We start from the raw sequence: 56,809 nt of genomic DNA, 5'->3' as shown, positions 1-56,809 counted from the left end.
CTCCCAGTAGGTGGCAGGGTTGCCGTCGTTGAGGTTGCCGGCGGCGTACCCGCCGTTGGTGCTGCTGGCCGACGCGGTCTTGCCGAGCGAGAGGTTGGGTCCACCGGCGGCGTACGCGCCGGGCACCCAGCTCACGGTGGCGAGGGCGAGCGTGGCGACGACCGTTGTCGCCAGGCTACGGAGGAGTCGTCTCATCAGTGTCCCTTCACTGTGCCGGTCTTGCGGCCCAGCTGTCACAGATCGAACATTGAGTTGTCGAAATATTGCACTGATTGAGGCGAGAGGTTACCGAAGCGCCATCGGGGCGTCAACAGTTCGAAACACGTGCATGGAAAAGGCGGTGAACCCCCGATCGGGGTTCACCGCCGTCAGCTGTGCGAGCGAGGTCAGCCCGCGAGCCGGCCCTCGTCGGTCCGGTCCTCGTCGGCCGGATCGTCGTCGCGCCCGCGCAGGGCGTCGCGTACGTCGTCGCCGGCCTGCCCGAGCTTCGCCTTGGCCTGATCGGCCAGTCCCTCGGCCTGGAGACTGTGGTTGTCGGTCGCGTCGCCGACCTTCTCCTTGGCCTTGCCGATCAGCTCTTCGGCCTTGTGCTTGGCGTCGTCCACGGTTCCCATGGGAGTTCTCCTTCCTGCGTGCTCTCGGTGCCGGAGATATGCCCGCGGAAGGCGTCCGCTAATCGTCGTATGGATCACGTGGGGCGACGTCGCGAAGCCAGTCCGGGCGGATGCCCACGGCGTCGGGCTGCTCACCCCACTCGCAAGCCGGCCCGGTGTGCCCCTTGATGTCCAGGGTGGATGTCGCCGGGTCGGTGGCGAACCGCTCGAGATCGTCGGCGTACCGCAGGAGCAACGCGGTCCACGAGGGAGCGAGGACATCCCAGGTGGTGCACTCGGGATCGACGCGGAACACCTGGCCGGGCGTGCCGCCGCGGGGCGGGTCCAGGTCGAGCAGCCACCACACGTCGCCGTTCATCGTCCCGACCGCGATCCGGTTCTCGCCGGTCAGCGTCGGCCGCACCGGTCCGCTCACCCGGATCGACTTGTCGTCGATCTGGTACGCCAGCACGCCGGGATCGGTCCAAAGCGGATCGTCGTCGGAGTTGTCGCGCCACATCCGGGTGGCCTCGACGATCTCCTCGGTGGAGTAGAGCGAGTCGAGCGGGACGGCGCTGGGCGTGCTTCCCCCGGTCCCGTCGTGGATGCGCAGGCTCGCCCGGAAGTCGGGCGGCAGCGGCAGGCCCAACGCCGCCTCGACCGCGTCGATCGCCTCGTCGGAGGCGGGCGGCCGCAGCGACGGCACCGCCTCCGGCAGTACGCGCAGCAGCGCGGCCTCGATCCGGGCCCAGGCCTCGGCGACGGTCCGATCAGCGTCAGTGTGCGTCACGCCGGGCAGTGTAGCCGCGCATCCTGCTTCTGCGAGCCGGGGAGGATGGCGGGCCGGGTGTCGTTCCCGCCATCCTCGGCGTGCTGGGCGTACTAGGCGCTGCGGCGCGACAGGACCGGCAGACCCGCCGAGACCACCGCGAGGACCAGGCACAAGCCGACCGTGGCGGCGAGCGTCGGCCACGGGATCACCATCGGCACCGTCGCGCCGATCTGGGCCGACAGCCCGCGGGCCAGCGCTGCCAACGCGGCCACGGCGACGACCAGACCGAGCCCGCCGCCGATGAGCACGACGGCTGAGGTCTCGGCGCTCAGCATGCCGAGCACCTGCGCACGGGTGGCACCGGACAGGCGAAGCAACCGCAGATCCGCCGCTCGGGCGGCGCTCGCCATGACCATCGTGTTCACCACCGCCAGCAGGCCGAACCCGGCCGACACCCCGATCAGGACCACGGTGAACACCCACACCAGGCGGTCGTCGGCATCCGCGCTGGCCCGGGCGTACGCCTGCCCGGTGAGTTGCCGCGCACCGAGTCCGGTCAGCTCAGCGGGGTCGGCCCGATCACGGTAGACCGCCGCCGTCAGCGCCGACGGGTCCACCGCCCGGACGACGGCCCGATCGAGCAGGATGCCGGCCGGGCTCGGCCCGGTGGCCAGCACCGCCGTCACGACCAGCGAATACGACTGCCCGTCCGCTACCGTCACCGGATACGTGCCGCCGAGGGTCCAGCCACTCTGGTCGGCGTACCCGGCTGTGATCGCTGCCGGCAGACGCGTACTGCTGGACGATCGCTGGTGGATCGCGGCCAGGTCGCCGGAGCCGACGGTGAACAAGGCGTCCTCGGCGGCGCTGATTCCCGCTGCGGACAACGGTTCTGGTCCCGCGTACACGACGGTGGGCAAGAGGGACCGGCCCTCGGCGGCGGTGACGGCGGCGTCGGACAGGCCGGGTGTGTCGCTGGGCACGACGACGGCGACCGCCCCTGCGTCGGTGACCCGGCCGATGCCGTAGGAGGCGGTCGAGGTCTGGACCATCCCGCCGACGAGGACGGCGAAGGCCACGCTGAGCAGGATCGGCGCGGCGGTCGAGGCGGTACGCCGGGCGGCGGTGCGAGTGTGCTGGCGGACGAGGAGAGCCGTCGCGCCCCGACCCCGGGCGAACGGGACGGTCACCAGCCGGACGGCGGGCGGCAGGATCGCCGGGGCCAGCAGACTGCCCGCCGTCGTCAACGCCATCGCCGCGTACAAGGCGTAGGTGCCGAGGTCGGGACCGGCGGCGTCGGTGGCGGCCACGCCGAAGAGGACTGCGACGGCGAGCGCGACCAGGCCGGTCAGCCACCGCACCCGTCCCATCGGCCGATCGTCCAATGCGGACTCACGGAGCGCGTCGAGGGGACTGACCCGGGCCGCCCGCCAAGCGGCGGCGATCGCGCCGCACAGCGCGATCAGCGCCCCTGCGGCCACTGCCGCCAGCGGGATCCACAGCCGGTACGCCACCGTGAACGTCGCCGGTTCGAAGCCGGTATGCACGAGCCACCGTGCGACGGGGGACGCCGCCGCCAACCCCACCGGTACGCCGGCCAGCCCACCGGCGAGCCCGACGAGCACCACCTCACCGTGGATCATCCGCCGGACCTGCCGGGGAGCCGCACCCAGCAGCCGGAACAAGGCCAGTTCCCGGTGCCGACGGCGCGTGGCGAAGGCGAACGCCGACGCGACGATGAACACCGAGACGAAGGCACCCAACGCCGAGACGGCCAGCAGCACCTGCAGCCCGATCCAGCGCGTACGCGCATCGGCGGCAGGCTCCACCGCAGCCCGGCCGGAACCGTGCACGACTTCGCCGTCACGCCCGACGATCTCGGCGAGCGCGGCCGGGTCGACGGCTTTCGTGGTGAGCAGGCCGAGGAGGCGTACGCCGCCCGCCCGTTCGCGGGCCAGCGTGTCGCTCACCCACAGCCCCGGCGCGTCGACCGTGCCCGACACCGTGAACGTCTCCGGTCCCCGGGCGGTCAACAGGGTCACCACTGATCCGGGGGCGATTCCGAGCCGGCTGTCCACGACGACCTCGGCCGAGCCGCTCGGGCCGCGACCGGAGCGCAGCGCGTACGCGCCGAGGGCAGCGGCCGGCCAGCCCGACGCGTTCTGAACGTCGCCCACCGGTGCTCCGTCCCGCAGCAGCTGAGCGTAGAAGCGATGCTCGGCGACGACCCCGCGTACGCCGTCCACCCGGCTCAGCTCGGCGGCCATGGCGTCGGCGTGCTCGGCCGACCAGGGACGAGGCTCGGTGAACGCCTCGGCGTCGGTGGGTGGGATCGGGCGGACGAGTACGGGCGCGGCGGCGTACTGGTCGGGCAGCACCGGCTGAGCCGACGAGAGCAGCAGACCACAGACGGTGAGGACGGCGACCGCGACGGCGAGGGTCGCCGCGGTGCCGAGCAGGCTACGCCACCGTTGCCGCAGCGAGGCCAGCGCGATCATGCCCGCACCGTCCCCTGGACGAGCCGGGTCGCGATCTGCGCGGGATCGGCGCCGGTGATCTCGTCGACGAGCCGCCCGTCCGCCAGCACGAGTACGCGATCCGCGGCGGCGGCCGCGACCGGATCATGGGTCACCATCACGACGGTCTGGTCGTGGGTGCCGACGAGGCGGCGCAGCGCCGCGAGCACCACCCCGGAGCTGGTGCTGTCGAGCGCGCCGGTCGGCTCGTCGGCGTACAGGACGGCCGGTCGAGTGATCAGCGCCCGGGCGAGCGCCACCCGTTGCTGCTCACCGCCGGACAACTGGGCCGGGTAGTGCCCGGCCCGCTCGGCCAGCCCGACTTCGGCGAGCGCCCGGGTCACCTCCGCCGGATCGAGCCGGCGCCGGGCCAGCCGATGGGGCAGGCCGACGTTCTGCGCCGCGGTCAGTGCCCCGACCAGGTTGTACGCCTGGAACACGAACCCGATGCGGTCCCGGCGCAGCAGCGTACGGGCGTGCTCCGACAACCCGGCCAGCTCGGTGCCGCCGATCGTGATCGTGCCGCTGTCGGGAGTGTCCAGCCCGGCCGCACACTGCAGCAGCGTCGACTTGCCTGATCCGGACGCGCCCATGACGGCGGTGAAACTGCCCGCCGTGAACTCGGCGCTCACCCCGTCGAGCGCGGTCACCGCGGCGGAGCCGCTTCCGTACGTCTTGCGGACCGCCGTCAGGCGGACCGTCACCGTGGATGTCATGCCGATTACTCCACCGCGAGCGAGCCGCCGGCACATTGGTGCGCGAGCGAGGATCAGGACTACACCCAGCACTACTGTGCTCGGCGTTTGCGCAGGTTAGGGTTCGTGCCGTGAACGCGCGTACCGCCCTGTCCGCCGCCGCCTCGCCCCCGTGGCGGCTGGCGCGCTCGGCCTGGCCGTGGCGATCGCTGGCCTACCTGCTGACCGGGCTCGTCCCGGCCGCGCTGCCGCTCGCGCTGCTGGCCGGTCTCGAACTGCTTCATCCAGAGCCGATGGTGCTGGCGGGTCTGCTGCTGGTCGCGCTGCTGATCGTGGCGGCCGCCGGTCCCGTGCTGGCCGGATTCGAGCGGTGGCGTCTGCGGCTGGTCGACGCCCGGCCCCTGCCCGCCCGGCCGCCGATCCGGCTCGGCGAACCCGGCCTCTGGCGGGAGACCGGCTACGCCGTGCTCGGCGCGTGCGTCGCCTGGTGCCTCGATCTGGCCGTCATCGGGCTGTCGCTGTTCCTGCCGTTGCTGCTCATGTCGGCCCCGCTCCAGCCGACCGATCCCGGGGCGGAGCTGCCGGCCGCCCCGGCGACCCGTACGGCGCTGTTCGTCGCCGGGCTGATCCTGCTGCCGCTGACGGCGTACCCGATCACGGCGTGGGCCGGGGCGCGGGCGGCGATCGCCCGCGCGGTGCTGGCCCCGGCCGACGCCGCCCTGGCCGACGAACTCGTCGAGGTGATGCGGTCCCGAGTACGCCTCGTCGACGGGTTCGACTCCGAACGGCGACGCATCGAACGCGACCTGCACGACGGCGCGCAGCAGCGCCTGGTCGCGTTGAGCATGACGCTGGGCCTGACCCGGCTGCAGGTCGCCGACGACCATCCGGCCGCTGCCCTGCTCGACCGGGCCCGGGAGCAGACCGCCCAGGCCCAGGCCGAGCTGCGCGAGCTCATCCGGGGTGTGCATCCGCAGATCCTCAGCGACCGTGGGCTGGCCGCTGCCCTGCGCGACGTCGCCGGGCGGTCGCCGATCCCGGTCGACCTGCGCCTGCGCCTCGACGAGCGGCTGCCCGCGCCGGTCGAGATCACGGCGTACTTCGCGGTCTCGGAGGCGCTGGCGAACCTGGCCCGGCACAGCGGCGCCTCCGCCGGGTCGGTGTCGGCCTCGGTGCAGGAGGACACGCTGGTGGTCGAGGTGTCCGACGACGGGACCGGGGGAGCCGATCCGGCTCGGGGCACCGGTCTGACCGGGCTGGCCGACCGGGCCGCGACCGTCGGCGGGCGGCTCCTGCTCGCCAGTCCGGCCGGCGGCCCGACGCTGCTGCGAGTGGAGTTGCCGTGCGGGCGCTGACGATCGTGCTCGCCGAGGACTCGGTGCTCTTGCGTGAGGGATTGACCAGTCTGCTGCGGCATTTCGGCCACGATGTCGTCGCGGCGGTCGGCGACGCCGACGCGCTGCGCCATGAGGCGTTGGCGCGGCAGCCGGACGTCGTCGTCACCGACGTCCGCATGCCGCCCGGGTTCAGCGACGAGGGACTGCGGGCGGCGCTGTCCCTGCGGGCCGACCGGCCGCAGCTGCCGATCCTGGTGCTCAGCCAATACGTCGAGCAGACGTACGCCACGGAGCTGATTGACGCGGGCCGGTCGGCGGGCACCGGTTACCTGCTCAAGGACCGGGTCGGAGAGGTGGCCGAGTTCGTCGACGCGCTCGTCCGGGTGGCCGACGGGCACACCGTCATCGATCCGGAGGTGGTACGCCAGTTGCTGGACCGTCGCCGCGACCCGGTGGGCCGGTTGACTCCCCGGGAGCGGGAGGTGCTGGGACTGGTCGCCGAGGGCCGCTCGAACGCCGCCATCGCCCGCCGCCTCGTCGTGACCGAAGCCGCCGTCGCCAAGCACATCGCCGGGATCCTGACCAAACTCGACCTTCCGCCGGACGCCGACGACCACCGCCGGGTGCTCGCGGTGCTCGCGTACCTGCGGGCCTGATCCGGCGGCGGACTCAGCCCGGGAAGGGCGGCAGGACGGCGAAGCGGGGGTCCACCGTGACTTGAGCGGCCAGCTGCGCCAGCAGTTGACGGACTCGGCTCAGTGGATGCTGCGGGAACTGCGGGTCGTACGCGGGTGAGTCCGCCACGTGCGAGGGCAGGCCGCCGTCGCCCTCGGGTCCGTAGGGGTGCGGGTGGAAGTAGGCCGTCGGCCCGACCTGGGCCATCACCATCGCCTCCCGCATACCGGTGGTGCCCTGCTCAGCGGCCTGGACGCGCAGCACTGCGCTGCACCGGGACTTGGGCAGGATGTAGCTGCCGAGGAACGCCTGACCGTGCTCCTGATGCTGCAGCTTCACCTTCACGATCTGGCGCAGCGCGGGCTGGCCGCCGAGCGGCACCACGTCGGCCTCGATCAGCGCCCCACCCTGCTGCGCGGTCAGTCTCGCCAGCCCACGTCGTAGCGACGGCAGGTCGGTGAGGGCGGCCGGCAGGTCCGGCACGAGGCCGAAGAAGACCGGCTGGATGATGATCCGCTCGTCGTTGGCCCAGGTGTTTTCGGCGACCGGAGCGAAGCCGGGCAGGAGGAACTGCTGAAAGGGGTGCATGCGACGTGATCGTGCCAGATCTTGGCCCATCCGGGCGCGCGGGCTGCCCTTGACATGTGGACGTAGGTCTATCATTCTCTGCGAGAGAGCGCTCTCCAGCATGATCCGCCGGTTTCCCGACCGGTCGTCCCCGCACGCCCCGGCGGTCGGCAGCGACGCCGCCGCCGGGCGTACCCGCACACCGGGAGATGCCCATGAGCCTCCGCCCAGGCCTGCTCCGCCCACCCCGCAGACGTCCACGTTGGATGGTGCTGCTCGCGTCCACCGTCCTCGTCGCGGCCACCTCTCTGATCAGCGCGGCCCAACCCGGTCACGCCGCGTCCGTCCTGCTGTCGCAGGGCAAGCCGGCCACCGCCTCCACCGCCGAGAACGCCGGCACCGCCGCGAGCGCGGCCGTCGACGGCGACACCGGTACGCGGTGGTCGAGCGCGTTCAGCGATCCCCAGTGGCTCCAGGTCGACCTCGGCGCCACCGCCACGATCGACCAGGTGATCCTGCGCTGGGAGGCGGCGTACGCGACCGCGTTCCAGGTGCAGGTGTCGGCCGACGCCGCGACCTGGACCTCGATCTACTCCACGACCAGCGGCACGGGTGGCACCCAGACCCTCACCGTCGCCGGAACCGGCCGATACGTCCGGATGTACGGCACCGTCCGGGCGACCGGCTACGGCTATTCGCTGTGGGAGTTCCAGGTGTACGGGACGGCCGGGTCCGGCAGCTGCGGCACCGCCAACGCGGCGCTGAACAAGACCGCGACCGCCTCCTCCACGGAGAACGCCGGCACCCCGGCGTCGGCCGCCGTCGACGGCAACACCGGAACACGGTGGTCCAGCGCGGCGAGCGACCCGCAATGGCTCCGGATCGACCTCGGCTCGTCGCAGAACGTCTGCAAGGTCGGGCTGAGCTGGGAGGCGGCGTACGCGACGGCGTTCCAGATCCAGGTGTCGGCCGATGGCGCCACCTGGACGTCGATCTACTCGACGGCCACCGGAACCGGTGGTTCGCAGAGCCTCACCGTCACCGGGACCGGCCGCTACATCCGCATGTACGGCACCGCCCGGGGCACCGGCTGGGGCTATTCGCTGTGGGAGTTCACGGTCAACACCACCGGCGGTGGCGGAGGCGGCGGGGGAGTACCCGGCCCGATCATCTCCCAGTACGCCCCGGTGAAGGCGTCCTCCTACGAAGGCGGCAACGCTCCCGCAGCCGCCCTCGACGGGCGTACGACGACCCGGTGGAGCAGCGCGTTCGGCAGTGATCCGCAGTGGATTCAGGTCGACCTCGGCGGCACCGCGTCGATCACCGGCGTCGTGCTCAACTGGGAGTCGGCGTACGCGTCGGCGTACCGGGTCGACGTGTCGGCCGACGCCACGACCTGGTCGACGATCTACTCCACGACGAGCGGGCACGGCGGCATCGAGAACCTCGGCATCACCGGGAGCGGCCGCTACATCCGGATGTACGGCACGGCTCGGGCGACCGGCTACGGCTACTCGCTGTGGGAGTTCGAGGTGCACGGCTCGGTCGACACCAGCGCCACGACTCCGCCGATGTTGTCCGGCCCGACCAAGCCGCCCGCGACCACCGGCCAGTTCGCGCTGTCCGCCCCGGCCGACGCGGCGATGATCACCACCCGGCGGCCGGCGTTCAGCTGGGCGGCGGTGTCCGGTGCGGTGCGGTACCAGGTCTGGATCAACCTCAGCCGGACCGACTACGACTTCAGCGCCACCGGCAACCTGCTCGACCTCTACACGAAGGTCGCCGAGCCGACCGGGACCAGCTACACCCCGAACTGGGACCTGCCCGACCGGTGGACCTACAAGTGGTACGTCACCTCGGTGTCCGGCAGCGGCGCGACCACCACGTCGGCCATCCGGACGTTCAGCGTCTACGTTCCCGTGCTCGCCTCGGGCGACGGCGTGAACATCGTCAACGGCAGCCGGGATCTCAACAAGAACGGCACCATCGAGCCTTACGAAGATTGGCGTCTGCCCGTCGCGACCCGGGTCAACGATCTCCTGTCCCGAATGACGCTGACGGAGAAGGCGTACCAGATGTTCTACAACGCCCAGGCCTTCCCGCAGTCGGGCTGGCACTTCGGCCCGGCGCAGGCCCCCGACCTGGACTCCTACCTGAGGGCCTCGGCCGCGACGCGGCTGGGCATTCCATTCATCTCGGCCGGGGACACCATCCACGGCTACCAGACGACCTACCCCACCCAGAGCGCGCTGGCCGCGAACCGTGACTACCTGCTCGACTACAAGCTGGGCGACGTGCAGCGCCGCGAGCAGCTCGAAGTCGGCACGCGCGGGGTCCTCGGCCCGTTGGCCGAGGTGGGCACGAAGGTGATCTACCCGCGGATCCAGGAAGGCAACGGGGAGAACGCCGACGTGGCCGCCGCCCAGGTCCGGGCACTGGTCGCCGGACTGCAGGGCGGCCCGGAGCTCAACCCGAAGTCGGTGCTGGCGACGGTCAAGCACTGGCCCGGCGAGGGCGCGGGCGGCGAAGCGGGCATCACCTACGACGCGGTCACCATCAAGTACCACATGATCCCGTTCCGGGCCGCGATCGAGGCCGGCGCGGTCAACATCATGCCCGGGTACGCCGGAAGCTCCTTCCTGGACCCGGGCGGCCCTGGTGCGGGCAACAGCGCGCCGATCCTGAACTACCTGCGCACCAACCTCGGCTACACCGGTCTGATCACGACGGACTGGCTGCCCGCCGGGGATCCGTGGATCTCCGCCGCCAACGCCGGGTCGGACGTGATGGGCGGGGCGGACCCGGGCGCGACCGGCTTCTCGATGGCCACCTTCACCTCCAGCGTCCCGGCGAGCCGGATCGACGACGCCGTACGCCGAATCCTCACGCTGAAGGTCAAGCTGGGCCTGTTCGAGAACGCGTACGGCGACCCCGTGAACGGGCCTTACCGGATGCACCAGCCCGCGTACGCCCAGCTGGCCAACCAGGCCGCGCGGGAGTCGATGACCCTGCTCAAGAACACCGGCGCCGTCCTGCCCGTACGCCTCAACGCCGGGGACAACGTCGTCGTCACCGGCGCACGGGCGGCTGACGGGCTGGCCTGCTGCGTCTGGACGAGCTACTTCCATCAGGAGTACGGCTCGATGACGTTCTTCGACGCCATCAAGGCCAGGGGAGCGGCGGCTGGGATCAACGTCTACCAAGACTCCGCGCCGACGAAGCCGAAGCTGGCGATCGTGGCGGTCGGCGAACCCTCCTACACCCATGCCACCGCGTGGGCGAAGGAACAGCCGTACATTCCGGCCGACCAGGTCGCGCTGATCCAGAACTACAAGAATCAGGGCATCCCGGTCGTCGTCCTGCTCGTCCTGCCCCGGCCCTACGTGATCAGCGACTGGAACGGCCTGGCCGACGCCATCGTGGTCACCTACCGAGGCGGCGAGGAGATGGGCCCGGCCGCGGCGAGCCTGCTGTTCGGCGACTACACGCCGCGCGGCCGGCTGCCCTGGCAACTGCCGCGCACGCTGGACCAGGTGCTCAAGCCCGGCGGCACCGACGTGCTCGCCGACGCGAACGAGCACTGGGACGTGCCCTACGACCTCGGCGCGACCGACGCCGAGATCTCCTCGATCCGCACCTACATCACCAACGGGCAGACGGTGCCGACGACCTTCGGCAACCCGCTCTACCCCTACGGCGCCGGCCTGCAAGGCTGGTGACCGCTCGCGTCTCGCACGCCGCATGATCATCGCGTCAGCCATGCTGTATCAACGGACATTTCGCGCCGCGAAACAGCATGGCTGGCGCAATGATCACTCCACCGGGAGTTCCAGGCGGCCGAACCGCAGGAAGTCCGCGAGGTCCTCGAGCTCGCGCTGTACCTCGGCCGACAGTTTCTTGCTGAACGGGATGTCCTCGTGGATGGCGTCCACCCGCAGCACCCCACGCTTGTGGTCCGAGGTGGCGTCGACCTTGCCGACGAGCCGGTCACCATGGAGGATCGGCAGCGCGAAGTAACCCCAGCGCCGCTTCGCCACCGGCTTGTACATCTCCAGCTGGTACTCGAACTCGAACAGCTCGGTCATCCGCTTGCGGTCGTAGACGAGCCGATCCAGCGGCGACAACAGTGCCGTCCGGCCCTCGAACGGCTGCCCGAGCTGCTCCGGGTCGACGCGCCACTTGCCGCGGACACCCTCGATCACGGCCGGCTCACCGGCCTCGGCGACATCGTTCGGCTCGATCTGATGCTCGGTCGACTTGCCCCGGGCGATGCCCAGCGAGCGCAACCTCTTGTCGTCGCGGAGGTGACGCGCCTCGTCGCGTGGGACGACCCGATCGTCCGGGTAGATCCGCTCGGCCAGGTCCCACAGCCGCTCCCGGCCTTGCCGTCCGGCGGTCGCGACCTCGCCGCACCGCTCCATGAACTCCAGCAGCCGCATCACGTTCTTGTCGTTGGTCCAGCCGCTCGACTGCCACGGAAGCACACAGGTGTCGGGGATCTCGCGCGCGGCGAGCGGCCCGTCGGACCGCAGCCGATCCAGGATGTCCAACCGGCAGCCCCGGTTGGCGTCCATCCAGTCCCGCACATACTCCTGCCAGTCGCGCAACGGCTCCGGCCCGGGCCAGGCCGCCATGTCCGCGCGGTACAGCGCCAGGTCCTCGCGCGGCCGGATCATCCCGAACACCTCGACCAGCCGCTGATCGCCCAGCTCCGTCTCCAGATCCTTCGACTGGTACGCCGTCGAGCCGAGCCTGCTCCACAACACGAGATCGGCGTTGGGCGCGACGGCGGCGGTGAGATCGACCTGCAGCAGCGTCAACTGCCGCACCACGTCCAGCAGGTCATCGGGCCGGGGACGGTCGAGCAGCTGAGCGCGTACGGCGATGCGGCGCGCCTCCTGGCGGGACAGCTCGTGGACCATTCGCCCAGCCTAGGCCGTGTGTATGACTAATCCGCCGTGGGTGAGGCGGCCGCACCGGCATCCGTACGCCGATGTCACGGCCAGTGGCACGCAATCGGTCCATGTGGACCAGCGCTACAACGGCGCCGCGTGGCGTACGCTCGGGACCTTCACGCTCACCGATCGACGAGAACCAGAGCGTGACGGGCTGGTGGTGGGAGCCCGTCCTCGGCGTGGACCGCTCCGGCGGTCCACGCCACCCGCCGCCGCACGTCACAGTGGCGTTTGCGGCGCAGCACAGCGGGGTAGCCCTAGGACAACCGTCCGAGGGGAGTCCCCATGTTTACCCGTAGACATGACCGCACCGCGGAGTGGTGGCACAGCCTGTCCGACGCGTTGTCCGACGCCCGCGACTCCGCGGCCGACCGGGCGCACGACGTCGGCGGGAAGTTCGATGATGCGACCTCCGAGGCCCAGCGTCGCGCCGTACGCGCCTGGGCGGCGTTGTCGGGCAAGCCGGCCCGGCCGGCCTGGCCGATGATCGCGGCCGCGGTCGGCGCCGGAGTGGCCTTGGGCTGGCTGGGCGCGCAGGCGTACCGCCGGCCGCAGGTCCGCCGGGCGCTGGCGTCGGCCGAGGAAACCGCCCAGGAACGGATGCAGGACCTCACCGCGGCCACCGGCGAACGTGTCCGGCAGGCCAAGGCGACGTCCAACAGCCTCCTGGACAAGGCCCAGGGCCGGGTCTCGTAGTTCGCGGTGATCATTGCGCCAGCCATGCTGGAAACTCGGGCATTTCGCCGGGTGAAGCAGCATGGCTGGCGCAATGATCAGGTCAGAGGGTGGCCTCGCCCGGCAAGCCGAAGAAGTCGTGCCATTTGACGCCGCCGGTGAAGGACGTGCCGGTGGACAGTCCGACCCAGACGTCGTTGGTGGAACCCTTGGTGAAGGTGATCGCGTCGTCCTTGCCGTCGCCGGTGAAGTCGGTGGGGGAGCCGGCCGCGGCGCGAGCTGGATCGAGGGCGGCGACACCGCCGGCCGTGCTGAGGGCGCAGAGTATCGCGAGGAGACGTCGCATCGAGACTCCTGGATGAAAGAGGGGCGCACTCGTCCAAGGCGAGCGCGATGAGCTGGGAGTTCCGCGCCTGAGAAGAAACGCGCGCGCTGCGTCAGGCCGTACGCGGAATGGATGGGGGTCGAATTGTTGCGGGGGAAATTAGCAACCGCTCCGAAGAGACGTCAAGTGACGAATTTTCGATCAACGGCGTTCATGCAGGCCGGACGGAGCTTTCCCGGATCTTGAGTTCGGTCTGCAGGGTCACCGTCGACGGAGGACGGCCGGGTTCGGCGATCCGCTCGGCCAACAGCAGGGCCGCGGTGCGGCCGAGTTCGTATGTGGGCTGCACGACCGTGGTCAGCGAGGGGCGTACCAGATGGGCCCAGGGGATGTCGTCGAAGCCCACGACGCCGAACCGGGCCGGGACCGAGATCCCGCGATCGACCAGGCATTCCATCGCGCCGACGGTCATCAGGTTGTTCGCGCCGAAGACGGCGTCGGGCTCGGCGCCGGAGTCGAGCAGCGACGCCATCGCCGCGTAGCCGCCTTCCTCGCGGTAGTCCGCGTGCCGGATGAGCTCGTCGTCGACCGGGCGCTTGTGGCGCTTGAGCGCGGTGGTGTAGCCGCGGAGCCGCTGCTGGGCGGTGGGCGTCTTGCGCGGCCCGGTGATGCAGGCGACGCGCTGGTATCCGGCCTCGATGAGGTGCGAGGTCGCGGCGTCCGCGCCGTGCTCGTTGTCGGACAGCACCGTGTCCACAGTGGCGCCGCGGACCTGCCGGTCGATCGCCACCACGGGCGTACCCGCCTCGACGAGCCGGTTGATGGCCGCGGGCTTGCCGCTGGAGGAGATGATCACGCCCGCCATCTGCTCGGCGAGCGCCGCCGTGACGTAGCGGTCCTCCTTGCCGGGGTCCTCGTCGCTGTTGCACAGCACCACGGAGTATCCGGCCGCCTGGGCCACGTCCTCGACGCCGCGCACCAGCGAGGTGAAGAACGGGTTGCCGATGTCGGAGATGATCACGGCCCAGATGCTCGTCTGCTGCCGGCGCAGGTTGCGGGCGACCGCGTTGGGGCGGTAGTCGAGATCGCGCATCGCCTGGTGAACCCGGGCCGCGAGCGCGGCGTCGACCGTCGTACGCCCGTTGACGACGCGCGAGACGGTGGCGGCCGAGACGCCGGCGTGCCGTGCCACGTCGTAGATCGTTGCCATGCGCCCTCGCCTTTCGCCTGCGAACCGGGTCGAGCCTAGCAGGAGAAATCGATCCCTCAGACCGCACACCTGGCGCTTCGCCCGGAGGCTGCCCGGCGTAGCCGGGACGGTCGCGCAGAAATCCGAGGATGACCCGGCCGTGTTCGGAAATCGATATCGCCATGGCTGACCAGGGCAATCACGCGGGACATCGGCTGCTAACAACGATGAAACGAACTGTTGACAACCCTCGTTGCCGAGCCTACTCTCTGGAAATCGATTTCTCGGTCGTACCTCAGAACCCCCGGTTAGGAGCACCGTGACGACGCAATCGGCGGACGGGCCCGCTCGCCTCGATCCCGGCCTCGGCGATCCCGGCATCACCGCGGCCCGCCAGGCGCTGCGCCACGAGGCTGACGCGGTGGCCGCCCTCATCGGACGGCTCGGACCGCAGTTCAGCGCGGTCGTCGACGCGATCCTCGAATGCCGGGGGCGCGTGGTCGTCTCCGGTCTGGGCAAGTCCGGCATCATCGGCCGGAAGATCGCGGCGACGCTGGCCAGCACCGGAACGCCGACCGCGTTCGTGCACGCGGCGGAGGCGCTGCACGGCGACTCCGGCATGGTGGCGCCCGGTGACCTGGTGATCGCGCTGTCGGCGTCCGGTGAGACCGCCGAGGTCTGCGACTTCGCCGAGATGGTCACCGCGCGGGGGATCCCGGTGGTCGCACTGACCGGCCGGTCCGACTCGACGCTGGCGACACTGGCCAAGCACGTGCTGGACGTCGCCGTCGAACGGGAGGCCGACCCGTTGAACGTCGCGCCGACCGCGTCCACCACGGCGACCCTCGCCATGGGCGACGCGCTCGCCTCGGCACTGATGGTCCGCCGCGGCTTCACCTCGCAGGACTTCGCCGGCTTCCACCCGGGCGGATCGCTGGGGCGGCGGCTGACCGGAGGTGCCCGATGATTCCGCAGCAGACCTCTTCCGCCAGTGACCAGTTCGACGTGTGCGTCCTGGGCAGCTTCATGAAGGACCTGGTCACCCAGGCGCCTCGGCGGCCACGGCCCGGCGAGACGATCCGCGGCCGCGCCTTCGACGAGTACCTCGGCGGCAAGGGCTTCAACCAGGCGGTCGCGGCGAGCCGGGCCGGGGCGCGTACGGCGATGATCGGTCGCGTCGGCGACGACCGGCACGGCGCGGAGTTCCTGGCGATGCTCGCCGAGGAAGGCGTCGACGCGGCGTACGTGCGGCGTGATTCGGGCTGGGGGACCGGTGTCGGGCTGCCCGTCGTCGAGCCGGACGGCAGCAACTCCATCATCATCGTGCCCCGCGCGAACGACGCCGTCACCGCCGACGACGTGCTGGCCGCCGCGCCGATGATCCAGCGCAGTCGCGTACTGCTGGTGCAGTTGGAGGTGCCGCTGCCCGCGGTGCTGACCGCGCTGCACCTGGCCCGGTCGGCCGGAGTGCTGACCCTGCTGAACCCGGCCCCTTCGGCGCCGCTGCCGGAGGACATCGGCGCACTCGTCGACGTGGTGGTGCCCAACGAAGTCGAGGCCGAGAGCCTCACCGGGCTGCCCTGTCACGGCGACGCCGTCCTCGGCACCGCGCCCACGCTGCGGCGACGGCTGGCCCGCCGGGGCGCGATCATCACCCTCGGCGGACGCGGAGTTGTGGTGGTCGACCGGCCCGGGGTCGGCGACGTCCCGCCCGACGCCGCCGACGAGTACACCGGCTGGCGCACCAGCGTGCTGAACCCGCTCGCGGTGGACACCATCGACACCGTCGGAGCCGGGGACGCCTTCTGCGGCGCGCTCGCCGCCCGCATCGCCGCCGGCGACGACCTGCTGCAGGCGGCCGAGTACGCCAACGCGGCCGGCGCGATCGCGACGACCCGCCGGGGAACCGCACCGGCCATGCCCCGCGCCGACGAGATCGACGCGCTGCTCACCCGTACGACCGTCTCCGGCGCCCCCGTCGGAGAGCACGCCCTGTAACCCCTGTTGGAGGTGCTGCTCGATGAAGTCCCGGACCCTCTGCGCCGCGGCGACCGGCGTACTGCTGATGGCTCAACTGGTCGCGGTCGCCCAGCCGGCCGCGGCGACCACCGCGACGTCGCCGGCGATCGTGGTGGCCAAGGTGACCGGCCCCGGCTCGGTCAGCTCGACTGACACGGCCTGGAACGTCAAGGCGACCGACCTCGGGATCATGTGGGACAACGGCGCAGGAGAGATCCTCGCCGCGTTCGGCGACACCTTCGGCGCGGCCGCCACGCCGCCGGGCGCCAACGGCGACGACTGGCGCAGCCAGGTGCTCCTGCGCAGCAGTGACCACAATCTGTGGGACGGCATGTCGTTCAGCAGCGCGGCCACCGACGCGCCCGGTCACGCCAAACAGCTCATCCCCAGCCAGAAGGTCGACAACTCCGAGATCACGGTCATCCCGACTGCGGGCGTCTCGGTCGGCTCCCGGCAATATCTCGCCTACATGTCGGTACGCCACTGGGGCGCGCCCGGCTACTGGGACACCAACTACGCCGCGATCGCGTACTCCGACGACAACGGGCAGAACTGGGTGACCGCGGGCGGACCCCGGTGGGACAACCCCTCCGGCGACGACCACTTCCAGATGGCCGCGATGGTGCGCCGCTCGGGGTACGTCTACCTCTACGGCACCCCCAACGGCCGCAACGGCGCGCTGTACCTGGCCCGGGTGCCGGAAGCCTCGGTGCTGACCAAGTCCGCGTACCAGTACTGGACCGGCAGCGCCTGGCAGACCGGCGCGGACACCCTGGCGACGGCGATCGTCGCCGCACCGGTGTCCGAGCTGTCCGTGCAGTTCAACGCGTACACCGGCAAGTGGCTGATGACCTATCTGCAGGGCAGCGACATCGTCCTGCGATCGGCGACCGCACCGACCGGCCCGTGGAGCGGACCCAGCGTGCTGGCCTCGTCGGCGGACTACCCCGGGCTGTACGGCGGGTTCATGCACCCGTGGTCCGGCGGCTCCGACCTGTATCTGACGATGTCGGACTGGACGCCGTACAACGTGTATCTGATCCGCGTCACGCTGAACCCGGACGCCACGATCGGCAACCCGAACCTGGTCCGCGACCCGAGCTTCGAGCGGCAGACCAGCGGATCGGTCGCGTGGCCGTGGGCCGTCGTCGGCAACGGCGGGATCGACCACAACACCTGGAGCTTCACCGGCGACCGCAACGGATTCGTCCGATACAACAGCGGTTGGCATGATCTGCACCAGGCGGTGACCGTCGCGCCGAACACGAACTACGTGCTGACCGGCTGGCTGCGCACCTCGGGCAACAACGACAACGGCTTCTTCGGCGTACGCAACGTCAACGGGCTGCCGTTCGCGGAGGTCAACTTCCACGCCGTCGGCTCGTGGACCCGCTTCACGGTGTCGTTCAACAGCGGCGGGCGTACGCAGGTCGAGGTGTTCGCCGGAATCTGGACCGACAACGGCGACATGTGGCTCCAGCACGACGACTTCGCCCTGGTCAAGGCATAGATCATCCTGCGATCATCGGATCGGTCCGCACGGCAGCGTCGCCGCCGGACCACTAGAGAGGGGACAGCGTGAACTACGGTTCATACGGCAGCAGCCTTCGGGACCTGCCCCGGTTGCGGCCACACCGCCGCCGGCGGGAGTCGAGCTGGGACCGGAGCGGCGGCAACGACGACCGGGTCACCGTCCACCCCGGCGAAACCGTGACACTCGCCGACATCCAGGGCGCGGGATCGATCAACCACATCTGGATGACCGTCGCCCCGCGCGACGCGGCCACGCCTGCCACCGCCGATCGTGACTTCCTGCGCAAACTGGTCCTGCGGGTCTACTGGGACGACGCGGAGCACCCGAGCGTGCTCGTGCCACTCGGCGACTTCTTCGGGGTCGGCCACGGCCGCACCGCGAACTTCGTCTCCGCGCCGCTGCAGATGAGCCCGCAGGACGGCAAGGCGTTCAACTGCTTCTTCCACATGCCGTTCGCCACCCGCGCCCGGTTCGAACTCACCAGTGAGTGCGAGTCGGAGGTCCTGTGGTTCTACTACTACATCGACTACGACCAGTTCGACGAGCTGGGCGCGGACCTCGGCCGGTTCCACGCGCAGTGGCGCCGGGAATCGCCCACCGACGGGATCGAGCAGGGTGACCTGTCGAACTCCGACTGGCTGTTCTCCGGCAGCAACCTGGACGGCGCGGGCAACTACACGATCCTCGACGCCGAAGGGCGCGGCCACTACGTGGGCTGCGTGCTCAACGTGACCAACCTGCGCCACACCGCCGACTGGAACTGGTACGGCGAAGGCGACGACATGATCTTCATCGACGGCGAGGCGTTCCCGCCGAGCCTGCACGGCACCGGGACCGAGGACTACTTCAACACCGCCTGGTGCCCCAGCGAGACCTACCACGCCCCGTACCACGGGATCACGCTGCCCGGCGGGGAGAACTGGAGCGGGCAGATCTCGCTCTACCGATTCCACATCGAAGATCCCGTGCCGTTCCGCAGCTCCATCCGGGTGACCATCGAGCACGGCCACGCCAACCGGCGCAACGACGACCTGTCGTCGGTCGCGTACTGGTATCAGGAGTTGCCGCACAAGCCGTTCACCCTGCCGCCGGTCGCCCAGCGACTGCCCCGGCTGTGATCCGCCGAGCCCGAACGTCCGCTCTGCTCGCGGTGGCGCTGCTCGCCGCCGGGTGCACGAGCTCGTCAGGAGAGACCGTGACCGTGCTGGACCCGCGTACCGACAAGCCCTTCGTGCTGACGGGCGCCGGCAACCTGACCGAGATCGGCCAGGTCACCGGCGTGCCGGGCGGCACGGACAAGTACGCCGTGCACGGGACCGACCTGGGCTCGGTGTTCGCCGTCGGGGACACGACGTACCTGGTCTTCGGCGACACCTTCGGCGAGCGGACGGACGGGCAGACCGGTGCCGGTGGCAGCTTCTGGCGGTCGAACGTGCTCGGCTACACCACCGATCACGACCCGGCCGACGGCGTACGCCTGACCGGAATGGTGACCGACGAGATCGGGCTCGCCAAGGAGCTGCTGGACAGTAAGAAGGTCGACGACGTCGAGATGACCGTCATCCCCACGTACGGGTTCGCCGTGGGCAAGACCATGTACCTCTATTACATGTCGGTGCGGCACTGGGGTGACCCGGGCCGCTGGGACGCCAACCACGCCGGACTGGCCCGCTCCACCGACGGCGGGCAGAACTGGACCCGGCTGGATCAGACGACGTGGCCGGGTGACTCCGGATTCATCCAGGTCAGCGTCGCGCATGTCCTCGACGGCGGGGTGGACCAGCTGTACTTCTGGGCCATCCCGGCCGGCCGGTTCGGCGGCGTACGCCTCATGCGCGTACCCGCCGCGCAGGTCGAGGACCCGTCGGCTTACCGGTACTTCGCCGGCGCCGACTCCACCGGCCCGATCTGGGCCACCGAACGGGACCGCGCGGTCCTGATCGTCGACGACACCGTCGGCGAGCTGTCGGTGGCGTACAACTCGTATCTCGACCGGTGGATCATGATGTACCTGCGCGAGGGCGACGGCGTCGTCCTGCGGGAGGGCATCACCCCCTGGGGGCCGTGGAGCGAGCCGCGCACCGTCGTGGACGCGGCCGGGCACCCCGGGCTCTACGCACCCTTCCAATACCCGGTGACCGGCGAAGACGGCCGCCGGATCTACTTCAACCTCTCCCTCTGGGGACCGTACAACGTGTTCCTCTACTCAATTGATCTTGAGAAATCCTAGGAGTTGCGATGAAGCGCAGAGCTCTGCTCGGCGGCCTGGCCGGCGCCGCCGCACTCGCCGCCGCCGGATGCGGCAGCGGCAAGGACAGCGGATCGGGCGGCAAGACCGAGGTGACCATCTGGCAGCAGAAGTTCACCGACCAGGAGGACGCCTGGTACAAGAAGGCGGTCGCCGCGTACAACGCCGCTCAGGACAAGGTGAAGGTCGTGCACCAGATCGTGCCGGCCGACGCGTGGGACCAGAAGATGAAGGCGGCACAGGCGGCCGGCAAGGCGCCCGACGTCTTCACCCTCAACTACAACAAGGTGCAGGGCTTCGCCCGGACGAGCCAGATCCAGGCGCTCGACGGCGTCATCGCCGCCGACAAGTGGGCGGGCCTGCAGGAGTCCGTGGTCGGCTCGATCTCCTACAAGGGCAAGAAGTACGGCTACCCGATGCTCGTCGAGCCGTCCGCCGTCCTCTACTACCGCAAGGACCTGTTCGCCAAGGCCGGCCTCGACCCGGAGAAGCCCCCGGCGAGCTGGGCCGAGCTGATCGACTACGGCCGGAAGCTGACGACCAAGCAGGTCTCCGGCTTCTCCACCGCGGGCAACCAGATCGACATGGGCTGGTCGACGTGGGGCCTACAGTGGAACGCCGCCGGTCACCTGCCGATCAGCGACGACTGGTCGCAACCCCGCGCCGGCGACCCGGCGTACAAGCAGCTGCTGCAGGCCTACCAGGACCTGTACAAGCAGGGGATCATGCCCAAGCAGCCGCTCGCCCCGTACGCGGACGCGACCCCCTTCGGTCAGGGCAAGGCGGCCATGATGGCCTGCGGTTCCTGGGCGGCCAGCGTGCTGCTGTCGGACTTCCCCAAGGTCGTCGGCAACGTCGGCGCCGCGCCGATGCCCTCGTTCGACGGCGACCCGACGAAGCCGACCGCCACCCTCGGCGGCTGGACTTGGGTGATCGACGGCAAGTCGACCAAGGCACAGGCGGCCGCTGAGTTCATCGCGTACGTGCTCGCCGGTGACCCCGCTCTGCTGGTCGACTACTTCAAGACGACCAAGTTCTCGAAGTACTCTCCCCGCACCGCGGTCGCCGACACGATCAGCAGCGACCCGGCCGCGAAGGAGAACCCGTGGGCGCAGACGATCCAGGACAAGGTGGTCAAGTACGCCAAGCCGGAGCCGACCTACGACTGGTCGATCAGCCTGGCGTTCGGCAAGGCGATCGAGAAGGCCCTGCAGGGCAAGGACATCGACACGGCCCTGAAGGAGGCCGACGCCGAGATCAAGGACATCATCGCGAAGAACAACCTGGCCGGACAGGGCACCACGTCATGACGAGCACGGCCGGTGCTGCGACCACGGTCGCAGCACCGGGCACCCGTGAGGCGACCGGGTCGCGGGCCCGGCGCCGGCGGCACGGCGACACCAAGGTCGCGTACGTCATGCTCACGCCGCTGGTCGTGCTGTTGACGATCTTCGTCATCTGGCCGTTGCTGCACGCCGTCTACATCAGCTTCTTCACGTGGAGCTTCTACGCGCCGTCGGAGTTCGTCGGGCTCGACAACTACATCAACGTGCTGACCGACGAGGCGTTCCTCTCCTCGGTGCTGCGTGGACTCGGGTTCGCCGCGATGGTGGTGCCGGCGCAGCTGCTGATCGCGTTCGTGTTCGCCAACCTGGTGAAGTCGTTCAGCGGTCGCATGGCCGGCGTACTCAAGGTCACGATCTATGTCCCGGCCGTGATCTCCGAGGTCATCGCGTCCATCATCTTCACGATCATCTACGCGTACCGTGGGGGCATCCTGAACTGGGCGCTCGCCCTGACGGGCCGCGACGACACCGCGTGGCTCGGGGAGACCGGGACCGCGCTGCCGGCGATCGCCGTGCCGGCGATCTGGATCGGGATGGGCATCGCCTCGCTGATCATGCTGGCCGGCCTGCTGGACATCCCCGAGGCCTATTACGAGGTGGCCTCCCTCGACGGCGCGGGCTGGTGGGCGAAGATGGTCCACATCACGCTCCCGCTGATGAAGAACATCTTCCTGTACCTGCTGGTCACCGGGTTCGCGGCGTCGCTGCAGTTCCTCGTGGTGCCGCTGGTGATGACCAACGGCGGGCCGCTGGAGTCGACCACGCTGCCGAACCTGTTCATCTTCCGGCACTTCACCAACGACCTGTATTCCGGTTATCCGATCGCGGCCGCCCTGCTGCTGTTCCTCGTGCTGGGGTCGGTGTCGGCGATCATCTTCCGGCTGGTGCGCTCCGAGAAGGCGGTGGACGGCTGATGCGGCTGCTCGTGACGGTGGGCAAACTCGGGCTGGCGGGACTGTTCCTGCTCAGCGCGCTGTTCCCGCTGGCCTGGATGCTGATCGCGGGATTCAAGAGCAAGACCGAGGTCGTGCAGACCCCGTTCCAGTTCTTCCCGGAGGTCTGGCGCTGGGAGAACTACACCCAGATCCTCGAGGACCCGGCGTTCCTGCGCTCGATCGGCGTGACCTTCGTCGGGGCGCTGCTGTTCGCCGCGCTGAGCCTGGTGGTCAACTCGCTGGGGGCGTACGCCTTCGCCCGCCTGGACTTCGCGTTCAAGCGGACCCTGTGGGTCGTCGTCATCACGACGATGTTCATTCCGGGGATCGCCATCATGCTGACCTCGTTCATCGTGGTGACCCAACTCGGGATGCTCGACACGATGGCGGTCCTGGTGATTCCGGGTGCGGCGTCCGGGCTGCAGGTGTTCTTCCTCCGCCAGTACTACCTGGGCGTCCCGGTCGCGCTGGAGGAGGCGGCGCTGATCGACGGCGCCGGGCGCTGGCGGATCTTCCTGCACATCTTCACGCCGATCTCGAAGGGCGCGCTGGTCGTCGTCGGGGTCACCTCGTTCCTGGCGTTCTGGAACGCGTACGTGTGGCCGGTGCTCACCATCACCGACCCGAACCTGTTCCAGATCCAGCAGTACCTGGCGACCTTCCGCTCCGACCGGTCGTCGGAGCTGGGCCTGCTCATGGCCGGGTCGACGCTGGCGGCGCTGCCCGTCATCCTGCTCTTCCTGGCCTTCCAGAAGCAGATCATCGGCGGCATCCGGATTTCGGGGATGAAGTGACTTTCTTCGAACGCGCCCGCCCGATTCGGCACGACGAAGGCCGCTTCGTCGCGATGCCCATCGGCGGCATCGGCACCGGCGGCTTCGCGATCGGCGCGGACGGCGGGCTGCGGCAGTGGCAGTTGCAGAACGTCGGCAACCATCGTGGTGAGCTGCCCGGGACGTTCTTCGCGCTCCGGGTCAGCCAGATCGAGCCGCCGCTCGACCGGACCTTCGTCCTGCAGGCTCCGGTTGAACCCGGTACGCCCACTCCGCTCGTCAACGACGATCTGCTGCCGGACTGGCAGCGCGAACTGTTGGCCTCGCACCCGGGTGTGGAGTCGACGACGTTCCGCGGGCTGTATCCGTTCGCGGAGATCGACTATCACGGGCTGCCGGTCGACGTCCGGCTGACGGCGGTCAACCCGCTGATCCCGCTCGACGTCGCGCGTTCCTCGCTGCCGGTGGGGATGTTCACCTTCACGGTGACCAATCCGTCGGATGTGGACGCTCACGTCTGGCTCGGCGCGGCGATGCAGAACCCGGTCGGCCACGACGGCACCACACCGATCGACGGCGTGACCGGGCGGGGCTACGGCGGCAACACGAATCGCGTACGGCGGGAGAACGGCTGGACGTCGCTGGTCATGGACAACCACGCGATCGACCCGCTCGCCCCGGGCGCGGGCCAGGCGGTGCTGGCGATCGACTCGGCGTCCGCCGCGACCTTCCCGCAGTGGCAGCATCCCCGGGAGTTCCTCGGCTTCCTCGACGCCCGGGCCTTCTACGTCGACTCCTCGGTGCTCGCCCCGCACGCCGCCGAGTATCAGCCGAGCGGACCGGCCACGGCCTTCGAGCCGAGCGGTCCGGGCCGCACGTGGAACGGCGGGGTCGCGGCCGTGCTGGATCTCAAGCCGGGCGAGACCGGCACCGTCCGCGTCCTGCTGGCCTGGCACTTTCCCAATCGGTACGCGAATTTCGTGCAGTTCGGCCCGCCGAATCCGCAGTGGGGGCCGACCCGCTTCTGGCTGGGCAACGCGTACGCACAGCGGCACGCCGACGCCGTCTCCGTCGCCGCCGACGTCGTCTCCTCCTGGGATTCCCTGGTCGGGGATACTCGGGCCTGGACGTCGGTGCTCGCCGAGAGCGACCTCGACGACGAAGCCGTCGAGCATCTCGCCGCGCAGGCGGCGATCCTGCGAAGCCCGTCGTGCTTCGTCACCGCCGACGGGGCGTTCTTCGGGTTCGAGGGCGTGCTCGGCGCGTCCACGGTGATGTGGACCGGCGACGTCGGCGGTTCGTGCCCGCTCAACTGCACTCATGTGTGGAACTACGCCCAGGCCGTGGCGCGCCTGTTCCCGCAGCTCGAACGCAGCATGCGGCAGACCGAGTACGACGTGATGCAGGCGCCCGAGGGCTATCTGCCGCATCGGGTCATCTCGCCGACCTACCTGCCGCAGTTGTGGGACAAGCCGATCGGCGGCCCGGTCGAGCCGGCCCTCGACGGGATGCTCGGCAGCGTCCTGAAGACCTATCGCGAGGTACGCAACGGCGCCGGCCTCGACTGGCTCCAGCGGTACTGGCCTTCCGTGCAACGGTTGCTGGCCTACGTCCGCGATCGGTGGGATCGGTCCTCGACGGGAGTGTTGCGTGGCGTACAGCCGTCCACACACGACATCGATCTGTGCGGCGTCAACAGCTTCATGGGCACCCTGTGGCTGGCCGCGCTGCGCGCCGCTGCGGAAATGGCCCACCTGGTCGGGGACTCCGCTTTCGCCGTCGAGGCGCAGGAGCTGTTCGAGCGGGGCTCGTCGGCCTATGACAAGTTGCTGTTCAACGGCTCCTACTACGTCCAGGTCCTCGACGAGGGGGAGTCCACGGACTACCAGTGGCTGCACGGCTGCCTGGCCGATCAGCTCATCGGCCAGTGGTGGGCGCATCAACTCGACCTCGGCTACCTGTTGCCACGTGACCACGTGGTCAGCGCGCTCCGGTCGGTGGTGGCGTTCAACCTGCGGACGGGATTCGACGGGTTCGACCACATCTACCGCGTGTTCGCCGACCGGGACGACACCGGGCTGCTCATGTGCACCTGGCCCAGTGGGGGACGGCCGGCGGTGCCGACCCGCTACTGCGACGAGGTGTGGACCGGTAGCGAATATCAGGTGGCGGCGCACTGCCTCCGGGAAGGCCTCGACGACGAGGCGTACGCCATCCTCCGCGGTGTCTGGGCTCGCTACGACGGACGCCGGCGTAACCCGTACAACGAGATCGAATGCGGCGACCATTACGTACGCGCGATGGCGGGCTGGTCGGTCGTCGACGCGTTGTCGTCGCGTCCCGGGACGTGGCCGCTGCTGACGCCGACCGGGTGGGGGATCATCACGCGCTCGCCCGACGGGGTCTCCGTCTCCTGTCGCTACGGCGTCCTCCCGCCTGCCTAGCGCGTCTCCCTAGCGTGATCATTGCGTCAGCCATGCTGTTTCGCGCGGCGAAATGTCCGTTGAAACAGCATGGCTGACGCAATGATCAGGTAAGCGGGAACGGCTCGGGGGCAGCGGGCCCATAGGGGACGCCGGCCTGGAGGATGATGTTGGCGTACGGGGTCACCTCGCCGGTGCGCACGATCGCCCGCGCCGTACGCGTGATCCGCTTGAACTCCTCGTGCCCGACTCGCCCGATCCGTTGCGCCGGAAGGAGCCCGGCGACTCCGTCGGCGATCGTGGCGTCGGACAACTCCTCCGCCACGATCGCGTGCTCCACCACGAACTCGGCGAGCACCTGGCGGAGGACCGGGAGGAAGGCGGGTTCGCCGGACCGCCACGCGAGGTGGACGACCTCGACCCCGGGCGGGGCGGGCAGTCCGGCGTCGCACACGACGATCAGATCGGTGTGGCCCGCGCTCGCGAGAATCTCCAGCAGGCGTGGATGCCACAGACCGTCGTGCCGCATGTCTTCCTCCAGCTGCTTGCTACGACTGGGAATTCGATTTCCCGCCAACGCTAAAGAAAGGGGTTTCGCGTGTCAACCGGCCGGCGTCAGGGCTGCCACGATGCCGGGGACGTCCTCGCGGAAGTTGCGCGCCCAGTGCTCGCCGGAGTGCGTACCGGGGTAGTCGTGGAAGGCGTTGGGAATTCCGGCGTCCAGCAGCCGCTGATGGAACGCGGCGTTCTGGTAGTGCACCACCCGCTCCTGGACGTCGCTCATCCAGGCGTCCGGAGTCACGTCGGTCAGCCCGGCGTACAGCGCGATCCGCTTGCCGCGGAAGCTCTCCACCCGGTCCCACGGATTCTCCAACGTCATGATGTCGTGCCGTTCGCCGACGACGCCGTAGACCGCGCCGGGGAACTGCCCGTCGGCGGCCGGGGTCACGAAGATCCAGCTCTCGATGTCGGCCGCCAGGTTGTTCGAGGGGCCCGAGTAGGACGACACGGCGGCGAACCGGTCCGGGAACTCGGCGGCGTACTTCTGCGCGCCGTAGCCGCCCATCGAGAGTCCGGCGACGGCACGCCCGGCCGCGCCTCCGGTCGTCCGCAGGTTGGCGTCGATCCACGGGATCAACTGGTGGATGTGGAAGTTCTTCCAGTTCAACGGGCCGAACAGCGGGCGGAGGTGATTCGCGTACCAGCCGATCTTGTAGCAGTCGGGCATGACCACGATGACCTCGAGCTCGGCCGTGGAGTCGACCGCGCCGAGCTCCAGGTGCCACTGCCGGAAGTCGGTGTTGCCGCCATGGAGCAGGTAGAGCACGGGATAACGGCGAGTGGGGTGGGCGTCGTAGCCGTCCGGCAGCAGGATGTTGACGCCGGGATTCCTGGTCAGCTCGGTGCTCTGGAACCGCACGTACGCGAGCCGCGCGTCCCAGCGTTGGTTCTCCAGCACGGTCAGGCCGAAGCCGTTGCCGACCGGTAGCCCGGCGGCCCGCGCGGGCGAGCCGAGCAGACCGGCGGTAGCCGCCGCGGCGGTGGTGGCGGCGACGCCTGTCAGTAGGCGACGGCGCGAAACGGTTGGTCGCATGAGTCCTCCCCAGACGAAACGAGAAATCGATTGCACGGACGCCCCATCGTGCCACAGGTATCGACGATGGCGAAAGCCTCAATCGCGTGGCAGTGGTCTGCCGCCGCCACTACCGTTGGGCCATGATCTCGGTGACCTACCGCTCGGCGACCATGGCGGACGCGGCCCCGCTGGCCCGACTGCGGTCGGTGATCCGTGAGACGACCGGTCACGGCCGTCCCGCCACCGAGGCAGACGTGATCCGCGAGTTCACGGCGTACGCCACGCCGGAGGCCGTCCTGCTCGCCGAAGTCGGCGGCGACCTCGTCGGCTGGGGGTTCGCCGCGCCGAACGACGACGGGGGACGAAGCTTCCTGGGCGGGGGAGTGCTGCCCGAGTATCAGGGTCAGGGCATCGGCCGGCATCTGCTGGGCTGGCAGCTCGACCAGTTCGGCCCGGCCGGCCTTCCGATCGTGAGCTGCCGCAGCACCGACCAGGCGACGCAGGCGTTGCTGCGGCGGTTCGGGCTCGTCCTGGAACGCGGCTTCCTCTGGATGACCCGCGACATGGCGCTGCCGACCGTCCCCGCGACGACCGATCTGCGGATCGCGGCGTACGCGCCCGGCGACGATCACGCGTTGTGGGTGGCGCATCAAGAAGGGTTCGGCGAGCACTTCGGGTTCCATCCGACGCCGTTCGAGGAGTGGGCCGGCCGCTTTCCCCGCGATGAACGGTTCCGCCCCGACCTTTCGTACGCCGCCTGGGACGGCGACGACCTGGTCGCCTTCGCGTTGTGTTACGTGCCCTCAGTGACTGCCGAGCCGGCCAAGACCGTCGTGATCGAACAGGTGGCGACGCGTACGCCATGGCGGGGCCGGGGAGCGGCCGGCGCGCTGCTGGCGACGGTGATCGACGCCGCCCGGTCGGCGGGCGTGCCGGAGTTGGCGCTGAACGTGGACGGGGAGAACCCGACCGGCGCGATACGCATCTACGAGAAGGCCGGGTTCGTCGAATCGTTCCGCCGGCTGCAGTTCAGCCGCCCTCAGTGACCGGCCGCGGGAGAGTGACCGGCCGCATGAGCCGGTGCTCGACACCGAGCTGCCCCGCGATCACCGCCAGCACGATCACGTCGACCACCAGAATCGGCAGTCCACCGATAGCCGCGAGGCCCAGCAGAACCGACGCCGCCACGACCCGAGTCCACACGCGACGGTCGCCGGACGGCGCCGTGACCGTCCAGCGGATCGCCGCCAGCACCAGGAAGTACGCCGCCCCGCCGCCGCACAGGCACCACCGAGCGGCGACGGCCTGGGGCGGCGTCTGGCCGGCCAGCAGCACTCCGACGCCGTAGGCCGTGATCGCCGGGAACAGCACGAGGTGGCCGTAGACGTAGGTCTGCCCGCTGACCAGCCAGCGCTGCAGCGGCGTTCCGTCGACGCAGTCGAAGTAGTGCCACCACAGCGCGCCCACGCCGAGGAAGCCGATCGCGGCGGTGAACAGCGCCGAGGCACCGAGCGAACCGCCGCCGAGACCGGCGACGCCGAGCGCGACCGCTTCACCGAGGACGATGATGACGAACAGGCCGAACCGCTCGGGGATGTGCGACCGGTGGAACGGCACCCGGGAGATCGCACGCGCCGACAGGAGCGGGGTCGCGAGTTCGACGGCGAAGCCGGCCACCCACAGCCAGTGCCGTTGGGGCAGCGGTACGCCGATCGACCCCAGCCACAGCAGCAGCCCGATCGTGAAACCCAGCAGATACCGCCCGGTCAGCGGCCGAGCCGCCGGATCAGTGTGGTACGCCCGTGCGTACAAGATGATGAGCAGGACCCGGACGGCGCTGTAGCTGATCGCGAACCGGATGGAGCCGCGGTCCCCCTCGAAGGCGTGCGGGATCGCGAGGGCGAGAAACGCCACGACGAGCATCGCGATGATCATCAGCAGCTTGTGGGGCGCGTCCTCGCGCTGCCAGCGGTCGGCGAAGAAGGTGTAGCCCACCCACGCCCAGCAGACGGGCAGGAAGAGGGCCGCGTAGCGCACGAAGCCGTGCACCGTGGGGTGGTGTTCGAGCGTGGCGGCGAGTTCCGCGACCACGACGACGAAGATCAGGTCGAAGAACAACTCCAGCCAGGAACCGTGCCGCTCCTCGGCGTCACGCGCCACCCCGAAGCGCAGTCGTTGCGTCACCGGGGCACGGTAGCGAGGATCAGCGGCGCGCGGCGAATCCGTTTCCGAGCGCCTCCGCGATAGGTCCACTGTAGAGACGATCGGGGTCCAGCTCCGGGTCGTAGATGCCGACGTCCGCGCCGATCACCCGGTCGTCGGCGACCAGCCGCGTCAGCAGCTCCGTCAGCTGCGCGAAGTCGAGTCCGGGCGCGCCGGGGGAGTCGACGGCGGGCATGACGGCCTCGTCCAGGATGTCGACGTCCAGGTGCAGCCAGACCCGGTCCAAGCCGCGCTCGCCGAGCCGCTCGAGCGTGCGCTCGGCGGTCACGTCGATGCCCTGGCCGAGGATCTGCTGCGCGGTGAAGCAGACGATCGCCGAGTCCTGGACCATCGCCCAGTGCGCCTGGTCGCCGGGCACGTCGGTCTCGCGGTCGCCGAGCTGCACGACGTCGGCGTCCGCGACCAGCGGCGTGCCGACGATCGGCCAATGGGTCAGCAGCGGTTCGCCGCGCCCGGTCGCCAGCGCCAGGTCCATGCCGGCCGCGGAACCGAGCCGCGCCGCGGTGTCGTAGTTGTTCGGGTGGAAGAAGTCGTTGTGACCGTCGAGGTGCAACAGCCCGCACCGCCCGTCCCGGCGCGCGCCGGCCAGGCACCCCAGCAGGTTCGCGCAATCGCCGCCGACCACCACCGGGAATCGGCCCGCCGCCAGCGCCGTGCCCACTACTTCCGCGATGACCATCGAGTACGCCCGCAGCCCGTGCCCATTTCGTAGCCGGGTGAGGGGCTGGGCCTCGAAGTCATAGTCCGGGTGGTCGAGCGCGGTGACGTGGCCGGTCCCGAGACGGTCGGCGAGCCCGGCCGCCAGGAGTGCCTCCGGGGCGCGCCAGGCGCCGGGCTCGTGGCCGGGGGTCAAGGGTCGCAGGCCGAGGCTGGACGGCGCCGTGATGAGCTCGATCATGCCGTCAGCGTACCAGTAAAACGCTGTTTACCGGTTGCGTGATCGAGTATCCTGGGCACATGCAGGTGCGCGCGCACGAGTTCCGGTCCCAGGACCTGGTGGCCGGCGACGTCGTGCTCGACTTCGTCAACACGGTGACCGCCCGCGACACCGAGCCGATCGACTGGCTCGACTCCTACGCCGCCCTGGTGTCCTGGGCTCGCCTGGCCCAGCTTCCGTCGGCCGCGTTGCCCGTGCTCACCCCGCAGGCGCTCGCTCATCCGCGCCTGGCCGCTCGCGCGCTCGCCGACGCGAAGGTGCTCCGGGAAGCGCTGTGGGGTCTGTTCGCCGCACTGAGTGAGGGCGGCACCCCGTCGCCGGAAGCCGTCGCGCGCCTGACCGATTCGTGGCGCTCGGCCGCCGCCGCGGTCGTGCTCACCGACCTGGCGGGCCGGCTGGAGCCGACCGTCACCCCGGAGACCTCCGGACTGGCCTACCCGGAGCACTACGTCGCCCTGCGGGCGGTACGCCTCCTGGAGAGCCTGCCGTCGCCACGCCTGCGGATCTGCGGTGGCCGCCACTGCGGCTGGCTGTTCCTCGACAGCTCCAAGGCCGGCCGCCGTCGCTGGTGCGACATGGCTACCTGCGGCAACGCGGAGAAGTCCCGCCGCCATCGGTCCGCCGACCGTCCCTGAGCGCGGGACCGGCGAGATCATCAGGGCGCGACCAGGGGTTTCCCCGAGGTCGGCCGGGGCCGATCCGGACGACGATGGCAAGAGAGATCACGTCGTACGGAGGTAACCGTCATGGCTGCACAGTGGACTGTTCCGGACGGACTGCGTACCGCCCCGCCGAGGTTGCCGGTCGAGGGCCTGCTGCCCGCCTTCGCCGCCCCCGCCGACCTGCGCGGGAAGGTCGTCCTCGTGAACTTCTGCACCTACACCTGCGTCAACTGGCTGCGGCAACTGCCCTACGTGCGGGCCTGGGCGCACAAGTACGCCGACCACGGCCTGGTCGTCGTCGGTGTGCATACGCCGGAGTTCGGGTTCGAGCGCGATCCGGCCAACGTCGCCCGGGCGGTGCGGTCGCTGGGCGTCGGCTATCCGGTCGTCGCCGACGACGACCACGCGATCTGGACCGCCTTCGGCAACTCGGCCTGGCCCGCGCTCTACCTCGCCGACGCCGACGGCCGCATCCGCCGCCACTACCTCGGCGAGGGCGAGTACCAGCAGACGGAGTCGGCCATCCAGGCGCTGCTGCTCGAACGCGGCGCGACCGGCTTCGACCCGGCCCCGGTCGCTGTGCGGGCCGAGGGGATCGAGGCTCCGGCGGACTGGCCGACGTTGCGGACCGCCGAGACCTACACCGGATACCGGCGAGCCACCACCTTCGCTTCGCCGGCCTTCGTGTCGCCGGACGGGCTGGTGCGAGATCGGCGGCACCGCTACACCGCACCGGCGAAGCTCGGCCTCGACTCCTGGGCGCTGTCCGGCGAATGGACGGCCCAACCGCAGGCCGTCGTGTCGGAGGCGGGCGGCGGGCGGATCGCGTACCGGTTCCACGCGCGCGACCTGCATCTGGTGCTGGCTTCGGCGACTCCCGGCGGCTCAGTACGGTTCCGCGTACGCCTGGACGGCGGTGCGCCGGGCCCGGCGCACGGGCTCGACGTGGACGCCGACGGCAATGGCGTACTCGATGAACCCCGGCTGTATCAGCTGATCCGGCAGCCGGGCGACATCGTCGACCGCACCTTCGACATCACCTTCGACGACGCCGGGGCCGGGGCGTACGCGTTCACCTTCGGCTGACGGGCCGTTCCAGGCCGACGCTCAGTCCTCTGTGGTCCAGGGGCCCAGCTTCTCCGGGTTCCGAACGGCCCAGATGCGCCGGATCAGATCACCGGCCAGCTCGAACGCGAACACCGCGACGGTGACGCCGTCGCGCCGGCCGACCAGCCCGGGCTGGCCGTTGACCATCCGCTCGTCCAGTGTCAGACCGGGCGCCTGCGTCGCGAGGTAGAGGGCGAACTGAGCGACCTGCTCGGCGCCCTGCACCGGGCGGACCACGGTGTTGACCCGGCCGCCGCCGTCGGCGACGACGGTGACGTCCGGGTCGAGCAGGCCGACCAGGGCCTCGATGTCCTGAGCCGCCCAGGCCAGCTGGAAGTTCCGGACCACCCCGGCGAGGTGCGTCGACGGGGCCGGAGACGGTTGCGCCGCGTCGAGCCGGCGGCGGGCGGCCGTGGCGAGCTGGCGGCAGGCCGCGGGCGTACGCCCGACGATGTCGGCGATCTCGGTGAAGGGATACCGGAAGACGTCGTGCAGGATGAAGGCGACCCGCTCCGCCGGGGTCATCGACTCGAGCACGACGAGGAAGGCCATGCTGACCGACTCGTCCAAGGTCACCCGGTCGGCGGGATCGGCCGGAGCCTGATCCGGGATCGGCTCCGGGATCCACTCGCCGACATAGCGCTCGCGCCGAACGCGGGCCGAACCCAGCAGATCGAGGCAGATCCGGCTGGCGACCTTGGTCAGCCAGGCGCCCGGCGACTCCACTTCGTCCTGCTGCTCGCGGCTCAGCGCGTACCAGCGGGCGTAGGTGTCCTGGACGACGTCCTCGGCGTCGGCCAGCGAGCCGAGCATCCGGTACGCCAGGTTGATCAGCTGGCGCCGCTCGGCCGCGATGGCGCTGATGTCGGGGGTGCTCATAGCGATCCCGACGATATAGCCCGCCGGAGTGTGACCCAGGCCTCCCCACCTCACAATCCGTGGTGCTACGTCGTCGGATGAGATGAGAACGTCTTCACCGAGTGACAGGAACATCTGATGCGCAAAGTCTTCGCCGCCCTCGCCGGTCTCCTCGTGCTGCTCGTCGTGGCCCAGTTCTTCTTCGCCGCCAGCGGCGGATTCAGCACCCGGCCGGGCGAGGAGGCGTACCGGGGGCACCACGCGCTCGGCTACGTCATCTTCCTCTGGCCCATCGTGATGATGATCGTCGCGGCGATCGGCCGGATGCCCGGGCGGCTCATCGGTCTCACCGCGGTGATCCCGGCGCTGACGGCGTTTCAGGTGGTCGTCGCGAAGGTCGCCATCGGCATGAGCGACAGCGGCAGCGGGACGGCGTCGGAGATCGTCTTCGGCCTGCACGGCATCGGTGGCCTGCTCACCGGAGTGTTCGCCGGGCTGATCCTGCGGCAGGCTCGGGCGCTCGCCCGGCCGACCCCTGCCCCCGCCCCAGCCGCCTGATCGGCTCTGTGCGCTGGATCAGGGTTCCCGGTCGAATCACCGCGCAAGATTCGACCGGGAGCCCTGATCCAGCGCGGATGGGGAGCCGCGCGTGTCTCGGCGGGCAGCGGGGCAGCGATCAGCGGGAGAGCAGGGCGAGCGCGGCGCGTACCAGGTCGGCGTTGTCGCGTACGGGGTCGCCACCCGGCCCGGTAAGCGCGTCCTCGAAGCCGATCCGGGTAGCCAGCCCCAGTCGCCCGGCGCGGCTGATCAACGGCCACGCCGACGCGTTCTCGCCGTGCAGCAGCACCGGCGGGCGCAGTGCGTACGCCCGCAGCCGGGCCAGGATCGCGTCGGCCTCCGCCTCGCAGGTGTCGGCCGGCAGATCGATGACCTCGACCAGGATGCGCAGCACCTCCTGGGCGTGCCGTGAACGGGCGAGCCGGTCGGCGTCGGCGATCGACCACACCCCGGCCTCCACGGCGACGCCGGCCTCGTGCAGAAGGCCTGTGAGGTCGTCGAACCCGGGCTCGGAGAGGTTCACCGAGGCGTAGTCGGGCAGGCCGGCCGGGTCGCCCGCCAGCCAGCTCCGGATCAGGCCAAGGCGAGCCGAGGCGTCGCCGTCGGTGATCCAGAGTCCGGTCGTGACTCCGATCGGCGTGTGCGGGCAGGCCGACCGCACGGCGCTGACGGCAGCCGCGACGTCCGCGTACGCGAGTGATTCCTGCCCGGTGGCGCCCCGCGGATGCAGGTGAACGGCGTCGGCCCCGGCGGCGACGGCATCCTGGGCGGCGACGGCGAGCTGCGCCTGGGTGACGGGGATGCCCGGATGGTCGGCGGCCGGGCGGCCGCCGTTGAGACACACCTGGATTCGGCGGACGAGAAGGTCAGCCATCGGTGGCGGGGCCGCGCTGGAAATCGAGGCAGTGGTCGCCGGGGTCGATGGCCTGGATCACCCGCGCGCCGATCTCGGCGAGCTGGCGAGCCTGCTCCGGGGTGAGCGCGTCGAAGACGTACTTGCGGACGGCGGCGACGTGCCCGGGCGCGGTCGCCACGACCTTGTCCCAGCCTTTGTCGGTGAGCAGCGCCAGGGTGAAGCGGCCGTCCTCCGGGTCGGGTTCGCGCTTGGCCCAGCCGCGCTTCTCCAACCGGCCGACGACGTGGGACAGCCGCGACAGCGAGCCGTTGGCGAGGACGGCCAGGTCACTCATGCGCATGCTGCGGCCGGGGCTCTGGGACAGCCCGGCGAGCACCTGGTACTCGAAGTGGCTCAGCCCGGCGTCTCGCTGCAACTGAGCGTCCAGCGCGAACGGCAGTTTGATCATGACGGCGTTCAGCGCCAGCCAGCTGCCCATCTCCTCGCTGCTCAACCAGCGCGTCTCGGCCGGGGTCCCCATGCGCACGATCGTACCCGGCAGCCCGATTTCCGACGGTTGACGCTTCAAGTAACTGCCGCTACGGTTCGGTTGAAGGTTCAAGTCACCGAACGAACGGATTCCCATGAACGTCGTCCTCTGGATCGTCGCCGGCCTCCTCGCGCTGGCATTTCTCGGCGCTGGCTTCATGAAGCTCACGCAGCCGAAAGTGCAGCTGGCCGCCAAGGGCCTCGGCTGGACGGAGGACTACTCGGCCGGCGCGGTCAAAGCGATCGGCGCGCTCGAGCTGCTGGCCGGCATCGGGCTGGTCCTGCCGGCGCTGCTCGACATCGCCCCCGTGTTCGTTCCGCTGGCCGCGCTCGGACTCGGGCTGATCATGGTCGGCGCCATCGTCGTGCACGCACGCCGGAAGGAGACCAAGGCGCTGCCGATCAACGTGATCTTCCTCGTGCTCGCGGCCGTGGTCGTCTGGGGCCGATTCGGCCCGTACGCCTTCTGATCAGCGGGTAGAAGGGGACGTTATCCGGGATGACGTCCCCTCGCCGACCGTCCAAGGCCGCGTTATCTCGGATAGCGCGACCCACCGCCCGGAGTGCGCCGCCGCGCACCCCGGCGGCGGTGGCGCCCCCCGTAGGATCTGCGGACATGCAGCGTGTGCACCGGCTCTACACCGTCGTGGTGTTCGTGATCCTGGCCTCGCTGGACAACGTCGCCGCCGGGCTGGTGCCGCCGCTGTACAGCCCGATCAGCTCCAGCCTCGGCGTGCCGGAGGCGGCGATCGCCGTGGTGACGGCAACCGGGTTCCTCGTCTCGGCGGTGGTCGCCGTCGGGTGGGCGTACGCCGGGGACCACTTCAACCGGCGCTGGCTGCTGATGGCCGGCACCACGATCTGGGCCGCGGGCACCTTCGGCACCGCGCAGGCGCAGAGCTATCCGGCGTTCTTCGCTGGGCAGCTGGTGGCGGCGGTCGGCTTGGGCGCGGTCGGCTCGGTGGGCTTCTCCGTGGTCAGCGACCTCATCTCGCCCCGCCGCCGTGGACTGATCATGAGCCTGTTCGGGCTCTCCCAGGGCGTCGGCACGCTGGCCGGCACACTCATGGGCGGCGTGCTCGGCGCGGCGGACTGGCGTAGGCCGTTCACGTTGCTGGCCGTGATCGGGCTCGTCGCGACGGCGGCGTACCTGCCGACGGCGAGCATCCGGCGCGGCGAGAGCGAACCGGCGCTCAAGGAGGTCTTCGAGGCCGGTGGCGAGTACGACTACCGGATCAGCCACACCGACCTGCCCAAGATCCTGCGCCGCCGGACCAACATCTGGCTCGTGCTGCAAGGCGTGACGGCGCAGCTGACCTTCGGATCGCTGGTCTGGCTGCCTCGACTGCTGCAGGCGAAGGCGGAGGCCGAGGGCTATCCGCAGGAGACCGCGATCGTCGTGGGCACCATCTTCGCCACGATCTTCCAGCTCGGCGGGGCACTGTCCATCATCGGCGGACTCGTCGGCGACCGGCTGCAACGGCGTACGCCCCGCGGACGGGCGCTCGTGGCGTCGGTCGGCGTGCTCGCCGGCATCCCGTTCTACGTGATCCTGTTCTTCCTGCCGCTGCGTGTCGACATCGCGGAGGACGCCGGAGCGGGCAGCGTCACGGCGAGCGTCCTGCGCAGCCTGGTCACCGAGCCGCTCATGGGGGTGTCCGCCGTGATGGCGCTGACGGCGCTCGCGTTGACCTCGGCGAACTCGCCCAACTGGTTCGCCCTGATCGCCGACGTGAACCTGCCCGAACATCGCGGCACCGTCTACAGCGTCGGCAACCTGGCCAACGGCGTAGGCCGGGCGACCGGCAACAGCCTGGTCGGGGTGGCCTTCAGCGCGCTGTCCCGAGGGCTGCCGCCGCCGTGGAACTACGCGACGGGGCTCGCTCTGTTCCAGATCTTCTTCATCCCGACCGGCGTCATGTACTGGCTCGCCTCGAGGACCTGCCCGAAGGACATCGCCGAGGTCGGCCAGGTCCTCCATGAGCGCGCCGAGGCCCGGGTCACCGCGTCCTGAACTTCATCAGCAGCGCGCTGCGACGGCAGGGGCGGGCCGGCCCGTGGGGACCGGCCCGCCCCGATGTCACCAGTTCGACGAGGGTGTCACCAGTTCGACGAGCCCGGAACCTGCGGCAGCGGCTTCCACCACGGCTTGATCAGGTACGCGATGCCGCCCGATCCGCTGCCGACGGTGCCGTTGGCGCGTACGCGCTTGGTCCGCTGCCAGACCGTTTCGAGCTGGTCGCGCTGGTAGACGTTGCGCACCACGTCGTCGGAGGACGACGCCGGGTCGTTCACGACGACGTCACCGGTGTCGGTGAAGCCGACGATCACGAACAGGTGGCCGGAGGTGGAGTAGTTCGAGCCGTCCAGCTCGCTGGCGAGGAAGGACAGCGACACCACCACCGGGATGCCGTGCTTGATGAAGGTCTCGACCTCGTCGAGCGAGTGCATGCGGGTCACGATCGCGTCGAGGCCGACGAACGAGGCCGCGTACGCGGTGTTGAAGGGCCAGTTGCCCGCCCCTTCGTACTGCGAGTCGTAGACGCCCCGGGCGGCCGCGTCGACCTGTGGGTCGGCGTAGTCCGGGTTCACCCAGGAGGTGTCGGGGGTGTAGCCGTAGTAGCTCACCACCATCTGGGTGGACGTCGGCGAGCACCAGGCTTCGCCGCCGCCGTCGTACTCGGGGTACTCGCCACTGTGGATGTTCTGCGAGTACGCCGGCACCGCCAGCTCCTTGCCCCAGGCGATGTGCCCGGCGCTGAGCGGGACGGTGAACCGGTCCGGCACGTTGCTCGCCATCGCGCCCAGCTCCCACACCCGCGGGCGCTGGACCTGACCCGGCTTCTTGTAGAGGGTCAGCCGCAGCTGGTAGTCGCTGAGCAGGACGCCCCGGGAGGCGTCGTCGATGGAGAAGGTGTCGGTCCAGATCGTCGAGTAGGGGTCGCCCTGGTCGTCGACGCTGGTCCGGCGGATGTCGCCGTCGCCGGAGGCCCAGATGCCCATCGTGTACCAGGGCGTCTGCTCTCCGTTCGTGTACGTGCCGTGCAGTTCGACCTTGATGAACGTGCCGGCCGGGGTGACGGCGTTCCACGAGGCGACCGCCTCGGTCGCGCCGAATCCGATGTCGTGCACCGGCGAGGTCCAGGTCGCGTACTCGTAGGCGGCGGTGACGCCGGTGTGCGGGTCGGTGTAGTCGGTCGTGCCGGCCGGAACGCCCATGGTCACACCAGTGCGGAAGCCGGGGATCGCGAACGCGCCGTCCGCGGTGCCCTGCGCCCAGTCCCGGTACGAGCTGATGCGGTGGTACTCGATCTGCTCGTCGTGCTGCACCGGCTGGGCCGCCACCGCCGGGGCGGCGGTCAGGCCGATGCTCAAGACGCCCGCCGCGGCGAGCGTGAGGATGCGCCGTGCCATTGGTCTCCTCCCACGCAGATCCCACGGGGGATCGATCGATTCACTATCGACGCTGCAAAGAAGTTTCGCTAGAGGTGAGACGGATGAAAATCCATAACCAATGTAAAGCGTGCTTGACACCATGGCTCGTGTCAAGCACGCTTTACACATGCACGGTCCACTGTCGATGGTGCTGACCGCGATGGTCGCGGTCCAGCCCACGGCTCACCCCGCGAACGACCTGGCCCAAGCCCTGCAACGGGAATCCCTGATCGGCGGGCTCCTGTGCTCGAACTGACCGGCAACGACGTCCGGGAGCTGCGTACGCGGCGGCAGCTCTCGCAAGCCGAACTCGCCTCCGCCATGGGGGTGTCCCGCCAGACCGTGAACTCGATCGAAGTGGGGCGCTACACGCCGTCATTGCCGCTGGCGATCGCGCTGGCCCGTTTCTTCGAGACCACAGTGGAGGAGATGTTCCATGTCAAGGAGCAGTAAGAGTGTCACCACGTCCTGGGCCGGCCCGGCGATCTGCGTCGCGGGCGGGTTGGCGTACTTCGTGTCGGCGTGGATCGGCGGCCGTCCCGGGCTCGGCGTCCTGCTCCTGCTGCTGATGCTGGTCTTCGGCGGGATCGTGCTGTTCGCCGGGCGCAAGTCGGAGACCGTCCGGCATCTGTTCGACCGGCGGGACGAGCGCATCACCGCGATCGACGTCAAGGCCAGTGCCACCGCCGGCACCGTGCTCGTCGTGGCGGTGCTGATCGGCGCGTTCGTCGAACTCGGCCGGGGACACTCCGGTGAGCCGTTCACCTGGCTCGCCGCCGTCGCCGGAGTCACTTATGTCGCGGCGGTGTTCCACGCTCGCGTGCGCGGCTAGCCGGGTCAGTCCTGCTTGTCCCGGTGGTAGTCGGTCACCCGGGTCAGCAGGCCGATCAGCGTACGCCGGTCGGTGGCGGACAGGGGCGCCAAGTACGCGTCCTGTGCCGCGCCTAGCAGCTCGTCGAGCTGGGCGAGTTGCCGCCGACCGGCCGCGGTGACGGAGACGATGTTGCGCCGCCGGTCCTCCGGGTCGGGGGTGCGCTGGACGAGCCCCCGGTCGGCGAGGTCGTTGACGGTCGCGACCATGTCGCTGCGGTCGATGCCGGTGCGGCGGCCGAGTTCGGCCTGACTTGTCGGGCCGGTCTCGTCGAGCGCGGCTAGCAGCGAATAGTGATACCGGCGTACGCCGACCTGGGCCAGCGCCTTGTCGACGATCCGGTTGGCCGCCAACGCCGCCTGATTGGTCAGCCTGCTCGGCAGCGCTCGGAGCCGTCGCGGCGTCGCCTCTCCCGGATTCACCAGGAGAATCTACCAAACTGTTGGCAGGACCCACGATCTTCTGTATTGTTGGCTGCACCAACGTTGGCGCGGCCAACGAAATTGATAGGAGACGTGACATGCTGGACAACGACATTCGCGGGCGTGTTCTCTACCCGGGCGACGACGGGTTCGCCGACGCGATCTCGGGGTTCCTCCTGACCGTCACACATCGGCCTGCCGTGGTCGTGCTGCCGGCCGACGGCGGTGACGTCGCCACCGCGGTCCGGTTCGCGGTGGACACCGGACGCCCGATCGCCGTGCAGTCGACCGGGCACGGCAAGTCTCTTCCGGCCGACGACGCAGTTCTCATCGCCACGGCCGAACTGCGCGAGCTGACGATCGACCCCGGTACGCGTACCGCCCGGATCGGGGCCGGCCTGCGCTGGGGCGAGGTGGCGGCCGCTGCGGCCGAGCACGGTCTCGCGCCGCTGATGGGATCGTCGCCGCAGGTCGGCGTCATGGGTTACCTGACCGGCGGCGGCCTTCCGCTGACTGCGCGGACCTTCGGGTTCGCCGCCGACTACGTTCGGTCGCTCGACATCGTCACCGCCGACGGAGTGCTGCGGACGGCGTCGCCGACGGAGGAGCCGGACCTGTTCTGGGCGGCGCGCGGCGGCAAGAGCAACTTCGGCTGTGTGGTCGCCGCCGAGATCGACCTGGTTCCGTTGCGCACCGTCTACGGCGGGGAGCTCACCTTCGCCGGGGAGAACCCCGCGTACGCCGCCCATGTGCTCAGCTCCTACGTTGCCTGGACCCGCAGACAGCCGGAGGAGATGTCGTCGTCGGCGACGCTGCTGCGGTTCCCTGACGCGCCACAGTTGCCCGCCGGGCTCCGCGGCCGATCCCTCGTCCAGGTACGCGTCATCTACGTCGGCGAGGAGGCACAGGGAGCGGAACTGCTGACGCCGTTGCGGGAGCTCGGGCCGGAGAAGGACACCGCCGCCGTGGTTCCTTATGAGGAGATCACCGAGATCTATCAGGATCCCAAGAACCCCGTCATGGCTCACCTGCGCAGTGCCTTGCTGCGTGACCTCGACGACGACGCCGTACGCGAGCTCGTCGCGCTCATCGACCCGTCGGCAAGCGGGGGACCGTTCCCCGGTGTCGAGATCCGTCACCTCGGCGGAGCCCTGGACCGGGCTCCCCGGCGCGCGCACGCCGTCAGTACGCAGGGTGCGGCGTTCCACCTGTGGTCACGGATGCCGGCTCCGCCGGACCGGGCCGACGCCGTCCGGCAGGTCACCGACGAGGTCCTGGCCCGCCTGGCCCCGTGGGACACCGGAGCGAGGCTGCCTGGGTTCCTCTTCGACCACGACTCGGCGCCCGAGCGCGTGCGGCGGGCGTACACGGAGGAGAACTATCGGCGGCTCGGGGAGCTGAAGGCGAAGTACGACCCGAACCAGCTGTTCCGGATCAACCACAGCATCCTTCCCACATGAGCCGGCGGTCGTGCATTGGTGGGTGGACGGGAGAACCGCCCACCCACCGTCAGGCGTCGCGCAGGCGGAACAGGAGCGCTCCGGCGAGCACCGCGACGGCGGCGTACGCCGCGAGCACTCCCAGCCCGGCCCACGGACCGATGTGGGTGGTGGCCGCGAAGTCCCGGGTGGACGTGATCGCCAGTCCGGCGTCCATCGGGGAGAACCGGTGGATCCGGTGCTGCCACTTCGGGTCGGTGACGAACATGGCGATCAGCGGTGAGCCGTAGAACAGCATGAGGACGGCTGCGATGGCGCCACCGGTGTCCCGGAGGACGAACCCGAGTCCGGCGCTCAGCAGCGCCACCAGTCCCAAGTAGAGGACCGACCCGGCATACGCCCGGAGCGTCAGGTGGTCGGCCAGCGAGAGGTAGGCGTACCCGTTGGCCGGGGTGAACCCCTTGGCCGGCAGGACGGCGCGGGCGGCCAGCAGTGCGCCGGCCACCCCCGCCGCCCCGGCCAGCAGGGACACCCCGGTGATGACCGTGAGCTTGCTCAGCAGTACGCGGAACCGGCCGGGCGTCGCGGTCAGCGTCGGCCGGATCGTGCGGGTGGCGTACTCGGCGGTCACCGCGAGAACGGCCAGGATCGCCACCGCGGCCTGCCCGAGGCGTACGCCCATCAGGCTCATCCGGGTCAGATCCTCGTGACAGTCCACCCGGCAGTGGTCGGCGTCGATCGAGCCGGTGACCGCGAAGCCGAGCGCCACCGTCGCGAGCACCGCGGCGAGCAGCAGCCAGCCCGTGCTGGGCAAGGATCGCAGCTTGGTCCACTCGGATCGCACGGTCCTCACACGTCCCTCCGCCGCAGTGTCCACCAGGCCAAGCCCAACGCGACGACGGTGTACGCCGCGACCACCCCGATGCCCGCCCACGGCCCGATGAGCGCCCACGGTTCGGCGAGGGTCTGCGTCGGCGGCTTGGCTCGTTGCGTCGCCATGCCGCCGGCGAGGGTGGTGTACATGAGCAGCCGCGGCAGCGTGCCGGGCAGGATCGAGCCGACGATGATCGGCAGGATCACCAGGACGATCGTCAGCGTGATCGCGCCCGCGCTGTGCCGGAGCAGGACACCGACGGCCATCGCGAAGACGGCGAGCAGCGCCATGAAGGCCGCCGACAACAGCAGTACGCGCAGCACGACGGGGTCGGTGATGGACTCGTCGGGGAAGGCGGGCGGAGCGAAGCCGTTCTTCCGCAACGCCGGGCGAGCGATCAGATATCCCGCGACCACACCCACGAGGCTCAGCGCGAACGCGGTGCCGCCGAGGACCAGCGCCTTGGCGGCGAGCACCCGGCCCCGCCGGGGTTCGGCGGCGAAGGTCGTGCGGATCATGCCCCGGCGATACTCCGAGGTGGCGTAGAGGACGCCGACGGCGATCAGCGCCATGATGCCCGCGATGACACCGAGCAGCGAGGCCTCCACCGGGTCGTCGCCGGGATCCTGCGGCCCGATCCGGCCCGCGCCGGTGACCGTGTACGTCCCGCCGGAATCGTGGAACTCCGTCGGGCTGGGCGCGCCCTCCTTGAGCTGCCGGCCCTCGTCGCCGGGTAGCCGGACGGCGCCGGTCTGCCAGGTGGACGCCGTCGCGCCGGTCATCGTGATGTTCTCGAAAGTGGCGGTGGATCGCGTCATGTGTGCGCCGACCGAGGAGCCGCCCGCACCTCGCGAGACGTAGAGCGTGGGCGAGGAGGAGACGTAGAACCCGACCTCGGCGGTGGCCGGCAGGTGGGCCGGGGTCACCTCGCCGATCTTCTCCCAGGAAGTGCCGTCGGCCGACTGGTACGCCGAGACGACGTTGCCGGTCCTGGTCAGCCGCAGCCACTGCGGGGCCGTCGTGGACTTCCCGGCGATGTCGGTGCGGAAGTCGGACTGGAGGCGTACGCCGTGCGCCGAATTGACGAACACGGCGGCGTAGGAGGCGCCGGACGTCGCGCCGTCCTTGATCATGATGCCGGCCGACGCCCCGTTCCACGGCGACGGGTCGTCCAGCCGCGTCATGGTGCTTCCACCGCCGGGATCTCGGCGCTCCGCCGGTTCGTCCTGCGGAGTCAGCGAGCCGACCTTGACGGTGAGTGTGACATCGCCGGTCACCGGCTGATGGACGTAGGAGAACGCGTCGGCGACCGGTTCGCCGTGCGGGCCCACCACGAAGTTCGGTTTCTCGTTGACGTCGGTGTTGGAGCCGTTGGCGCCGAGCAGGCTGACGCCGATGGTCAGCACCGCCGCACCGAACAGTGTGATCAGCCAGCGGTTGACCGATCGCAGTTTGACCCATTCGGCCCGGATCAGGCCGCCGAAGCCGCTCATCGGCTCGCCTCCTCGACCGCGCCGCCCTCGGACGGAGCGCCGGCTGAGGTGGGGGTGAACTCCACCGAGGAGCGCGTCAGCTCCATGTACGCCTCCTCCAGCGAGGCGCGGTGCCGCCGCAGCTCGCTGAACGCGACTCCGTTGTCGGCGAGCAGCCCGCCGATCCCGTCGGCCGCGAGACCCTCGACGATGACGGTGTCCGAGCCGGTGACCGACACGGTCGCCCCGGCGTTGGCCAGCACCGTCATGGCCTCCGTACGCTGCGCGGTGCGTACCTCGACGCGGTCTTTGGAGGCGGCGGCGAGCAGCTTGGCGACGCTCGTGTCGGCGACCAGCTTCCCCCGGCCGATGATGACCAGGTGGTCGGCGGTGTCCTCCAGCTCGCTCATGAGGTGGCTGGAGACGAGGACGACGCGACCCTCGGCGGCCAGCGAGCGCAGCAGTTCGCGGATCCAGACGATGCCGTCCGGGTCCAGCCCGTTGACCGGCTCGTCCAGCAGCAGCACCGGCGGATCGCCGAGCAGCGCGGCGGCGATGCCGAGCCGCTGCTGCATGCCGAGCGAGTAGGTGCCGGCCCGCCGTTTGGCGGCCGACGTGAGGCCGACCTGGTCCAGCACCTCGTCGACCCGTCGGCGGGAGATGCCGTTGCTGTGCGCCATCCAGAGCAGATGGTCGCGGCCGCGCCGGCCCGGGTGCACCGCGCCCGGATCGAGCAGCGCCCCGACGTGGGTCAGCGGAGCGCGAAGCGTCCGATAGTCGGCCCCGCCGACCAGCGCGGTTCCGCCGTCCGCGGCGTCCAGTCCGAGGATCAGCCGCATCGTCGTGGACTTGCCCGCCCCGTTGGGACCGATGAAGCCCGTCACCTCGCCGGCCCGCACGGTGAACGACAGCCCGTCGACCGCGACCGCGCCGCGATAGCGCTTACGCAGGTCGCGTACTTCGATGGAAGTTTCCATGCCGAGCACGCTAGGCCGCACGTCCCGCCGGTGGCGTCACGCTCCGTCGTGGTCTTGCCGCAGCCGAGTCCCTCGCGTAGGGGACGGCCGCACCCCCGGCCAGGAGGACGACAGCAGGCGCAGCCGCAGGTAAGAATGGCTGCCGTGAGGTGGACGGGGAACGTGGCGGCGGGCTGGCCGGCGATCGGCGCCGCGATCCTGGGCACCGCCGCGGTCGCCGAGGGCGCCGTGCGTACCGCGTCTCATCCCGAGGTCGCGAGCTTCGGCGCGCTCGCCACGCTCGGCATGGCCGCGCCGCTCGCGCTGGTGCGCGTCTGGCCCGGCACGGCGGCCGCCCTGTCGGCGTCCGCGTGCCTGCTCGGGCTGTTCCTGGGCGTCTTCCCGCCCGCCGCCGGACTGCTGGCGCTCATCGTTCTCTATGCGACCACAGGGATACGCCGAAAGCCGTGGACCGGTCTGGTGCTGGTCCTGCCGTTCGCGGCGTACGCCGTCGCGCCGTTCGCCGCCGACCAGCCCGGTGGGCGTACGCTCGCCGTCCTCCTCTTCGCGGTGACCGCGCTGACCGCCGCCGGGGGAGCGGCGTACCGGGCGCGGGGTGAGGCCCAACGGCAGGCGGCGGCGAACCAGGCGGTCCAGGATTCGCTGCTCGAACACATCGCCCGCGGGGAACGCGCCCGGATCGCCCGGGAGTTGCACGACGTCGTGGCGCACCACATCTCGATGATCGCCGTGCAGGCGGAGGCGGCTCGGCTGACCACGCCCGGCATGCCGCCCGAGGGGGCCAAACGCCTGGTGGCGATCGGGGACACCGCCCGGACGGCGTTGACCGAGATGCGACGGCTGCTCGGCGTACTGCGGGAGGACACCGCCGGTCCGGCCGGCCCGGTGCGAAAGCCGCAGCCGACCCTGCAGGACCTGACCGACCTGCTGGACGAGGTACGCGACCTCGGTTCCGGGAGCGCCCGGCTGATCGTGTCCGGCCCCGTCGCCCCGTTGGATCAAGGGATCGAGCTCACGGCGTACCGCATCGTGCAAGAGGCGCTGACGAATGCCCGGCGGCATGCCGCGGGCGCCGCGGTGGACGTGGAGCTGCATTATCGGCCGGACGCGTTGCTGGTGCGAGTACGCGACAGCGGGCCGGGACGCAGCGCGGGCGTGCCGGGACACGGCCTGGCCGGGATGCGCGAGCGGGCCGCGATGGCCGGTGGGCGGCTGACCGCCGGACCGGGCAGCACCGGGGGATTCGTGGTGGAGGCGGTCCTGCCGATCGCGAAAGGGGATCAGTGAGCGTCACGCGCATCGTCGTCGTCGACGACCAGGAGGTGGTGCGGGCCGCGTTCGCCGCGTTGCTGGCGACGCAGCCGGACTTCGCGGTGGTCGGAGCGGCAGCCGACGGCGCGCAGGCCGTCCGGGTATGCCGCGAGCAGCGGCCGGACATCGTGCTGATGGACGTGCGCATGCCGGTCGTCGACGGCATCGAGGCGACCCGGCGGGTGCTGGCCGACGGCGGAGACACGCGGGTCGTCATCCTCACGACGTTCGACCTGGACGAACACGTCTACGACGCGTTGGAGGCCGGGGCGAGCGGCTTCCTGCTGAAGGACGTGACCGCCGAGCGGCTGTTTGACGCCGTACGCGTCGTCGCGGCCGGCGATGCCCTCCTCGCCCCGGCGGTGACCCGCCGGCTCGTGGCCGAGTTCGCCCGGTTACGCGTACGCCGCCCCACCCCGCCCCGCAGTCTGTCCACATTGACTCCCCGGGAGACGGAGGTGCTCCGGCTGATCGCCGAAGGGCTGTCGAACCCGGAGATCGCCGCCCGGCTGGTCGTCGGCGAGGAGACGGTGAAGACGCACGTCAGCCGGGTGCTCGGCAAACTGGGTCTGCGCGACCGAACCCAAGCCGTCGTCCTGGCCTACGAGTCCGGCCTCATCGTCCCCGGCTCCGCCTGACCTTTGTGGCGTGATCATTGCGCCGGCCATGCTGCTTCGCGCGACGAAATGTCTGCTGAAACCGCATGGCCGGCGCAATGATCTTGAGTGTCAGGCGGCGAGGCCCCGTTCGATGGCCGCGATGATCTGCGGGCGCAGCTCCTCGGGGCGGATGATGGCGTCGACCGAGCCGACCTCGACCGCGCGCTGGATGCTGTGCACCCGGTCGAACTCCGCCGCGACCTCGCCCAGCTTCTCCGCGCGTACGCTCGAGCGCACCTCGGTCAAGCGGCTGATCAGGGCGGCCCGCTCGACGCCGGAGGCGGCCGCGATCGCCTTCTCCAGATCCGTCACCCGCGCGTCCTTCGCCGTACGCCCGTTGACGTCGCCGACGAAGACGACGGCCGCCGCCGGGGCGCCACCGATGACCGAGGCGAACGAGCCGTCCACCGCGAGCACCGTCATCGACGGGTTGAGCGCCTTGGAGAACACCACGAACGCGCCACCGTGATAACGCGAGATCACGGTGAAGACGATCGGACCCTGGAAGTTGACGATCGCCCGGCCGATCTCGGCGCCGTACTCCAGCTGGAGTTTGCGCATCGACTCCGGCGAGCCGTCGAACCCGGACAGGTTCGCCAGCACCACCAAGGGCCGGTTGCCGCTCGCGGCGTTGATCGCCCGCGCCGCCTTCTTCGACGACTGCGGGAACAGGGTGCCCGCCGTGTAGGTGTCGGGGCCGTCGGTGGGCGGGAAGCCGCGCCGCGACACCGACCGGGACTCGATGCCGAGCAGGGTCACCGGGATGCCGCCGAGGTGGACGTCCTGGACGACGGCGGTCTCCGCGTCAGCCATGCCGGCCCAGCGTTCGAGGACCGCGTGGTCCTGGTCGGCCAGGGCGCGCATGAGCGTCCGGATGTCGAAGGCCTTCTTCCGGTCCGGGTTGCGCTCCTTGGAGAAGATCTCCCCGACCGTGGTGAAGTCGCTGTCCGGCATCGAGTGCGGGTAGCCGGAGATGTCGCGGTCGGCCGGGTCGCTGGTGACCGCCCGGCGCGGCCGGGTCTCCCCGGGTGCGATGTACGCGTGGTCGTAGTGCGCCATCAGCACCTCGCGCGCGCCGCGCAGGTCCGGCGCCCAGTACTGGGCCTGCCCGTTCGGGCCCATGACCCGGTCGTAGCCGCCGATGCCGAAGTTGTCCTCGGCCGACACGCCACCGGAGAAGTCGAGCGACTGCTTGCCGGTCAGCACCATCGCCGAGTCCGGCGTCATCACCAGGATGCCCTTGGTGTGCATGAGCATCGTGGCCTCGGCGTTCCAGTACGGCTGCGCGCCGACGGTGATCCCGGCGACCACGATGTTGATCTCGCCGCCGCCCTGGGTGAACTCGACGATCCGCTTCAGCGCGGCCGCCACCCAGTCCATGTTCTCCGTGCCGGAATCCATCGAGATCCGGGCGCCGGCCGACAGGGCGAACCAGTCCAGCGGCACCTGCATCCGCTCGGCGAGGTCGAGCGCGGCGATGACCCGGGCGCATTCCGGTTCGGAGAGCGCGCCGAGCGCCTTGGTCGGGTCGCCGAGCAGCACGACCCGGGTGACGCCCTCGGGGTAGCGCTCGGTCGGCGTACGCACGACGCCGGCGACGATGCCCGCCTTGTTCTGCCCCTTCGGCCGGTCGACCGGCACCAGCGCGCCGGTGTCGTCCAGGTCGTGCTCGGTGAAGGTGCCCTCGGGCCCGGCGAGCATGTCGGTCAGCTCGTACGGATACGTGGTGCCCCGGCGGCGGGCCGCCAGGACCTTCTGCCGGTAGTCGTCCAGCGGCTGGATGGGCTCGCTCGTCGGCTCCGCCGCCGAGATCTGCATGCCCTGGTCGTAGGAGATCTTGACGGCGATCTCGATCAGCTCACCGGTCGCCTCGTCGCGCTGGCGGCCGATGAACAGGACCTCCTCCAGCCCCGCGCCCGCCGTGATCGGCAGTACGCGGTGCGCCACGTCGTTCAGCTCGGCGACGCTCAGCTCGATCGGCGGCCACACGTAGAGCGTGATCCGGTTGGTGTCGAACCGCTTCTTGGCCGGCCGCTGCGCCTGCGCCTTGCGGATCGCGTCGAGGCAGGCGTCGAGCGCGCCTTCGACGGCGGGCAGCGCGATGATGCGGCCCTCGGCGTCCCGCAGCGGGGTCAGGTCGCGGACCTGGGCCATCGCGGCGATCCGCTCGTCGGCCGGGTTGTCCGGCGCGACGCAGTGGAAGACGTAGACCTCCTCGTCGGCCGACGGCAACCGGTTCAGCGTGAAGTTCCGCAGCCGCGGCACCTGCAGACGCTGGGCGATCAACGGGTGCAGCCCGCGGATGACCAGGTCCTCGCCGGAGTCCGGCCGGAACGTGAAGTGGTGGTGCATGGCGGCGCCGGTGGCCCCGGCGACCGTCATGGTGACCCGCTGGATCACGCCCAGCAGCCCGGCCTGGTCGAGGATCTGGTGCAGCGTCGCCGCCATCGTGTCGGCGTCGGGCTGGTCGTCCCAGGTCACGTAGACGTCGGCCACCGTGTCCGCATCGGACAGGGCGGCGACCTCGGCGAGCGTCGCCGGCAGGTCGGCATGGTCGGTCGCGGTCGCCACCAGCCGGAACCGTTCGCCGTCCCGGTCGTACGCCGCGGTGAAGAACGCGTTGCCCGCCCGGTCGGCGCAGGTGGCCTCGATCAGGCCCCGGTTGCCGTAGTAGCGGCGGCTCAGTACCTCCAGCATCGGGCCGTGGTCGGCGCCGGGGCGGCCGATCCGCTGACCGAGGAGGCGTACCAGGGGCTCGGGGGTGGCGACCATCTTGGCGATGCGCTCGCCGCGGTCGGCCGCGTCCGGGTGCTCGTCGAGGTAGCGCAGGTGACCTCGGACGTCGGCGTACACCTCGGCCCGCTTGCGGCGCAGCATCGGCTGGGCGGCCCAGCGGAACACGATGCTGCGGGCCAGGTCGGCGACGGCCGGGAAGCGCAGCTGGGTCGCCGCGATCAGGTGCTCCAGCGCCTGGCCGACCTGCTCGCGCAGGTTCTCCGGCGGCAGCGGCTCGGTCAGCCACTGCTGCAGGAAGGTCACGATGACCGAGACGTCGGCCGCCGCGCGCTGCTGCGCCAGGAAGATGCGGAACACGGCGTCTTCCAGCTCCGGCGTACGCTCAAAGTCGTCGATGCCGTAATGGGCGAGCGCCCGGGCCAGCCGCTGACGGAAGGTGTCGGACAGGCCGGCCCGCTCGACGTCGAGGCTCTGCAGGTAGGTGTGGAAGTACTCGCGCGGACTGTGCACCCGCGTGTCGGCCTTGTTCTCCTCGCCCGCCGGGCGGTTGCGGCTCAACTCGGACAGGTCGGCGAAGACCTGCAGTAGCCTGGCTTCCCGCCGCAGCGGGCGATATCCCAGGTCGGCCCGGGCGGCCAGGTAGGTCGACAGCGCCCGCCGCTCGTCGCGGGGATCGAGGTCGTAGCCGAGCAGCAGGCTGGTCAGATCGGCGATGCCCCGGGTCACCCGCTCCTCGATGGTCCGGTCGGTCGGCTCCGGCGGCAGGTCGAGGTCGACCGCCTCGGACTCGACGACCTCGGCGGCCGTGCCGTCGCCGAGCGGCTCCAGGCGCAGCAGCGGCGCTCCGGTCTCGACCTGGCTGCCGACGGAGACGAGGCATTCCTTCACCCGGGCCTTGACCGGCGCGCGGAGGACGGTCTCCATCTTCATGCTCTCCAGGACGAGCACGGGCGCGCCCGCCTCGACCTCGTCGCCGACCGCCAACGGGGTCGCGACCACCAGCGCGGGCGCGGGGGAGCGCACCACGCCGCCCTCGTCGTGGCTGACGCGGTGGGTCACCCCGTCGACCTCGACCAGGTGGATCGGGCCGTGTGTGTCGGTGACGAGCCGGTAGCGGCGGCCGTTGACCACGATCCGGCCGGTGTGCTCGTCGAACCGCTCCAGCTCGACATCCACAGTGGAGGAGTCGCCGTCGCCGACGCAGACACGGAACCGGCCCGGCCCGGTCTGGGCCACCGTCACGCGATAGGTCGCGCCGCGCAGCTTCAGGTCGATCGGACGGCCGCTCTCGTGCTGCACCTGCGGACGGCCGCCGTGCGCCGTGGACAGCAGCCGCTGCCGCTCGACCGCCGCCTCGTCCTCGTACGCCTCGATCGCGGCGGCGGCCAGCGCCACCCCGGAGTGCTGGGTGGACACGAGCCGGCCCTCGGCGCGTACGCGGTCGATCCAGCCGGTGTCGGCGCTGGCGTCGACCACCTCGGGCTGGTCGAGCAGGTCGAGCAGGAAGCTCTTGTTGGTCGCGCCGCCCTCGATGATGACCGTGGTCTCGGCGACGGCCCGGCGCAACCGGCCGAGCGCCTCCTCCCGGGTCCGCCCGTACGCGATGATCTTGGCGATCATGGAGTCGAAGTCGGCCGGGATGACGTCGCCCTCGCTGACCCCGGTGTCCACCCGTACGCCGGGACCGGCGGGCAGGGTCAGCCGCTCGATGCGGCCGGGGGAGGGGGCGAAGTCGCGATCCGGGTCTTCGGCGTTGAGCCGCGCCTCGACGGCGTGCCCGATCTCGGTCGGCACGCGGTCGCCCAACCGGCCGCCGGCGGCGACGTGAATCTGCGCCTTGACCAGGTCGAAGTCGGTCGTCGACTCGGTGATCGGGTGCTCGACCTGCAGCCGGGTGTTGACCTCGAGGAAGGCGAACAGCTTCTCGCCGGGGTGGTAGAGGAACTCGACCGTTCCGGCACCCTTGTACTCCACGGCGAGGGCCAGCCGTTCGGCTGCCGCCTTCAGCTCGGCGACCTGCTCGGGGGCCAGCACCGGCGAGGCGGACTCCTCGATGACCTTCTGGTTGCGGCGCTGCACCGAGCAGTCGCGTACGCCGAGAGCCCAAGCGGTGCCCTGACCGTCCGCGATGACCTGCACCTCGACGTGGCGCGCCCCGGTGACCAGGCGCTCCAGGAAGACGATGCCGCTGCCGAAGGCGCGTTCGGCCTCCAGGCTGGTCCGCTCGTACGCCTCGGTCAGCTCGTCGTCGCTCCGGACGACCCGGATGCCCCGGCCGCCGCCACCGGCGGTCGCCTTGAGCATCAACGGGTACCCGATCTCGGCCGCCGCCCGCTTGGCCGCCTCCAGCGTCTCGACCGCGCCCCGGCTCCACGGCGCGACCGGTACGCCGACCTCTTCGGCGATCAGCTTCGAGCCGATCTTGTCGCCCAGTTTGCGCATGGCCTCCGGGCTGGGCCCGATGAAGGTGACGCCGATCTTCTCGCACAGCTCGGCGAAGGCCGGGTCCTCGGCCACGAAGCCCCAGCCGACCCAGGCCGCGTCGGCGCGGGTCTCGATGAGCGCGCGTTCCAGGACGGCGTGGTCCAGGTAGGGCCGGGCGGACGCGGGCCCGATGCAGAAGCTCTGGTCGGCCTCGCGGACGAAGGTGGCGGTGCGCTCGGCCTCGGTGTAGAGGGCGATGGTCTCGATCGGCGGAGCCCCGTCCGTGGCGTTGAGCTCGCGGACGGCGTGGATGAGCCGCATCGCGGCCTCTCCCCGGTTGACGATGGCGATACGGCTGAACACCGAGTAAGCCTCCCAAAGCCTCGTACGCCGATGGACGGTGCCTCCCGGGTGTGGAGGAGTCCTAGGTCAACCTTCGCGGTTACTGGTGAGTAGCGAATCGTTGGACTCGCCAGCTCGGGTGGGCGAAAGTTGTGGGGATCCTCCAACAGAAGGTGTGGGAATGGTCAGTCCGGTGGAGGTGGACATCCACGGTCTTCAGGCGCGCACGACCCCTACGCACCCCACTGAGCAGGGCATGATCGCCGTCGGCGGCGAGCGGTGTCCGCCGACCGGCGGACGGCCTTCGCGTACCGCCTTGGGTGGCACCTCCGAGATTGCGAAGCGGGTCACGCCGTCGCGGTCGCCCGGGATCAGGTGAGCAGGGTGGTCGCGGTCACTGGCGCTAGGCCGCGTTTGCGCAGGGCCGCGATCAGCTCGGGCAACGCCGCCACGGTGCCGGGATGCCCGAAGTGCAGGCTCACGATCGATCCATTGTGTACGCCGTCCAGGGTGGCCTGGACGACGGCGGCCGGGCCCGGATCGGTGTAGTCGAGGGAGTCGACGTCATAGGCCAGGCAGGTGGCGTACCCCGCGCGGCGGGCCTGCTGCTGGACCGCGGCGGTGGCGCGGGGCGTCTGCGACGGCCGGAACCAGCGCCCGGCCGAGCCGGTGAGCCTCCGGAGCACGTCCGCGCAGCGGGTGATCTCGGCGTACTGGGCCGCTGGGGACAGGCTGCTGATGTCGGCGTGGGAGTAGGTGTGGTTGCCCAGCTCATGACCGCCGTCGAGGATGGCGCGGGCCAACGCCGGATGCTCCGCCAGCCAGCTGCCGACCGCGAGGACCGTCACCGCCACGTCCGACTGCGCCAAGACGGCCAGCGTTGTGCGTACCAGCTGATCTTCGCCTTGGCCGTGGAAGGTGAGCGCGACCTGGGCGCGGTCGCGCGGCCCGTGGACGACCTCGGCCGGTAGCGGCGACGCGGACGGTGGAGGGCTGGGGCTGGGGCTGGGCGTGGGGCCGGACACCCGGGCGTCGGTGCCGCAACCGGCGAGCGTGAGGGCGCCCGCCGCGAGCGCCGCACGGCGGGTGAACTGCATGGACGTCAGCGTAGGCCGGGCCGGGAGGCGGACTGGCCCGGCGCGCCGGGCTCCGGCCGAAGTGGAGGATGACGACTGGGCCCTTGCCGCCGGATTAACGATCGGCGAGGATGGGGCGACGGAACGTGACGGAGGCGGGATGGTGATTGCGACGTCGGCTCGGCTCCGGCTGCCGCTTGACCACACCGCGCCCGCGGCCGCGCGGCACGGCGCGAAACCGATCCTGATCGGCTGGGGCTGCACGGATGAGGCGTGGCTCGGCGACGCGGCCGTCGTCATCAGCGAACTCGTCTCGAACGCGGTCATCCACGCCGGCGGCTGTGTCGAGCTGAGCCTCGAACTGCGCGGCGGCCGGGTCTGGATCGGCGCGGCCGACACGTCCTCGGCCGAACCACGACGGCGCGTCGCCACCGTCGACGGCGGTCACGGGCTGGCCATCATCGAAGACCTCACCGTGCGTCTCCATGTGCAGCGCTATCACCGCGGCAAGCGCGTCTGGGCGGTGCTGCGCCCCTGCCTGATCGACTGACCGGCTCTCATCGTCTTCTCATCCGGCTCTGGGCAGAGTTGGTGTGTGCCCGATTCCCGCGACTCCCGGCGCAGGTCGGAGACGGAGCGCCGGCCCCCGGCGCGCGTGCCTTCCAGCGTCCGCTGGACGGCCCGGTTCCTCGCCCTCGCCGGTGTCGTCGACCTGCTGACCGTTCTGCTGCCGCCGGCTCGATACCGGCTGAGTCTGCTCACCGAGGTTGTGCCCCTCACCGGGGTGCAGACCGCCCGGGCCGCCACCGCGGCCGTCGGCCTGCTGCTGATCTATCTCAGCGTCGGGCTGCGGCGACGCACTCGCGAGGCGTGGTTCCTGGCGGTCGCCCTGGCCTTGGTGAGCACGGCGCTGAACGTGCTGAAGGGGCTGGATCTGGACGCGGCCGCGATCTCGGCAGGCCTGCTCGCCGCCCTCCTGGGCGGCCGGCGGGACTACTGCGCGGACGCCGGACGGACCAGCCGGTGGCGGGCACTGGCGGCACTGGCCGGGTTCGGTGGGGCGGGCCTGGCGTTCGGGGTGGCGGAGATCGGCGTCCGATCCCGCGCCCTCGAACCCGGCCAGTCGCCGCGCTTGTGGGTGATTCACGCCGCGGAGGGGATGGTGGGGGTGACCGGCCCACTGCGGTTCACCCGCCCGGCGGTGGCCGACGCGGTGTCGCTGACCACCGGGACGATGGGGCTGCTGGCCGTGGCCGTCGCCCTGGTGTTGCTGCTGCGTCCGCTCGGCCGCCGCCCCGGGCATACGCCGGTCGACGTCGAGCGGATCGGCCGGCTGCTCGCCTCGCACGGTCATCAGGACTCGCTCGGCTACTTCGCGCTGCGTCCGGACAAGTCGGTGATCTGGTCGCCGACCGGCAAGGCCGGCGTGGCGTACCGGGTGATCTGGGGGGTGAGCCTCGCGTCGGGGGACCCGATCGGCGACCCCGAGGCCTGGCCGGGCGCGGTCGAGGCCTGGCTGGCGGACTGCCGCCGCAACCGGTGGACCCCGGCCGTCCTCGGCTGCGGCGAACGAGCCGGTCTCGCGTACGCCCGGCAGGGGCTGAACGCCATCGAACTGGGCGACGAGGCGCTGGTGGACGTGGACGCGTTCTCGCTCGACGGGCGCTCGATGCGGGCGGTACGCCAGGCGGTCGGCCGGGTCGAACGGGCGGGCTACACCTGTCAGCTCGCCCGGCAGCGGGATCTGCCGCGAGAGGTGCTCGCCGAGGCTCGGCGCGCCTGCCACCGGTTACGCGACGGCGACGTCGAACGGGGCTTCTCCATGGCCCTGTCCCGGGTCGGCGACCCGGCCGACGGCGACTGCCTGCTGGTGCTGGCCCGGGACGCCGAGGGGCGGCTGCGCGGGCTGCTCCAGTTCGTCCCGTGGGGCCCTGACGGGCTGTCGTTGGACCTCATGCGCCGCGACCGGGCCGCCGACAACGGGCTCATCGAGTACATGGTGGTCACCGTGCTGCGGCAGGCGGCCACGCTCGGGGTCAGCCGGGTGTCGTTGAACTTCGCCGTGCTGCGTTCGGTCTTCGCCCGCGGCGACCGGCTGGGCGCCGGGCCGGTGCTGCGCCTCTGGTACCACGTCCTGATGCTGGCCTCCCGCTACTGGCAGCTCGAATCGCTGTACCGGGCGAACGCGAAGTACTCGCCGACATGGCAGCCCCGCTATCTCTGCTATCCGTCGATGGCGGACCTGCCTCGGATCGGGCTGGTCGCGCTGCGGGCGGAGGCATTCCTGACCCTGCCGCAGATCCGGCGTACGCCGTCTGTGGTGGAGACCGGCGAACGGGTGCCTTCGTGGAGCTGACCAGCCTTGCGCTGCTCGCCACCAGCGCCGTCGTCACCGCGGCCGCCCTCGCCGGACTCGTGCTGCTCTGGCGGCGGCTGCGTGGTCCGTTCGTCGTCGTGCGGGTCGGCGGCATCCTGCTGGCCGAGATCCTGCTGCTGGCCTCGATCGGGCTGACCGTGAACCGCGCCGGGGACTTCTATCCGAGCTGGGCTTCGCTGCTCGGGGAGGCCACACCGGTGCGGCTGCCCACCGCCGATCCCGTGCGCCTGCCCCCACAACTGGCGGCGCAGGCGTCGGCCGGCCGCACCAACGGCCTGGTGTTTCCCTGGCATCCGGCGGGAGAACGCGATTGGCGCCTGGCTGGGTCACCCGTCGCGTACCTCCCGCCGGAATCCTTCCAAGCCGGCGGGGTCGCCGTCCCGGCGATCGTGGTCGTCTCGACGGCCGCCCCTCCGGTCGACACCGTGATTCGCGGCCTGGCCAAGGCGGCGGGCGAACCGGTGGCTCTGGTAATCGTCCGGATCGGCAGGACGACACCGATCCCCGTGCTCGCGACCGGGCTGAGCCATGCGCTGCCGACTTCGCTACCGGTGCTGGGTCACGGGTGGGCGCTCATCGGGTCGGGCGTGGCGGCCCTGAGTCTCTGGCAGGCCGGTCAGCAACGCTTCGTGGCGCTGGCGTTGACTCCGCCGCCCGACGCGACCACCGTCCACAAAGCACAGGCGGCCGTCCGGACCCGGCTGTGGATCGGCCCGGATCTCCTCGGCGCGCTGCGCTGGGCGGGTACGCAGACCCCGCCGCCGTTGGAACCGCCGGTCGCGCTGACGCCGATCTCGTCGCCCTCCACCCGCTCTGGCCGAAGTTGATCACCACGTAGGGGGATCGATCATGACGCCACGGGCACGACACGCCGGTCGATCACGACCGAAAGTTCATGACCGCGCGGTGAGCGCGGAGAGCGCGGAGAGCGCGGAAAGGGGGTCGAGTGGCGCCGGACGGTGAGCTGACCCAGATCGTCGCGGTGACGGCGACGGTCCTGGTCGCGATCGTGACCGCGGTGGGCTGGGATCGGCTGCGCGATCGCGCCCGCGGCCGGGCTCTCGTCCTGCGGACGATCGCGGTCGCCGCCTGCGTGGCGACAGCGGTGCTGGCGGGCTTCGTCACTATGGACCGGACGTTCGAGTTCTTCGGCAACTGGACCGACATCGTGGGGCTCGCGTCGGCCGACGAGCCGGCGGCCGCGGCGGATCCAGGGGCCGACGCCGCACACAGCCAGATCGTGCCGTTCGCCGTCCACGGCATGGCCAGCCACCTCGACCTGCCCGCGTACGCGTACCTCCCGGCCGGGTATGCCACCGGGACCCGGCGGCTGCCGGTGGTGGAGGCGCTCGACGGGTTCCCCGGCAGTCCCCGCGTCTGGCTGCGCTCGCTGCTGGCCCAGCAGGTGCTGGACCAGGAGATCGCGGCGCATCGCATACCGCCGATGGTGGTGGTCTTCCCGACGCAGACGGTCACCGCCCAACGGGACTCCGAGTGTGTCGACGCCGTCGG

The 56,809-nt window shown here is 70.7% G+C and carries 52 protein-coding genes (2 of these 52 running past the window's edge); 29 read left to right on the top strand and 23 right to left on the bottom strand.

The window, feature by feature from the left end; genetic code table 11:
* The 5 genes from AB0H43_RS05175 to AB0H43_RS05155 form a co-directional block, all read right to left on the bottom strand.
* On the bottom strand, window positions 1–195 hold the 5' end (the start) of the coding sequence (locus AB0H43_RS05175) for a discoidin domain-containing protein (protein WP_359996746.1). The gene continues 4,110 nt to the left of window position 1, outside the view; only the first 195 of its 4,305 coding nucleotides appear in the window; it begins with the start codon at window positions 193–195; its stop codon lies beyond the left edge, outside the window.
* A 191-nt stretch (window positions 196–386) separates the two neighbouring features.
* Entirely contained in the window at window positions 387–614 is a 228-nt protein-coding gene (locus AB0H43_RS05170) for a CsbD family protein (protein WP_359996744.1), read from the bottom strand.
* Between the two features lie 58 nt (window positions 615–672).
* Window positions 673–1,383 carry an SMI1/KNR4 family protein gene (locus AB0H43_RS05165; RefSeq protein ID WP_359996741.1) on the bottom strand — a complete coding sequence of 237 codons (711 nt, stop codon included), beginning with the start codon at window positions 1,381–1,383 and terminating at the stop codon, window positions 673–675.
* Window positions 1,384–1,475: 92 nt separating this feature from the next.
* Window positions 1,476–3,863: an FtsX-like permease family protein gene (locus tag AB0H43_RS05160; protein ID WP_359996738.1), complete on the bottom strand. Its 2,388-nt coding sequence runs from the start codon at window positions 3,861–3,863 to the stop codon at window positions 1,476–1,478.
* Window positions 3,860–4,597, bottom strand: a complete 738-nt coding sequence (locus AB0H43_RS05155; RefSeq protein WP_359996735.1) for an ABC transporter ATP-binding protein — start codon at window positions 4,595–4,597, stop codon at window positions 3,860–3,862. Before AB0H43_RS05155 ends, AB0H43_RS05160 begins: the two co-directional genes overlap by 4 nt.
* Before the next feature lie 110 nt (window positions 4,598–4,707).
* Between AB0H43_RS05155 and AB0H43_RS05150 the strand changes: the two genes are divergently transcribed.
* Both AB0H43_RS05150 and AB0H43_RS05145 read left to right on the top strand, forming a co-directional pair.
* Window positions 4,708–5,931: a histidine kinase gene (locus AB0H43_RS05150; RefSeq protein ID WP_359996732.1), complete on the top strand. Its 1,224-nt coding sequence runs from the start codon at window positions 4,708–4,710 to the stop codon at window positions 5,929–5,931.
* Window positions 5,932–5,933: 2 nt separating this feature from the next.
* Window positions 5,934–6,569: a response regulator transcription factor gene (locus AB0H43_RS05145; RefSeq protein WP_359997415.1), complete on the top strand. Its 636-nt coding sequence runs from the start codon at window positions 5,934–5,936 to the stop codon at window positions 6,567–6,569.
* Window positions 6,570–6,582: 13 nt separating this feature from the next.
* On the opposite strand, the gene AB0H43_RS05140 is transcribed toward AB0H43_RS05145, so the two are convergent.
* Window positions 6,583–7,176, bottom strand: a complete 594-nt coding sequence (locus tag AB0H43_RS05140) for a hypothetical protein (protein WP_359996729.1) — start codon at window positions 7,174–7,176, stop codon at window positions 6,583–6,585.
* 245 nt (window positions 7,177–7,421) lie between these two features.
* Between AB0H43_RS05140 and AB0H43_RS05135 the strand changes: the two genes are divergently transcribed.
* Window positions 7,422–10,874, top strand: coding sequence for a discoidin domain-containing protein (locus AB0H43_RS05135; RefSeq protein WP_359997412.1), 3,453 nt, complete (start codon window positions 7,422–7,424; stop codon window positions 10,872–10,874).
* Window positions 10,875–10,967: 93 nt separating this feature from the next.
* On the opposite strand, the gene AB0H43_RS05130 is transcribed toward AB0H43_RS05135, so the two are convergent.
* Window positions 10,968–12,077 (bottom strand): crosslink repair DNA glycosylase YcaQ family protein, encoded by a 1,110-nt coding sequence (locus AB0H43_RS05130; RefSeq protein ID WP_359996726.1) that lies wholly within the window; start codon window positions 12,075–12,077, stop codon window positions 10,968–10,970.
* Between the two features lie 318 nt (window positions 12,078–12,395).
* On the opposite strand from AB0H43_RS05130, the gene AB0H43_RS05125 reads away from it, so the two are divergent.
* Window positions 12,396–12,806 carry a hypothetical protein gene (locus AB0H43_RS05125; RefSeq protein ID WP_359996723.1) on the top strand — a complete coding sequence of 137 codons (411 nt, stop codon included), beginning with the start codon at window positions 12,396–12,398 and terminating at the stop codon, window positions 12,804–12,806.
* Window positions 12,807–12,888: 82 nt separating this feature from the next.
* Here AB0H43_RS05125 and AB0H43_RS05120 read toward each other — a convergent pair whose 3' ends face one another.
* Both AB0H43_RS05120 and AB0H43_RS05115 read right to left on the bottom strand, forming a co-directional pair.
* Window positions 12,889–13,131 carry a hypothetical protein gene (locus AB0H43_RS05120; RefSeq protein WP_359996720.1) on the bottom strand — a complete coding sequence of 81 codons (243 nt, stop codon included), beginning with the start codon at window positions 13,129–13,131 and terminating at the stop codon, window positions 12,889–12,891.
* A 190-nt stretch (window positions 13,132–13,321) separates the two neighbouring features.
* Window positions 13,322–14,320 carry a LacI family DNA-binding transcriptional regulator gene (locus AB0H43_RS05115; protein WP_359996717.1) on the bottom strand — a complete coding sequence of 333 codons (999 nt, stop codon included), beginning with the start codon at window positions 14,318–14,320 and terminating at the stop codon, window positions 13,322–13,324.
* 298 nt (window positions 14,321–14,618) lie between these two features.
* Here AB0H43_RS05115 and AB0H43_RS05110 point away from each other — a divergent pair, with 298 nt between their 5' ends.
* The 9 genes from AB0H43_RS05110 to AB0H43_RS05070 all read left to right on the top strand — a co-directional run bounded on the left by AB0H43_RS05110 (window position 14,619) and on the right by AB0H43_RS05070 (window position 25,598).
* Window positions 14,619–15,266: an SIS domain-containing protein gene (locus AB0H43_RS05110; RefSeq protein WP_359996714.1), complete on the top strand. Its 648-nt coding sequence runs from the start codon at window positions 14,619–14,621 to the stop codon at window positions 15,264–15,266.
* Entirely contained in the window at window positions 15,263–16,297 is a 1,035-nt protein-coding gene (locus tag AB0H43_RS05105) for a ribokinase (RefSeq protein ID WP_359996712.1), read from the top strand. The genes AB0H43_RS05110 and AB0H43_RS05105 overlap by 4 nt, the downstream gene beginning before the upstream one ends.
* A 22-nt stretch (window positions 16,298–16,319) precedes the next feature.
* Complete coding sequence (locus AB0H43_RS05100; RefSeq protein WP_359996709.1) at window positions 16,320–17,828, top strand: DUF4185 domain-containing protein; 1,509 nt, start codon at window positions 16,320–16,322, stop codon at window positions 17,826–17,828.
* Between the two features lie 68 nt (window positions 17,829–17,896).
* On the top strand, window positions 17,897–18,970 hold the full coding sequence (locus AB0H43_RS05095) for a glycoside hydrolase family 172 protein (protein WP_359996706.1): 1,074 nt from the start codon (window positions 17,897–17,899) through the stop codon (window positions 18,968–18,970).
* 77 nt (window positions 18,971–19,047) lie between these two features.
* Window positions 19,048–20,082, top strand: a complete 1,035-nt coding sequence (locus AB0H43_RS05090) for a DUF4185 domain-containing protein (RefSeq protein WP_359996703.1) — start codon at window positions 19,048–19,050, stop codon at window positions 20,080–20,082.
* Between the two features lie 8 nt (window positions 20,083–20,090).
* On the top strand, window positions 20,091–21,410 hold the full coding sequence (locus AB0H43_RS05085; RefSeq protein WP_359996700.1) for a sugar ABC transporter substrate-binding protein: 1,320 nt from the start codon (window positions 20,091–20,093) through the stop codon (window positions 21,408–21,410).
* On the top strand, window positions 21,407–22,360 hold the full coding sequence (locus AB0H43_RS05080; protein ID WP_359996697.1) for a sugar ABC transporter permease: 954 nt from the start codon (window positions 21,407–21,409) through the stop codon (window positions 22,358–22,360). Before AB0H43_RS05085 ends, AB0H43_RS05080 begins: the two co-directional genes overlap by 4 nt.
* Complete coding sequence (locus AB0H43_RS05075; RefSeq protein ID WP_359996694.1) at window positions 22,360–23,175, top strand: carbohydrate ABC transporter permease; 816 nt, start codon at window positions 22,360–22,362, stop codon at window positions 23,173–23,175. Before AB0H43_RS05080 ends, AB0H43_RS05075 begins: the two co-directional genes overlap by 1 nt.
* The gene (locus AB0H43_RS05070; protein ID WP_359996691.1) at window positions 23,172–25,598 is read left to right on the top strand and encodes a GH116 family glycosyl-hydrolase; all 2,427 of its coding nucleotides are present in this window, start codon (window positions 23,172–23,174) and stop codon (window positions 25,596–25,598) included. The genes AB0H43_RS05075 and AB0H43_RS05070 overlap by 4 nt, the downstream gene beginning before the upstream one ends.
* Before the next feature lie 85 nt (window positions 25,599–25,683).
* On the opposite strand, the gene rbsD is transcribed toward AB0H43_RS05070, so the two are convergent.
* A complete protein-coding gene (rbsD, locus tag AB0H43_RS05065; RefSeq protein ID WP_359996688.1) occupies window positions 25,684–26,106 on the bottom strand; it encodes a D-ribose pyranase in 423 nt (140 codons plus the stop codon).
* A gap of 72 nt (window positions 26,107–26,178) precedes the next feature.
* Complete coding sequence (locus AB0H43_RS05060) at window positions 26,179–27,171, bottom strand: alpha/beta hydrolase-fold protein (protein WP_359996685.1); 993 nt, start codon at window positions 27,169–27,171, stop codon at window positions 26,179–26,181.
* Between the two features lie 122 nt (window positions 27,172–27,293).
* Between AB0H43_RS05060 and AB0H43_RS05055 the strand changes: the two genes are divergently transcribed.
* Entirely contained in the window at window positions 27,294–28,199 is a 906-nt protein-coding gene (locus tag AB0H43_RS05055; protein ID WP_359996682.1) for a GNAT family N-acetyltransferase, read from the top strand.
* On the opposite strand, the gene AB0H43_RS05050 is transcribed toward AB0H43_RS05055, so the two are convergent.
* Together AB0H43_RS05050 and AB0H43_RS05045 are read right to left on the bottom strand one after the other, a co-directional pair.
* Complete coding sequence (locus AB0H43_RS05050; protein ID WP_359996679.1) at window positions 28,183–29,337, bottom strand: low temperature requirement protein A; 1,155 nt, start codon at window positions 29,335–29,337, stop codon at window positions 28,183–28,185. The genes AB0H43_RS05055 and AB0H43_RS05050 overlap by 17 nt on opposite strands.
* 19 nt (window positions 29,338–29,356) lie before the next feature.
* Window positions 29,357–30,274: an arginase family protein gene (locus AB0H43_RS05045; RefSeq protein WP_359996676.1), complete on the bottom strand. Its 918-nt coding sequence runs from the start codon at window positions 30,272–30,274 to the stop codon at window positions 29,357–29,359.
* A gap of 59 nt (window positions 30,275–30,333) precedes the next feature.
* Here AB0H43_RS05045 and AB0H43_RS05040 point away from each other — a divergent pair, with 59 nt between their 5' ends.
* A complete protein-coding gene (locus AB0H43_RS05040) occupies window positions 30,334–30,948 on the top strand; it encodes an ABATE domain-containing protein (protein ID WP_359996674.1) in 615 nt (204 codons plus the stop codon).
* 111 nt (window positions 30,949–31,059) lie between these two features.
* Complete coding sequence (locus AB0H43_RS05035; RefSeq protein WP_359996671.1) at window positions 31,060–32,061, top strand: redoxin family protein; 1,002 nt, start codon at window positions 31,060–31,062, stop codon at window positions 32,059–32,061.
* Window positions 32,062–32,082: 21 nt separating this feature from the next.
* Here the strand turns inward: AB0H43_RS05035 and sigJ are convergent, their stop codons facing one another.
* Window positions 32,083–32,961, bottom strand: a complete 879-nt coding sequence (sigJ, locus tag AB0H43_RS05030; RefSeq protein WP_359996667.1) for an RNA polymerase sigma factor SigJ — start codon at window positions 32,959–32,961, stop codon at window positions 32,083–32,085.
* 117 nt (window positions 32,962–33,078) lie between these two features.
* Between sigJ and AB0H43_RS05025 the strand changes: the two genes are divergently transcribed.
* The gene (locus AB0H43_RS05025; RefSeq protein WP_359996665.1) at window positions 33,079–33,498 is read left to right on the top strand and encodes a DUF6220 domain-containing protein; all 420 of its coding nucleotides are present in this window, start codon (window positions 33,079–33,081) and stop codon (window positions 33,496–33,498) included.
* A gap of 118 nt (window positions 33,499–33,616) precedes the next feature.
* Here AB0H43_RS05025 and AB0H43_RS05020 read toward each other — a convergent pair whose 3' ends face one another.
* Both AB0H43_RS05020 and AB0H43_RS05015 read right to left on the bottom strand, forming a co-directional pair.
* Window positions 33,617–34,372, bottom strand: coding sequence for a 3-keto-5-aminohexanoate cleavage protein (locus tag AB0H43_RS05020; protein WP_359996662.1), 756 nt, complete (start codon window positions 34,370–34,372; stop codon window positions 33,617–33,619).
* Window positions 34,365–34,874, bottom strand: coding sequence for a MarR family transcriptional regulator (locus tag AB0H43_RS05015; RefSeq protein WP_359996659.1), 510 nt, complete (start codon window positions 34,872–34,874; stop codon window positions 34,365–34,367). The genes AB0H43_RS05020 and AB0H43_RS05015 overlap by 8 nt, the downstream gene beginning before the upstream one ends.
* Before the next feature lie 103 nt (window positions 34,875–34,977).
* On the opposite strand from AB0H43_RS05015, the gene AB0H43_RS05010 reads away from it, so the two are divergent.
* Both AB0H43_RS05010 and AB0H43_RS05005 read left to right on the top strand, forming a co-directional pair.
* On the top strand, window positions 34,978–35,352 hold the full coding sequence (locus AB0H43_RS05010) for a DoxX family protein (RefSeq protein ID WP_359996657.1): 375 nt from the start codon (window positions 34,978–34,980) through the stop codon (window positions 35,350–35,352).
* 146 nt (window positions 35,353–35,498) lie between these two features.
* Window positions 35,499–36,896 (top strand): MFS transporter, encoded by a 1,398-nt coding sequence (locus AB0H43_RS05005; protein WP_359996654.1) that lies wholly within the window; start codon window positions 35,499–35,501, stop codon window positions 36,894–36,896.
* Window positions 36,897–36,982: 86 nt separating this feature from the next.
* Here AB0H43_RS05005 and AB0H43_RS05000 read toward each other — a convergent pair whose 3' ends face one another.
* On the bottom strand, window positions 36,983–38,296 hold the full coding sequence (locus AB0H43_RS05000; RefSeq protein ID WP_359996652.1) for a peptidase C39 family protein: 1,314 nt from the start codon (window positions 38,294–38,296) through the stop codon (window positions 36,983–36,985).
* 148 nt (window positions 38,297–38,444) lie between these two features.
* Here AB0H43_RS05000 and AB0H43_RS04995 point away from each other — a divergent pair, with 148 nt between their 5' ends.
* The 3 genes from AB0H43_RS04995 to AB0H43_RS04985 are packed head-to-tail and all read left to right on the top strand — an operon-like array spanning window position 38,445 to window position 39,149.
* Window positions 38,445–38,573 carry a hypothetical protein gene (locus AB0H43_RS04995; RefSeq protein WP_359996649.1) on the top strand — a complete coding sequence of 43 codons (129 nt, stop codon included), beginning with the start codon at window positions 38,445–38,447 and terminating at the stop codon, window positions 38,571–38,573.
* Window positions 38,561–38,770, top strand: coding sequence for a helix-turn-helix transcriptional regulator (locus tag AB0H43_RS04990; protein WP_290858276.1), 210 nt, complete (start codon window positions 38,561–38,563; stop codon window positions 38,768–38,770). The genes AB0H43_RS04995 and AB0H43_RS04990 overlap by 13 nt, the downstream gene beginning before the upstream one ends.
* The gene (locus AB0H43_RS04985) at window positions 38,754–39,149 is read left to right on the top strand and encodes a hypothetical protein (RefSeq protein WP_359996646.1); all 396 of its coding nucleotides are present in this window, start codon (window positions 38,754–38,756) and stop codon (window positions 39,147–39,149) included. The genes AB0H43_RS04990 and AB0H43_RS04985 overlap by 17 nt, the downstream gene beginning before the upstream one ends.
* Before the next feature lie 5 nt (window positions 39,150–39,154).
* On the opposite strand, the gene AB0H43_RS04980 is transcribed toward AB0H43_RS04985, so the two are convergent.
* Window positions 39,155–39,610, bottom strand: a complete 456-nt coding sequence (locus tag AB0H43_RS04980; RefSeq protein ID WP_359996644.1) for a MarR family winged helix-turn-helix transcriptional regulator — start codon at window positions 39,608–39,610, stop codon at window positions 39,155–39,157.
* 98 nt (window positions 39,611–39,708) lie between these two features.
* Between AB0H43_RS04980 and AB0H43_RS04975 the strand changes: the two genes are divergently transcribed.
* Window positions 39,709–41,070, top strand: coding sequence for an FAD-binding oxidoreductase (locus AB0H43_RS04975; RefSeq protein WP_359996642.1), 1,362 nt, complete (start codon window positions 39,709–39,711; stop codon window positions 41,068–41,070).
* Window positions 41,071–41,119: 49 nt separating this feature from the next.
* On the opposite strand, the gene AB0H43_RS04970 is transcribed toward AB0H43_RS04975, so the two are convergent.
* The 3 genes from AB0H43_RS04970 to AB0H43_RS04960 are packed head-to-tail and all read right to left on the bottom strand — an operon-like array spanning window position 41,120 to window position 44,372.
* Window positions 41,120–41,902: an ABC transporter permease gene (locus AB0H43_RS04970; RefSeq protein WP_359996639.1), complete on the bottom strand. Its 783-nt coding sequence runs from the start codon at window positions 41,900–41,902 to the stop codon at window positions 41,120–41,122.
* On the bottom strand, window positions 41,899–43,416 hold the full coding sequence (locus AB0H43_RS04965; RefSeq protein WP_359996636.1) for an ABC transporter permease subunit: 1,518 nt from the start codon (window positions 43,414–43,416) through the stop codon (window positions 41,899–41,901). The genes AB0H43_RS04970 and AB0H43_RS04965 overlap by 4 nt, the downstream gene beginning before the upstream one ends.
* Entirely contained in the window at window positions 43,413–44,372 is a 960-nt protein-coding gene (locus tag AB0H43_RS04960; RefSeq protein ID WP_359996634.1) for an ATP-binding cassette domain-containing protein, read from the bottom strand. Before AB0H43_RS04960 ends, AB0H43_RS04965 begins: the two co-directional genes overlap by 4 nt.
* A gap of 144 nt (window positions 44,373–44,516) precedes the next feature.
* On the opposite strand from AB0H43_RS04960, the gene AB0H43_RS04955 reads away from it, so the two are divergent.
* Together AB0H43_RS04955 and AB0H43_RS04950 are read left to right on the top strand one after the other, a co-directional pair.
* Complete coding sequence (locus tag AB0H43_RS04955) at window positions 44,517–45,659, top strand: sensor histidine kinase (protein WP_359996631.1); 1,143 nt, start codon at window positions 44,517–44,519, stop codon at window positions 45,657–45,659.
* On the top strand, window positions 45,656–46,321 hold the full coding sequence (locus AB0H43_RS04950) for a response regulator transcription factor (protein WP_359996629.1): 666 nt from the start codon (window positions 45,656–45,658) through the stop codon (window positions 46,319–46,321). Before AB0H43_RS04955 ends, AB0H43_RS04950 begins: the two co-directional genes overlap by 4 nt.
* A gap of 90 nt (window positions 46,322–46,411) precedes the next feature.
* Here AB0H43_RS04950 and AB0H43_RS04945 read toward each other — a convergent pair whose 3' ends face one another.
* Both AB0H43_RS04945 and AB0H43_RS04940 read right to left on the bottom strand, forming a co-directional pair.
* Entirely contained in the window at window positions 46,412–51,865 is a 5,454-nt protein-coding gene (locus AB0H43_RS04945; protein WP_359996626.1) for a biotin carboxylase N-terminal domain-containing protein, read from the bottom strand.
* 350 nt (window positions 51,866–52,215) lie between these two features.
* Window positions 52,216–52,941, bottom strand: a complete 726-nt coding sequence (locus tag AB0H43_RS04940; RefSeq protein WP_359996625.1) for a polysaccharide deacetylase family protein — start codon at window positions 52,939–52,941, stop codon at window positions 52,216–52,218.
* 61 nt (window positions 52,942–53,002) lie between these two features.
* Between AB0H43_RS04940 and AB0H43_RS04935 the strand changes: the two genes are divergently transcribed.
* From AB0H43_RS04935 to AB0H43_RS04920, 4 genes are all read left to right on the top strand, one after another.
* Window positions 53,003–53,470 (top strand): ATP-binding protein, encoded by a 468-nt coding sequence (locus tag AB0H43_RS04935; protein ID WP_359996622.1) that lies wholly within the window; start codon window positions 53,003–53,005, stop codon window positions 53,468–53,470.
* Window positions 53,471–53,515: 45 nt separating this feature from the next.
* The gene (locus AB0H43_RS04930; protein ID WP_359996619.1) at window positions 53,516–55,276 is read left to right on the top strand and encodes a phosphatidylglycerol lysyltransferase domain-containing protein; all 1,761 of its coding nucleotides are present in this window, start codon (window positions 53,516–53,518) and stop codon (window positions 55,274–55,276) included.
* A complete protein-coding gene (locus AB0H43_RS04925; protein WP_359996616.1) occupies window positions 55,267–56,124 on the top strand; it encodes a hypothetical protein in 858 nt (285 codons plus the stop codon). The genes AB0H43_RS04930 and AB0H43_RS04925 overlap by 10 nt, the downstream gene beginning before the upstream one ends.
* Window positions 56,125–56,243: 119 nt before the next feature.
* Window positions 56,244–56,809: the 5' portion of an alpha/beta hydrolase-fold protein gene (locus tag AB0H43_RS04920; protein ID WP_359996614.1), read on the top strand. Its footprint extends 490 nt past the window's final position; only the first 566 of its 1,056 coding nucleotides appear in the window; the start codon lies at window positions 56,244–56,246; its stop codon lies off the right edge, out of view.

This window comes from Hamadaea sp. NPDC050747 (assembly GCF_040654195.1).
Lineage (GTDB): Bacteria > Actinomycetota > Actinomycetes > Mycobacteriales > Micromonosporaceae > Hamadaea.
This window is presented reverse-complemented; position numbering and strand designations above follow the sequence as displayed.

Bases quoted from the DNA above. Each gene is read 5' to 3' on its own strand.
- AB0H43_RS04985 (WP_359996646.1), top strand. From the start codon at position 38,754: ATGTCAAGGAGCAGTAAGAGTGTCACCACGTCCTGGGCCGGCCCGGCG.
- AB0H43_RS05120 (WP_359996720.1), bottom strand. From the start codon at position 13,131: ATGCGACGTCTCCTCGCGATACTCTGCGCCCTCAGCACGGCCGGCGGT.
- AB0H43_RS05020 (WP_359996662.1), bottom strand. From the start codon at position 34,372: ATGGCTGACCTTCTCGTCCGCCGAATCCAGGTGTGTCTCAACGGCGGC.
- AB0H43_RS05160 (WP_359996738.1), bottom strand. From the start codon at position 3,863: ATGATCGCGCTGGCCTCGCTGCGGCAACGGTGGCGTAGCCTGCTCGGC.
- AB0H43_RS05100 (WP_359996709.1), top strand. From the start codon at position 16,320: ATGAAGTCCCGGACCCTCTGCGCCGCGGCGACCGGCGTACTGCTGATG.
- AB0H43_RS04975 (WP_359996642.1), top strand. From the start codon at position 39,709: ATGCTGGACAACGACATTCGCGGGCGTGTTCTCTACCCGGGCGACGAC.
- AB0H43_RS05170 (WP_359996744.1), bottom strand. From the start codon at position 614: ATGGGAACCGTGGACGACGCCAAGCACAAGGCCGAAGAGCTGATCGGC.
- AB0H43_RS05060 (WP_359996685.1), bottom strand. From the start codon at position 27,171: ATGCGACCAACCGTTTCGCGCCGTCGCCTACTGACAGGCGTCGCCGCC.
- AB0H43_RS05005 (WP_359996654.1), top strand. From the start codon at position 35,499: ATGCAGCGTGTGCACCGGCTCTACACCGTCGTGGTGTTCGTGATCCTG.
- AB0H43_RS05130 (WP_359996726.1), bottom strand. From the start codon at position 12,077: ATGGTCCACGAGCTGTCCCGCCAGGAGGCGCGCCGCATCGCCGTACGC.
- sigJ (WP_359996667.1), bottom strand. From the start codon at position 32,961: ATGAGCACCCCCGACATCAGCGCCATCGCGGCCGAGCGGCGCCAGCTG.
- AB0H43_RS04940 (WP_359996625.1), bottom strand. From the start codon at position 52,941: ATGCAGTTCACCCGCCGTGCGGCGCTCGCGGCGGGCGCCCTCACGCTC.
- AB0H43_RS05045 (WP_359996676.1), bottom strand. From the start codon at position 30,274: ATGATCGAGCTCATCACGGCGCCGTCCAGCCTCGGCCTGCGACCCTTG.
- AB0H43_RS05125 (WP_359996723.1), top strand. From the start codon at position 12,396: ATGTTTACCCGTAGACATGACCGCACCGCGGAGTGGTGGCACAGCCTG.
- AB0H43_RS05055 (WP_359996682.1), top strand. From the start codon at position 27,294: ATGATCTCGGTGACCTACCGCTCGGCGACCATGGCGGACGCGGCCCCG.
- AB0H43_RS05000 (WP_359996652.1), bottom strand. From the start codon at position 38,296: ATGGCACGGCGCATCCTCACGCTCGCCGCGGCGGGCGTCTTGAGCATC.
- AB0H43_RS05085 (WP_359996700.1), top strand. From the start codon at position 20,091: ATGAAGCGCAGAGCTCTGCTCGGCGGCCTGGCCGGCGCCGCCGCACTC.
- AB0H43_RS05035 (WP_359996671.1), top strand. From the start codon at position 31,060: ATGGCTGCACAGTGGACTGTTCCGGACGGACTGCGTACCGCCCCGCCG.
- AB0H43_RS05140 (WP_359996729.1), bottom strand. From the start codon at position 7,176: ATGCACCCCTTTCAGCAGTTCCTCCTGCCCGGCTTCGCTCCGGTCGCC.
- AB0H43_RS05040 (WP_359996674.1), top strand. From the start codon at position 30,334: ATGCAGGTGCGCGCGCACGAGTTCCGGTCCCAGGACCTGGTGGCCGGC.
- AB0H43_RS05115 (WP_359996717.1), bottom strand. From the start codon at position 14,320: ATGGCAACGATCTACGACGTGGCACGGCACGCCGGCGTCTCGGCCGCC.
- AB0H43_RS05155 (WP_359996735.1), bottom strand. From the start codon at position 4,597: ATGACATCCACGGTGACGGTCCGCCTGACGGCGGTCCGCAAGACGTAC.
- AB0H43_RS05015 (WP_359996659.1), bottom strand. From the start codon at position 34,874: ATGGGGACCCCGGCCGAGACGCGCTGGTTGAGCAGCGAGGAGATGGGC.
- AB0H43_RS05075 (WP_359996694.1), top strand. From the start codon at position 22,360: ATGCGGCTGCTCGTGACGGTGGGCAAACTCGGGCTGGCGGGACTGTTC.
- AB0H43_RS04965 (WP_359996636.1), bottom strand. From the start codon at position 43,416: ATGAGCGGCTTCGGCGGCCTGATCCGGGCCGAATGGGTCAAACTGCGA.
- AB0H43_RS04995 (WP_359996649.1), top strand. From the start codon at position 38,445: ATGCACGGTCCACTGTCGATGGTGCTGACCGCGATGGTCGCGGTCCAG.
- AB0H43_RS05010 (WP_359996657.1), top strand. From the start codon at position 34,978: ATGAACGTCGTCCTCTGGATCGTCGCCGGCCTCCTCGCGCTGGCATTT.
- AB0H43_RS05025 (WP_359996665.1), top strand. From the start codon at position 33,079: ATGCGCAAAGTCTTCGCCGCCCTCGCCGGTCTCCTCGTGCTGCTCGTC.
- rbsD (WP_359996688.1), bottom strand. From the start codon at position 26,106: ATGCGGCACGACGGTCTGTGGCATCCACGCCTGCTGGAGATTCTCGCG.
- AB0H43_RS05105 (WP_359996712.1), top strand. From the start codon at position 15,263: ATGATTCCGCAGCAGACCTCTTCCGCCAGTGACCAGTTCGACGTGTGC.
- AB0H43_RS05080 (WP_359996697.1), top strand. From the start codon at position 21,407: ATGACGAGCACGGCCGGTGCTGCGACCACGGTCGCAGCACCGGGCACC.
- AB0H43_RS05135 (WP_359997412.1), top strand. From the start codon at position 7,422: ATGGTGCTGCTCGCGTCCACCGTCCTCGTCGCGGCCACCTCTCTGATC.
- AB0H43_RS04960 (WP_359996634.1), bottom strand. From the start codon at position 44,372: ATGGAAACTTCCATCGAAGTACGCGACCTGCGTAAGCGCTATCGCGGC.